Origin of the sequence: Edaphosphingomonas fennica (assembly GCF_003034225.1) — a bacterium.
Lineage (GTDB): Bacteria > Pseudomonadota > Alphaproteobacteria > Sphingomonadales > Sphingomonadaceae > Sphingomonas_E > Sphingomonas_E fennica.
On record NZ_PHHF01000069.1, the window covers coordinates 1 to 56,723 of the forward strand.

54 protein-coding genes and 1 pseudogene (1 of these 55 running past the window's edge) are annotated in these 56,723 nt (G+C 66.9%); 23 read left to right on the forward strand and 32 right to left on the reverse strand.

All coding sequences use genetic code 11. From position 1 onward, the window contains the following. Positions 1–64: 64 nt before the first annotated feature. From CV103_RS16050 to CV103_RS16080, 7 genes and pseudogenes are all read right to left on the reverse strand, one after another. A pseudogene (locus tag CV103_RS16050) lies at positions 65–841 on the reverse strand (acyl-CoA dehydrogenase family protein); the annotation flags it as partial. Positions 842–891: 50 nt separating this feature from the next. After that, positions 892–1,989: an oxidoreductase gene (locus tag CV103_RS16055; RefSeq protein ID WP_107395530.1), complete on the reverse strand. Its 1,098-nt coding sequence runs from the start codon at positions 1,987–1,989 to the stop codon at positions 892–894. Further along, positions 1,986–3,473, reverse strand: coding sequence for an FAD-dependent oxidoreductase (locus CV103_RS16060; protein WP_107395531.1), 1,488 nt, complete (start codon positions 3,471–3,473; stop codon positions 1,986–1,988). The genes CV103_RS16055 and CV103_RS16060 overlap by 4 nt, the downstream gene beginning before the upstream one ends. A 43-nt stretch (positions 3,474–3,516) precedes the next feature. Next, positions 3,517–4,551: a 4-hydroxy-2-oxovalerate aldolase gene (gene dmpG, locus CV103_RS16065; RefSeq protein WP_107395532.1), complete on the reverse strand. Its 1,035-nt coding sequence runs from the start codon at positions 4,549–4,551 to the stop codon at positions 3,517–3,519. 133 nt (positions 4,552–4,684) lie between these two features. Then, positions 4,685–5,626 (reverse strand): acetaldehyde dehydrogenase (acetylating), encoded by a 942-nt coding sequence (locus CV103_RS16070; protein WP_015457140.1) that lies wholly within the window; start codon positions 5,624–5,626, stop codon positions 4,685–4,687. Between the two features lie 11 nt (positions 5,627–5,637). Further along, positions 5,638–6,414, reverse strand: a complete 777-nt coding sequence (locus CV103_RS16075) for a fumarylacetoacetate hydrolase family protein (protein ID WP_107395533.1) — start codon at positions 6,412–6,414, stop codon at positions 5,638–5,640. Positions 6,415–6,460: 46 nt separating this feature from the next. After that, positions 6,461–7,669 carry an acyl-CoA dehydrogenase family protein gene (locus tag CV103_RS16080; RefSeq protein ID WP_015457142.1) on the reverse strand — a complete coding sequence of 403 codons (1,209 nt, stop codon included), beginning with the start codon at positions 7,667–7,669 and terminating at the stop codon, positions 6,461–6,463. A 275-nt stretch (positions 7,670–7,944) separates the two neighbouring features. Between CV103_RS16080 and CV103_RS16085 the strand changes: the two genes are divergently transcribed. Together CV103_RS16085 and mtgA are read left to right on the forward strand one after the other, a co-directional pair. Beyond that, positions 7,945–8,796, forward strand: a complete 852-nt coding sequence (locus tag CV103_RS16085; RefSeq protein ID WP_015457143.1) for an SDR family NAD(P)-dependent oxidoreductase — start codon at positions 7,945–7,947, stop codon at positions 8,794–8,796. An 89-nt stretch (positions 8,797–8,885) separates the two neighbouring features. After that, complete coding sequence (mtgA, locus tag CV103_RS16090; protein WP_015457144.1) at positions 8,886–9,614, forward strand: monofunctional biosynthetic peptidoglycan transglycosylase; 729 nt, start codon at positions 8,886–8,888, stop codon at positions 9,612–9,614. 9 nt (positions 9,615–9,623) lie between these two features. On the opposite strand, the gene CV103_RS16095 is transcribed toward mtgA, so the two are convergent. Further along, the gene (locus CV103_RS16095; RefSeq protein WP_107395563.1) at positions 9,624–10,349 is read right to left on the reverse strand and encodes an NAD-dependent deacylase; all 726 of its coding nucleotides are present in this window, start codon (positions 10,347–10,349) and stop codon (positions 9,624–9,626) included. Positions 10,350–10,423: 74 nt separating this feature from the next. On the opposite strand from CV103_RS16095, the gene CV103_RS16100 reads away from it, so the two are divergent. The 3 genes from CV103_RS16100 (at position 10,424) to CV103_RS16110 (ending at position 15,670) form a co-directional block, all read left to right on the forward strand. Beyond that, positions 10,424–11,206 carry a type II secretion system protein N gene (locus CV103_RS16100; protein ID WP_107395534.1) on the forward strand — a complete coding sequence of 261 codons (783 nt, stop codon included), beginning with the start codon at positions 10,424–10,426 and terminating at the stop codon, positions 11,204–11,206. Positions 11,207–11,421: 215 nt separating this feature from the next. Then, on the forward strand, positions 11,422–12,930 hold the full coding sequence (locus CV103_RS16105) for a hypothetical protein (protein ID WP_107395535.1): 1,509 nt from the start codon (positions 11,422–11,424) through the stop codon (positions 12,928–12,930). 79 nt (positions 12,931–13,009) lie between these two features. Beyond that, positions 13,010–15,670, forward strand: a complete 2,661-nt coding sequence (locus tag CV103_RS16110; RefSeq protein WP_170112652.1) for a TonB-dependent receptor domain-containing protein — start codon at positions 13,010–13,012, stop codon at positions 15,668–15,670. 94 nt (positions 15,671–15,764) lie between these two features. On the opposite strand, the gene CV103_RS16115 is transcribed toward CV103_RS16110, so the two are convergent. The 4 genes from CV103_RS16115 to petA form a co-directional block, all read right to left on the reverse strand. Further along, entirely contained in the window at positions 15,765–16,307 is a 543-nt protein-coding gene (locus CV103_RS16115; RefSeq protein ID WP_107395537.1) for an adenine phosphoribosyltransferase, read from the reverse strand. Positions 16,308–16,495: 188 nt separating this feature from the next. Further along, the gene (locus CV103_RS16120) at positions 16,496–17,338 is read right to left on the reverse strand and encodes a cytochrome c1 (RefSeq protein WP_107395538.1); all 843 of its coding nucleotides are present in this window, start codon (positions 17,336–17,338) and stop codon (positions 16,496–16,498) included. A 12-nt stretch (positions 17,339–17,350) separates the two neighbouring features. Then, positions 17,351–18,640 (reverse strand): cytochrome b, encoded by a 1,290-nt coding sequence (locus CV103_RS16125; RefSeq protein ID WP_015457151.1) that lies wholly within the window; start codon positions 18,638–18,640, stop codon positions 17,351–17,353. An 11-nt stretch (positions 18,641–18,651) separates the two neighbouring features. Further along, positions 18,652–19,218: a ubiquinol-cytochrome c reductase iron-sulfur subunit gene (gene petA / locus CV103_RS16130; RefSeq protein WP_041864759.1), complete on the reverse strand. Its 567-nt coding sequence runs from the start codon at positions 19,216–19,218 to the stop codon at positions 18,652–18,654. Positions 19,219–19,406: 188 nt separating this feature from the next. On the opposite strand from petA, the gene CV103_RS16135 reads away from it, so the two are divergent. The 3 genes from CV103_RS16135 to CV103_RS16145 are packed head-to-tail and all read left to right on the forward strand — an operon-like array spanning position 19,407 to position 21,297. Continuing rightward, a complete protein-coding gene (locus CV103_RS16135) occupies positions 19,407–19,856 on the forward strand; it encodes a tRNA (cytidine(34)-2'-O)-methyltransferase (RefSeq protein ID WP_107395539.1) in 450 nt (149 codons plus the stop codon). Further along, complete coding sequence (gene hemF / locus CV103_RS16140; RefSeq protein ID WP_107395540.1) at positions 19,853–20,695, forward strand: oxygen-dependent coproporphyrinogen oxidase; 843 nt, start codon at positions 19,853–19,855, stop codon at positions 20,693–20,695. Before CV103_RS16135 ends, hemF begins: the two co-directional genes overlap by 4 nt. A 5-nt stretch (positions 20,696–20,700) precedes the next feature. After that, positions 20,701–21,297, forward strand: a complete 597-nt coding sequence (locus CV103_RS16145) for a GNAT family N-acetyltransferase (protein ID WP_107395541.1) — start codon at positions 20,701–20,703, stop codon at positions 21,295–21,297. Here the strand turns inward: CV103_RS16145 and CV103_RS16150 are convergent. Further along, the gene (locus CV103_RS16150) at positions 21,294–22,094 is read right to left on the reverse strand and encodes a hypothetical protein (protein WP_070934052.1); all 801 of its coding nucleotides are present in this window, start codon (positions 22,092–22,094) and stop codon (positions 21,294–21,296) included. The genes CV103_RS16145 and CV103_RS16150 overlap by 4 nt on opposite strands. Before the next feature lie 120 nt (positions 22,095–22,214). Here CV103_RS16150 and lipB point away from each other — a divergent pair, with 120 nt between their 5' ends. From lipB to CV103_RS16165, 3 genes are all read left to right on the forward strand, one after another. Beyond that, positions 22,215–22,901 (forward strand): lipoyl(octanoyl) transferase LipB, encoded by a 687-nt coding sequence (lipB, locus tag CV103_RS16155; RefSeq protein WP_107395542.1) that lies wholly within the window; start codon positions 22,215–22,217, stop codon positions 22,899–22,901. Positions 22,902–22,967: 66 nt separating this feature from the next. Beyond that, positions 22,968–23,231: a hypothetical protein gene (locus tag CV103_RS16160; protein WP_015457158.1), complete on the forward strand. Its 264-nt coding sequence runs from the start codon at positions 22,968–22,970 to the stop codon at positions 23,229–23,231. A gap of 200 nt (positions 23,232–23,431) precedes the next feature. Continuing rightward, the gene (locus tag CV103_RS16165; protein ID WP_245896904.1) at positions 23,432–24,061 is read left to right on the forward strand and encodes a hypothetical protein; all 630 of its coding nucleotides are present in this window, start codon (positions 23,432–23,434) and stop codon (positions 24,059–24,061) included. A gap of 39 nt (positions 24,062–24,100) precedes the next feature. Here CV103_RS16165 and queE read toward each other — a convergent pair whose 3' ends face one another. The 7 genes from queE to CV103_RS16200 all read right to left on the reverse strand — a co-directional run bounded on the left by queE (position 24,101) and on the right by CV103_RS16200 (position 30,587). Beyond that, positions 24,101–24,748, reverse strand: coding sequence for a 7-carboxy-7-deazaguanine synthase (gene queE, locus CV103_RS16170; protein WP_107395543.1), 648 nt, complete (start codon positions 24,746–24,748; stop codon positions 24,101–24,103). After that, positions 24,745–25,437 carry a 7-cyano-7-deazaguanine synthase QueC gene (gene queC, locus CV103_RS16175; RefSeq protein WP_015457161.1) on the reverse strand — a complete coding sequence of 231 codons (693 nt, stop codon included), beginning with the start codon at positions 25,435–25,437 and terminating at the stop codon, positions 24,745–24,747. The genes queE and queC overlap by 4 nt, the downstream gene beginning before the upstream one ends. 356 nt (positions 25,438–25,793) lie before the next feature. Further along, positions 25,794–26,219: a DUF3617 domain-containing protein gene (locus tag CV103_RS16180; protein WP_236626885.1), complete on the reverse strand. Its 426-nt coding sequence runs from the start codon at positions 26,217–26,219 to the stop codon at positions 25,794–25,796. Positions 26,220–26,439: 220 nt separating this feature from the next. After that, positions 26,440–27,375 (reverse strand): Hsp33 family molecular chaperone HslO, encoded by a 936-nt coding sequence (gene hslO / locus CV103_RS16185; protein WP_211314414.1) that lies wholly within the window; start codon positions 27,373–27,375, stop codon positions 26,440–26,442. Positions 27,376–27,483: 108 nt separating this feature from the next. After that, positions 27,484–28,413 (reverse strand): ornithine carbamoyltransferase, encoded by a 930-nt coding sequence (gene argF, locus CV103_RS16190; RefSeq protein ID WP_107395544.1) that lies wholly within the window; start codon positions 28,411–28,413, stop codon positions 27,484–27,486. After that, positions 28,410–29,606, reverse strand: coding sequence for an aspartate aminotransferase family protein (locus CV103_RS16195; protein ID WP_107395545.1), 1,197 nt, complete (start codon positions 29,604–29,606; stop codon positions 28,410–28,412). Before CV103_RS16195 ends, argF begins: the two co-directional genes overlap by 4 nt. Positions 29,607–29,759: 153 nt before the next feature. Then, positions 29,760–30,587, reverse strand: coding sequence for an ABC transporter permease (locus CV103_RS16200; RefSeq protein WP_107395546.1), 828 nt, complete (start codon positions 30,585–30,587; stop codon positions 29,760–29,762). Between the two features lie 62 nt (positions 30,588–30,649). Here CV103_RS16200 and CV103_RS16205 point away from each other — a divergent pair, with 62 nt between their 5' ends. After that, a complete protein-coding gene (locus tag CV103_RS16205; RefSeq protein ID WP_107395547.1) occupies positions 30,650–31,339 on the forward strand; it encodes a GcrA family cell cycle regulator in 690 nt (229 codons plus the stop codon). A 54-nt stretch (positions 31,340–31,393) separates the two neighbouring features. Here the strand turns inward: CV103_RS16205 and prsR are convergent, their stop codons facing one another. Further along, positions 31,394–32,758 (reverse strand): PEP-CTERM-box response regulator transcription factor, encoded by a 1,365-nt coding sequence (prsR, locus tag CV103_RS16210; RefSeq protein ID WP_425443887.1) that lies wholly within the window; start codon positions 32,756–32,758, stop codon positions 31,394–31,396. Further along, on the reverse strand, positions 32,755–34,845 hold the full coding sequence (gene prsK, locus CV103_RS16215; protein ID WP_015457169.1) for an XrtA/PEP-CTERM system histidine kinase PrsK: 2,091 nt from the start codon (positions 34,843–34,845) through the stop codon (positions 32,755–32,757). The genes prsR and prsK overlap by 4 nt, the downstream gene beginning before the upstream one ends. Positions 34,846–35,149: 304 nt before the next feature. Here prsK and CV103_RS16220 point away from each other — a divergent pair, with 304 nt between their 5' ends. Continuing rightward, complete coding sequence (locus CV103_RS16220; protein ID WP_015457170.1) at positions 35,150–36,232, forward strand: mannose-1-phosphate guanylyltransferase/mannose-6-phosphate isomerase; 1,083 nt, start codon at positions 35,150–35,152, stop codon at positions 36,230–36,232. A 214-nt stretch (positions 36,233–36,446) separates the two neighbouring features. Next, entirely contained in the window at positions 36,447–36,728 is a 282-nt protein-coding gene (locus CV103_RS16225) for an osmoprotectant transporter permease (protein WP_107395548.1), read from the forward strand. Between the two features lie 20 nt (positions 36,729–36,748). Here the strand turns inward: CV103_RS16225 and CV103_RS16230 are convergent, their stop codons facing one another. Further along, positions 36,749–38,137: a helix-turn-helix domain-containing protein gene (locus CV103_RS16230; RefSeq protein ID WP_107395549.1), complete on the reverse strand. Its 1,389-nt coding sequence runs from the start codon at positions 38,135–38,137 to the stop codon at positions 36,749–36,751. Positions 38,138–38,319: 182 nt separating this feature from the next. Between CV103_RS16230 and aceA the strand changes: the two genes are divergently transcribed. Together aceA and CV103_RS22545 are read left to right on the forward strand one after the other, a co-directional pair. Next, complete coding sequence (gene aceA / locus CV103_RS16235) at positions 38,320–39,600, forward strand: isocitrate lyase (protein WP_015457173.1); 1,281 nt, start codon at positions 38,320–38,322, stop codon at positions 39,598–39,600. A 28-nt stretch (positions 39,601–39,628) separates the two neighbouring features. Next, positions 39,629–39,781, forward strand: coding sequence for a hypothetical protein (locus CV103_RS22545; RefSeq protein ID WP_015457174.1), 153 nt, complete (start codon positions 39,629–39,631; stop codon positions 39,779–39,781). Positions 39,782–39,853: 72 nt separating this feature from the next. On the opposite strand, the gene CV103_RS16240 is transcribed toward CV103_RS22545, so the two are convergent. Both CV103_RS16240 and CV103_RS16245 read right to left on the reverse strand, forming a co-directional pair. After that, positions 39,854–40,291: an HIT family protein gene (locus CV103_RS16240; protein ID WP_107395550.1), complete on the reverse strand. Its 438-nt coding sequence runs from the start codon at positions 40,289–40,291 to the stop codon at positions 39,854–39,856. Beyond that, positions 40,288–41,409 (reverse strand): CDP-alcohol phosphatidyltransferase family protein, encoded by a 1,122-nt coding sequence (locus CV103_RS16245; RefSeq protein ID WP_211314415.1) that lies wholly within the window; start codon positions 41,407–41,409, stop codon positions 40,288–40,290. Before CV103_RS16245 ends, CV103_RS16240 begins: the two co-directional genes overlap by 4 nt. A gap of 161 nt (positions 41,410–41,570) precedes the next feature. Between CV103_RS16245 and CV103_RS16250 the strand changes: the two genes are divergently transcribed. The 3 genes from CV103_RS16250 to CV103_RS16260 all read left to right on the forward strand — a co-directional run bounded on the left by CV103_RS16250 (position 41,571) and on the right by CV103_RS16260 (position 46,414). Then, positions 41,571–42,911, forward strand: a complete 1,341-nt coding sequence (locus CV103_RS16250; RefSeq protein ID WP_170112653.1) for a lipopolysaccharide biosynthesis protein — start codon at positions 41,571–41,573, stop codon at positions 42,909–42,911. Between the two features lie 56 nt (positions 42,912–42,967). Further along, the gene (locus CV103_RS16255; RefSeq protein WP_170112654.1) at positions 42,968–44,101 is read left to right on the forward strand and encodes a serine hydrolase; all 1,134 of its coding nucleotides are present in this window, start codon (positions 42,968–42,970) and stop codon (positions 44,099–44,101) included. A gap of 261 nt (positions 44,102–44,362) precedes the next feature. Next, positions 44,363–46,414 (forward strand): trifolitoxin synthesis, TfuA, encoded by a 2,052-nt coding sequence (locus tag CV103_RS16260; RefSeq protein ID WP_245896906.1) that lies wholly within the window; start codon positions 44,363–44,365, stop codon positions 46,412–46,414. On the opposite strand, the gene CV103_RS16265 is transcribed toward CV103_RS16260, so the two are convergent. The 6 genes from CV103_RS16265 to CV103_RS16290 form a co-directional block, all read right to left on the reverse strand. Continuing rightward, positions 46,382–47,053, reverse strand: a complete 672-nt coding sequence (locus tag CV103_RS16265; protein ID WP_245896908.1) for a TfuA domain-containing protein — start codon at positions 47,051–47,053, stop codon at positions 46,382–46,384. The two genes, CV103_RS16260 and CV103_RS16265, sit on opposite strands and share 33 nt — an antisense overlap. Before the next feature lie 44 nt (positions 47,054–47,097). Then, positions 47,098–48,288, reverse strand: a complete 1,191-nt coding sequence (locus CV103_RS16270; RefSeq protein WP_245896909.1) for a YcaO-like family protein — start codon at positions 48,286–48,288, stop codon at positions 47,098–47,100. Next, positions 48,269–48,544 (reverse strand): hypothetical protein, encoded by a 276-nt coding sequence (locus CV103_RS16275; RefSeq protein ID WP_015457182.1) that lies wholly within the window; start codon positions 48,542–48,544, stop codon positions 48,269–48,271. Before CV103_RS16275 ends, CV103_RS16270 begins: the two co-directional genes overlap by 20 nt. Positions 48,545–48,748: 204 nt before the next feature. Continuing rightward, positions 48,749–50,041, reverse strand: coding sequence for an amidohydrolase family protein (locus CV103_RS16280; RefSeq protein WP_107395556.1), 1,293 nt, complete (start codon positions 50,039–50,041; stop codon positions 48,749–48,751). Beyond that, the gene (locus CV103_RS16285) at positions 50,038–51,414 is read right to left on the reverse strand and encodes an amidohydrolase (RefSeq protein ID WP_041864760.1); all 1,377 of its coding nucleotides are present in this window, start codon (positions 51,412–51,414) and stop codon (positions 50,038–50,040) included. Before CV103_RS16285 ends, CV103_RS16280 begins: the two co-directional genes overlap by 4 nt. A gap of 19 nt (positions 51,415–51,433) precedes the next feature. Next, complete coding sequence (locus tag CV103_RS16290) at positions 51,434–53,224, reverse strand: peptide MFS transporter (RefSeq protein WP_107395568.1); 1,791 nt, start codon at positions 53,222–53,224, stop codon at positions 51,434–51,436. A gap of 125 nt (positions 53,225–53,349) precedes the next feature. Here CV103_RS16290 and CV103_RS16295 point away from each other — a divergent pair, with 125 nt between their 5' ends. The 3 genes from CV103_RS16295 (at position 53,350) to leuB (ending at position 55,440) form a co-directional block, all read left to right on the forward strand. After that, positions 53,350–53,937, forward strand: a complete 588-nt coding sequence (locus CV103_RS16295; RefSeq protein ID WP_107395557.1) for a nitroreductase family protein — start codon at positions 53,350–53,352, stop codon at positions 53,935–53,937. 33 nt (positions 53,938–53,970) lie between these two features. After that, the gene (locus tag CV103_RS16300; RefSeq protein ID WP_015457187.1) at positions 53,971–54,318 is read left to right on the forward strand and encodes a GntR family transcriptional regulator; all 348 of its coding nucleotides are present in this window, start codon (positions 53,971–53,973) and stop codon (positions 54,316–54,318) included. A 78-nt stretch (positions 54,319–54,396) separates the two neighbouring features. Then, entirely contained in the window at positions 54,397–55,440 is a 1,044-nt protein-coding gene (leuB, locus tag CV103_RS16305) for a 3-isopropylmalate dehydrogenase (RefSeq protein WP_107395558.1), read from the forward strand. A 27-nt stretch (positions 55,441–55,467) separates the two neighbouring features. Here leuB and CV103_RS16310 read toward each other — a convergent pair whose 3' ends face one another. Next, the gene (locus CV103_RS16310; protein WP_015457189.1) at positions 55,468–56,010 is read right to left on the reverse strand and encodes a glutathione peroxidase; all 543 of its coding nucleotides are present in this window, start codon (positions 56,008–56,010) and stop codon (positions 55,468–55,470) included. A gap of 107 nt (positions 56,011–56,117) precedes the next feature. Here CV103_RS16310 and CV103_RS16315 point away from each other — a divergent pair, with 107 nt between their 5' ends. Further along, positions 56,118–56,723 carry the 5' portion of a trans-sulfuration enzyme family protein gene (locus CV103_RS16315; RefSeq protein WP_107395559.1) on the forward strand. The gene runs 603 nt beyond the window's last position, so the window shows 606 of its 1,209 coding nt (coding positions 1–606); its start codon is at positions 56,118–56,120; its stop codon lies off the right edge, out of view.

Sequence of the window (56,723 nt, forward strand, 5' to 3'; positions counted from 1 at the left end):
AGAATTCACCAACCGGCGCGGCCACCTATCGGCCATCAAAATTGACGCCGACCGGACTCCGTAATCGTCGCGCTACAGCCTGCGCGCCGATCGCCACCGAAAGCCGCTCCTGCGGCAGCTGGTTCATCAGATAGGCGAAGCCCTGCCCCTCGGCGCCGATGCAGTTGGTGATCGGCACGCGGACATCCTCGAAGAACAGTTCCGACGTGTCGGCCGAATGCTGGCCGATCTTGTCCAGGTTGCGCCCGCGCTTGAAGCCTTCGCGGTCGGCCTCCACCAGGATCAGGCTGATCCCCTTGGCGCCCAGCGTCGGATCGGTCTTGGCCACGACGATCACGATATCGGCGTTCTGGCCGTTGGTGATGTAGGTCTTGCTGCCGTTGATCACATAATGATTGCCGTCGCGCCGGGCGGAGGTGCGCACGCCCTGCAGGTCCGATCCGGCGCCCGGCTCGGTCATCGCGATGGCCGCGATCGCCTCGCCCGACACCATCTTCGGCAGCCAGGCCTGCTTCAGCTCCTCGGACGCATAGTCCACCAGATAATCGGCGGCGATATCGGTATGGAGCGGCAGGCCGGCGGTGGAGCCGGAATACCACAGCTCCTCGTCCACGATCGCGGCATAGCCGAAATCCAGGCCCAGGCCGCCATATTGCTCGGGAACCTGCGGGCAGAGCAGCCCCGCCTCGCCGCACTTCAGCCAGAAGTCGCGGTCGACGATTCCCTCATGCTCCCAGCGGTCCAGGTTCGGGACCAGCTCGCGCTCGAAGAGCTTGCGCACCGTCTCCCGGAACTGTTCGTGGTCCGCCGTATAGGCCGTCCGCCCCCCGACATTCAGCATCGCATTCCTCCTACCTTTTGGGTTTCAGGTGAATGCGATTCATTTTTCTGTCAATGGAGCTCCGCGACATAGCGGGCTTCAAAGCCGATTAGCTCGTCGGTCCGCCCGGCGCGCACCTTCTCCGCCCAGTCGGGATCGGCCAGCAGCGCGCGGCCCACGGCGACCAGATCGAACTCGCCCGCGTCCAGCCGCCTCTCCACCTCGTCGATCGGCCCCGGCGCGATCGTCGCGAACAGCGGCGTCGCCGGCGGCACGTCCAGCCCGACCGTGCCCACCGCGATCGTCGGCAGGCCGCTGATCTTCTTCACCCATCCGGCGAAGCTCAGGTCGGACCCGGCAAATTCCCGCCGACTGAACCGTGCGCCCGAACAGTGGAATATGTCGACGCCGGCCTCGGCCAGCACCTCCACCAGCAACGCCAGCTCGCCCGGATCATTCGCCAGCCGCACCGACCCGTCAGGCGATTTGTCCTGCGATATGCGGATCAGGATCGGGAAATCCGGCCCCGTCGCCTGGCGCATCGCCCGCACCACCTCGGCCGCGAATCGTGCCCGTTCCTTCAGCGTCGGCCCGTTCCAGCCGTCGCTGCGCAGGTTGGTCCCGTCCCAGAGGAACTGGTCGATCAGATAGCCGTGCGCCCCGTGGATCTCCACCGCGTCGCAGCCCAGCTTCGCGGCATTGGCCGCGGCTTCGGCATAAGCCGCGATGGTATCGGCGATCGCCTCCTCGCTCATCGGCTCGGCCACCGTCTTGCCCGGCCAGGGCAGGCCGGAGGGGCTGTCGATCGGCGCTTCGGGCAGGGCCTTGGTGGCCTCATCCGGCCGGGCGCCGACATGCCATAGCTGCGGGGCGAATTTCGCGCCGGTGGCCTTCACCCCATCCACCACGGCCTGCCACCCCGCCAGCGCATCATCGCCGAACAGGTTGGGCACCGCCGGGTCGGAGCGCGATCCGTTGCGTCGGATGCCGGCGCCTTCGGACAGGATCAGCCCGACCCCGCCTTCGCCGCGCCGCCGGTAATAAGCTGCCACGTCCGCGCCAGGCGCGCCGCCCGGCGATCGCTTGCGCGTCATCGGCGCCATCACGATGCGGTTGCGCAGCTTCAGCTTGGGGTGATCGAACGGCCGGAACAGCGGCGATGCGCTCATTCCGCGGCCTCCACCAGCGTCGCGGTGCCGGCCGTCGCCGCCTGCTTCCCGGCCTGGCGGCCGAAGAAGGTGCAATCGGCAAGGCTCATGCCCGAGCTGTAGCCATGCCCCCAACGCGGCAGGCCCGATGTCGCGCGGCCGGCAGCGTAGAGGCCAAGGACCGCCCGGCCGGCGCTGTCCAGCACCTCGCCGGTCGGCAGGGTATTCAGCCCGCCCAGCGTGAAGAAGGAGAAGAAGCTCTCGCTGAAGTTCAGCTCCAGCGCCACGAACGGCCCTTCGTTCAGCACCTTCAGCCATTGCGGATGCTTGCGGTAGACCGGGTCGTGCCCTTCGGCGGCATAGCGGTTGAAGGTGTGGACGGTGGCGGCCAGCGTGCCTTCCACCATGCCCAGTTCCTGCTCCACCTCTTCCCAGGTCTCGCCCACGGCGGCGATCTCGATCCGCGAAAGCTCGAACGGACGCTCGAAGATCGCATTGTCCGCCAGCAGGAACACGCGCCCGCCCGGCTGGTCGATCATCGTGCGGCTGACGCGGCCGTGATAGCAATCCTCGTTGATGAAGCGCTGGCCGCGTTCGTTGACGATGATGCCGTAGACCAGCGACGGCGGCATGATCCACGGGCAGGTGGTGAAGAACTGGTCCATGTGGATGGCATCGCCGCCCGCGCCCATCCCCATCAGGATGCCGGAACCATTGTCATTCTCGCCGATCGGGTCGGACAGGCGCAGCGCCTCGGGCGCGTAGCGGCGCAGCATATCCTGGTTCATGCAGAAGCCGCCGGTGCAGAGCACGACCCCGCGGCTGGCCCGCACGAACTGTGGCTTGTTGTCGATCTTCACGACCAGGCCGGTGACGGCACCGTCGCGATCGGCCACCAGCGAGAGCACGCGCGCGTCGCAGCGCACCTCCACGCCCAGCTCGCGCGCCTTGGCTTCCAGCACGTCGACCAGCCGGCGCCCGCCGCCCCAGCCCATATGCTGGATCACATGGCCGCGCGGCGCGGGCCTGGACTTTTCGCTGAACGGCCAGGCTTCCTCGCTGCCCGACCAGATCAGGGTATCGTCGGTCTCCGGCTCGATGATCTTGCCCGGCACGAAGGTGCCCTTATAGGGCACGCCCTGATCCTTGAGCCACTGGAAGTGCGCCAGGCTTTCCCGCGCATAGAGCGAGACCTTGGCGGCATCGGCATCGGGGCCGCCCGCCATCATCAGATAGGCTTCCAGCGCCTCGACGCTATCGTCGAACCCGGCCGCCTGCTGCACGTCCGTGCCGCCGCCGACATAGATCTCGCCGCCCGAAAGCGCGGAGGCGCCGCCGCTGCCCGATCCCATCTCGAAGATGGTGGTCCGCGCGCCGGCCCGTGCCGCCTCGATCGCGGCGCTGGCGCCGCTCGCGCCGAAGCCGACGATCGCGACCTCGGTCTCGATGTCCCAGTGCGCCACATCCTCGTGCGCGAAAGGCCGCGCGGTGGTGAAATCGGTCATGCCCTATCCTCTCCGGCTCCGCCTTTTGGCTGGCGTTCGCCCTTCAGGCCGCGTCGCGAGCCTTGATCATGTCCAGCGCGACGTCGACGATCATGTCCTCCTGCCCGCCGACCATCTTGCGCCGGCCGAGCTCGACCAGGATCGCGCGGGTGTCGAGGCCGTAATCCGCCGCCGCCTTCTCGGCATGGCGAAGGAACGACGAATAGACGCCGGCATAGCCGAGCGCGAGCGTCTCGCGATCGACGCGGACCGGCCGATCCTGCAAGGGACGCACGAGATCCTCGGCCGCGTCCATCAGCTTCATCACGTCGCAGCCATGGTTCCAGCCCTTGCGGTCGACGGCGGCGATGAACACCTCCAGCGGCGCATTGCCCGCGCCCGCGCCCATGCCGGCAAGGCTGGCGTCGATGCGGATGCCGCCTTCCTGCACCGCGACGATCGAATTGGCGACGCCGAGCGAGAGATTGTGGTGCGCGTGCATGCCGCGCTGCGTCTCGGGCTTCAGCACCCGGTCATAGGCCTGGAAGCGGGCGCGAACGCCGTCCATGTCCAGCGCGCCGCCGCTGTCCGTCACATAGACGCACTGCGCGCCATAGCTTTCCATCAGCAGGGCCTGCTGGGCGAGCTGCTCGGGCTCGATCATGTGGCTCATCATCAGGAAGCCGGACACGTCCATGCCCAGATCGCGGGCAATGCCGATATGCTGCTTGGAAACGTCCGCCTCGGTGCAGTGGGTCGCCACGCGCACCGAACGCACGCCCAGGTCATAGGCGCGGCGAAGCTCCTCGACGGTGCCGACGCCCGGCAGGATCAGGGTGGTCAGCACCGAACGGGTCAGCACGTCGGCCACGGCCTCCAGCCATTCCCAGTCGGTATGGGCGCCGAAGCCGTAGTTGAAGCTCGCGCCCGAAAGCCCGTCGCCATGCGCGACCTCGATGGCGTCGACGCCGGCCTCGTCCAGCGCCTTGGCGATCGCCCGGACATGATCGAGGCCATACATGTGGCGGATCGCGTGCATGCCATCACGCAGCGTCACGTCCTGGATGTAGAGCTTGGTAGTGGTGGGATCGAAGGTCATCGTCACTTTCTCCCGTCCCCTCCCGTCATTCCCGCGAAAGCGGGAATCCATGGACGCGGGACGTTTCCAAATCAGCCGTTCCACCTCCGTGGATCCCCGCTTTCGCGGGGACGACGGGAGGGGGCAGTGCCGCTCAGGCCGCGGCCTTCTGGTCCAGCAGGCGGCGCGCCATCAGCTCGCCGGTCGCCTTGGCGGCGGCGGTCATGATGTCGAGATTGCCCGAATAGCTCGGCAGGTAATCGCCGGCGCCCTCCACCTCGAGGAAGATCGAGGTCTTGATGCCGGTGAATTCGCCGCGGCCGGGGATCTTCAGCTTGTTGTTGTCGCCGAAGCGCTCGAACTGCACTTCCTGCTTCAGCCGATATCCCGGCACATATTCCTGAACCTTGGCCACCATCGCCTTCACCGATGCGCGGATCGTCTCTTCATCGGCCCCTTCGGAAAGCGTGAACACCGTGTCGCGCATGATCATCGGCGGCTCGGCGGGGTTGAGGATGATGATCGCCTTGCCCTTTTCGGCGCCGCCCACCTTCTCGATCGCGCTGGCGGTCGTGCGGGTGAACTCGTCGATATTGGCGCGGGTGCCGGGGCCGGCCGACCGCGACGAGACGGAAGCCACGATCTCGGCATAATGGACCTTGGCCACCTGGCTCACCGCCGCCACCATCGGGATGGTCGCCTGGCCGCCGCACGTCACCATGTTGACGTTGCCCTCGGCCAGATGCTCTTCCATGTTCACGGGCGGAATGGTGAAGGGGCCGATCGCTGCCGGCGTCAGGTCCACCACCAGCTTGCCGTCGGCGCGCAGCGCCGCATCGTGCACCTTGTGGGCATAAGCGGACGTCGCGTCGAAGACGATCCCGATCTCGGGATAGACGTCCATCGCCTTCAGGCCGTCGAGCCCCTCATGCGTGGTGGCGACGCCGCGCTCGCGCGCCATCGCCAGCCCTTCGGACTTCTCGTCGATGCCGACGACAGCCACCAGCTCCATATTCTGGGGATATTTGATCATCTTGATCATCAGGTCGGTGCCGATATTGCCCGAACCGATGATCGCCGCCTTCACCTTACCCACGTCGCTGCTCCTCAGACGAACCGGGCGACGCAGCGCCCGATCCCATGCAGTTCCATCTCGAAAACATCGCCCGCAACCGCCGGCGCCAGCGGCACCAGGCTGCCGGAAAGGATGACATCGCCGGCATTCAGCGTCACGCCGTAAGCGCCCAGCGTATTGGCCAGCCATGCCACCGCCTGCAGCGGCGAACCCTGCACCGCCGATCCATAGCCTTCGGAAAGCGGCTCGCCATTCTTGGTCACAGTCACATGAAGGCCCGGCAGGTCCAGCCCGCGCGGATCGACGCGCGCCTCGCCCAGCACGAACACCCCGCAGGAGGCGTTGTCCGCCACGGTATCGACGATGCCGATCTTCCAGTCCTGGATGCGGCTGTCGACGATCTCGAAGCAGGGCGCGATGCTTTCGGTCGCGGCCAGCACGTCCTCGGCCGTCACGCCGGGGCCGTTCAGGTCCGATTTCAGGATGAAGGCGATCTCGGCCTCCGCGCGCGGCTGGATCAGTCCCGTCGCGGCGATGTCGATATCGCCTTCCACCCACATGCGATCGGTGAGGAAGCCGAAATCGGGCTGGTGCACGCCCAGCATGTCCTGCACGGCCTTGCTGGTGACGCCGATCTTCTTGCCGACCACCTTCTCGCCATCGGCCCGCCGCCGCGCCAGCGCATCCAGCGAGATGGCATAGGCATCGTCGATGGTGAGCGCCGCATCGCGCGCGATGAGCGGGGGCACCGTCCGCCGCTCACGCAGGGCCTGATAGAGTTCCTGCCCGTAAAGTTCCGCCTTGCTCAAAGCCTGATCCTCCCGATCGGTCTCGTGGCCACGCCCTTCTCCATCCCTACAGGAAGAAGAAGGACGGCCCCTCGCCCATCAGGCCGTTCGTCAGGTCCGGCCCCATATTGTTCGGATCGTTGGCGACGTGCGCGCGCGCGGCGTTGAGGTCCAGCCAGGGCTGCACGATCGGGCTGCTATTGTAGATCGCCCGTCCGCCCAGCAGCGGCATCAGGTCGTCGACCAGATCAGCGCACCGCCGCACCACGCTGGACGACTGGTAGCGATAGAGGGTGCGCTTATCCATCGGGATCGGCTCGCCCGTCTCCGCGACCGCGATCAGATCGTCGAAGTTGCGGCGGAGGGTCAGCTCCATCTCGTCGAGCTGCGCATAGGCCTTGGCGATGGCGTTCAGCAACACGGGATCGCTCTTGGAAGCCTTGCCCGTGTTGGTCGAAACGCGATCCTTGGTGATCTGCAGCGCCGCATCGATCGCCGCGCGGGTGCCGCCCAGCGCGGAGGACGAGACCAGCCGCAGGAACACCTGCGCCCAGGGCAGGCGGAACAGCGGCGCGTCATTTTCCTTCTGTCCCGGATTGGTGCAGAGGAAGCCGTCGGACGATTTGTGCGTGCGATAATCGGGCACGAAGGCGCGCTCGACAACGATGTCGTGGCTACCAGTGCCCTGCAGGCCGAACACATCCCAGGTGCGATCGATCGCATAATCGCTACGGGGGACCAGGAAGGTTCGCATGTCCGGCGGATCGCCGGCGTTGAGCGGCGGGATCATCGCGCCCAGCAGCACCCACTGGCAATGCTCGCTGCCCGAGGAAAAGCCCCAGCGACCCGACAGGTAGAAGCCGCCTTCCGCCCGCTCCACCTTACCGACCGGCTGGTAGGACGAGGATACGAGGATGCTGTCATCCTCGCCCCACACGTCCACCTGCGCCTGGTTGTGGAACAGCGCCAGCTCATAAGGATGGCCGCCGACGACGCCATAGACCCAGCCCGTCGACATGCAGCCCTGCGCCAGCAGCTTCTGCACCTCGAAGAAGACGTTAGGATGCATCTCGTAACCGCCCCAGCGCTTGGGCTGGAGGATGCGGAAGAAGCCGGCCGCCTGCATCTCGGCGATGGTCTCGTCGGGCACCTTGCACTCGGCCGTGGCCTGCGCCGCGCGGGCCTTCAGCGCCGGCACCATCGCACGGGCGCGCTCGATCAGCTCCTCAGCCGATGGAATCACCTGGGAGCCTTTCGAATTCAATGCAGTTGCCATCCAACTCTCCAAAAGAAACCCGCCTTGGCAGTGTCGCCGCCTGGCGACTGCCCCCGCCGGCAGGTTCACCTTATTCGTAGCGAAACTAGCATCCGCCTACGCAAGTCGTCAACACAACATGATATGATTCGCGCGGTCGCGAAGAGCAATGCGGGCGAGCGCCGCCCATGCCGAATCGAGCCACAAACAGATATGCGCAACAATTTGGCCTTTACGTTACGCATTTCCTATGTTGGATGGCCGATCGAAAAGGCATCGAATGAAGGAGGCAGGATATGGCTGACAAGGTGGCGGTCGTCACGGGTGCGAGTCGCGGCGCGGGCGCGGGCATCGCCCGTGCGCTGGGCGCGGAAGGATATAAGGTCTACGTCACCGGCCGCACCACCAAGGAGGGATCGGCCGATCTCCCCGGCACCATCCACAGCGTCGTCAAGGAAATACAGGATGCCGGCGGCGAAGCCGTGGCCGTCGCCGTCGATCACGCGAAGGACGATCAGGTCGAAGCGCTGTTCAAGCGGATCGAGGCCGAGGATGGCCGGCTGGACGTCTTGGTCAACAACGTCGCCCATATCCACGATCAGCTCATCACCCCCGGCGGCTTCTGGGAACGCCCGCTCGGGCTGGTGGATATCCTGAACGTCGGCCTGCGCTCGCAATATGTCGCCAGCTTCTATGCCACGCCGCTGATGATCCGCACCGGCGGCGCGCTGATCGCCTTCACCTCCTCCTTTGGCAGCGTCTGCTACATGCACGGCCCGGCCTATGGCGCGCAGAAGGCGGGCGTGGACAAGTTCGCTGCCGACATGGGCGTCGACCTGAAGGATCATGATGTCGCCGCGGTCGCGGTGTGGATGGGTCCGCTCGTCACCGAACGCACCCGCCGCGCCGCCGATGAGCGGCCAGATCAATATACCGAATTCCTCAAGATCGGCGAGACGCCGGAATTCACCGGCCGGGTGATCGCTGCGATCCATCGCGATCCGAAGCGGATGGAGCTTTCCGGCCAGACGGTGATCGGCGCCGAGCAGGCTGAAATCTACGGCATCCAGGATAATGGCAAGACGCCGCCCTCCTATCGCGAGATGCTCGGCGCGCCGCGCATTCCGCACCCTGCCATCGTGCGCTGATCTACGGCGCGACCAAGCGGAACCGTGAAGGAAAGGCCCGGCATCGTCCGGGCCTTTTCCGTTCCGGGCGGAGGCGCTAAGCGGCGGCGATGGCGAAGGCGAAACGAACAGGCCGCAAGCGAAAACCGGCGACGACATCGTGGCCCCGGCGCATCCTGCGCTGGAGCATCCGCGGGGCGATCGCCTTCGTCGCCGGATCGCTGGTTTGGGTGCTCATCTACAAGTTCGTGCCGCCCCCCGTCACCTTCACGATGATCGGCAATGCGGTGGACGGGCGCGGCATCCACAAGGACTGGATGAGCCTTTCGCGGATGGACCCGAACATGGCGCGCGCCGCCATCGGCGGGGAGGACTGGAATTTCTGCTCGCACAACGGTTTCGACTTCAAGGCCATCCAGCAGGCGATGAAGGAGAATGCCGATGGCGGCCGTATCCGCGGCGGATCGACGATCAGCCAGCAGACTGCGAAAAACGCCTTCCTGTGGCAGGGCGGCGGCTATTTCCGAAAAGGGCTGGAAGCCTGGTTCACCGTCCTGATCGAAACGATCTGGGGCAAGAAGCGGATCATGGAGGTCTATCTCAACATCGCCGAAACGGGCATCGGCACCTATGGCGCCAATGCCGGCGCCCAGCGCTATTTCCGGCACGATGCCTCGCATCTGACCGCGACGGAGGCCGCCCGCATCGCCGCCGTGCTGCCGCTGCCCAAGAAGCGCGAGGCCGTCGCCCCCACCGGTTTCACCCGCCGCCACGGCAACCGCATCGCCACCCGTATCGGCGTGGTCCAGCGGAGCGGCTTCGATCGCTGCCTCCGCTGACCGGCACGATCAGCCGCCGGGCGCGGCGGCGCGGCGACCCAGCATTTCGTCGACCCATTCGGGCACCAGCAGGCCCGCCGGCCCGACCCGGCTTTCATGAAAGAAATGGCTTCCCGCCGAGGGATCGAGATTGAGTTCGAGCGTCTCGGCGCCACGATAGCGCGCGGTCTGGACGAAACCGGCCGCCGGATAGACCGCGCCCGACGTGCCGATCGAAACGAAAAGGTCGGCCTCCGCCAGCGCCTCCTCGATACGCTCCATCTGGTAGGGCATCTCCCCGAAGAACACGATGTCGGGCCGCAGCCCACCCTTGCCTCCGCATAACGGACAGGCCGGGCCGTCGGCCAGCGTCCCCTCCCACCGCACACGCCCGCCGCATTCCCGGCAGAGCGCGGATTTCAGCTCGCCATGCATGTGCAGCATGCGCCGTGCTCCTGCCCGCTCGTGCAGGTCGTCGACATTCTGGGTCACGATCAGCAGTTCGCCCGGCCATTCGGCATCGAGCCGCGCCAGCGCATGATGCGCGGCATTTGGCACGACCTTCGCCAGCGCCGCGCGCCGTATGTCGTAGAAATTCTGAACGAGCGCCGGGTTGCGCGCCAGCGCCTGGGGCGTGCAGATTTCCTCGACGCGATGCCCCTCCCAAAGCCCGTCCGGTCCCCGGAACGTGGCCAGCCCGCTCTCCGCCGAAATGCCGGCCCCCGTCAGGACCAGGATGGTTTCGATATCACGCATGCCGCCACCATAAGCCGCGATCGCGGACATCGCCATGTCATGGCGCTGCAATATCGGCGCCATAAAGCCCCGTCATGGCGACACGTTTCCTACCGTCCATGGCCGGCGCGAAAGCCCAGGGTTCCGCGCGCGAATGGATGATCGCGATCGGCGCGGGCCTGCTGCTGTCGGCCGGGCTGGTGGCGCTGATCCGCCCCGCGCCGCCGGAAGGCGACTCCGGCGAGGCCGCCGTCTCCGCGCCATCGCCGATCACCGCCGAGCCCCAGACGCCGCCCCCGCCCGCGATGCCGGAGCCCCAGCCCGCGCCCGCCGCGCCATCGGCCAATATATCGGGGCTGATCCTGCGCGGCGTCATGGGGCCGAGCGCCACGGGTGCCGCGATCATCGAATTTCCCGGCGGTAGGCAGGGACGCTTCGTCGTCGGACGGGAAGTCCTGCCTGGCGTGGTCGTGAAGGCGATCGAGCCGCAATCCATCTTGCTTTCCGCCAACGGCACGGAAAGCCGCCTCGCCCTGCCCGGCGCGGACATCGCCTCGCTCGGCGGCCCGGCCAGGCCCGCCGCCCCGCCCGATCTCGCATCCCAGACCAACGCCTTCCGCACCGGCCTGACCCCCGTGAAAAGGGCGGACGGCCGCGTTACCGGCTTCACCATCCGCGAAGGCGTGAACATGCCCGCCTTCGCCGGGGCCGGCCTCAGGCCCGGTGACGTCATCGTCGGCGTCAACGGCCGCGCCTTCGCGAGCGAGGATGAGGTGAACAAGCTCGCCAACGAAATTGCAATCTCGCCGATGGTGACGTTCAAATATCGGCGCAACAACCGGACCATGGAGGCAAGGCTGGAAACGACCAACCCGTGAACATGCGGTTCATTGCAGTTTCATGACAACAATATGACCGTCGGATTGCGATGATATTTCAAATATATTTCATGTATATTCTCGGTCGCCTCATTCATCCCCTGTAATATTACTATCATTTTACCCCTCTAGGGCGGCCCTCGCATCGGCACTGTCGAATCCCACGGGGCGGATTCGGGGAAAGCCGGCGGCCTGCCAAACACAGAGGGGCAAATATGAGCTATCTTCGTAACATCCTCCTCATGGGGAGCGCGCTTTCGCTGGTCGCGTGCGGCGCTGACGACGTCGCCTCGCCGGGCGACGGCGTCATCGTGACGCCCACGCCGACTCCGACCCCCACGCCCACCCCGACGCCGACTCCCACGCCGATCCCAACGCCCACCGATTGCCCCACCGGCACCACCAACGGCGGCATCATCAGCGGTTTCCGCAACTGCGTGCTCCAGGGCCGCATCTCTTCGAACCTGCTGCTTCGGAAGATCGACGGCCTCGTCTATTCGCTTTCGGGCCGCGTCGACGTCGGCACCGATGTCGGCGGCGCGGGCACCGGCGGCCAGAGCGCCGTGCTCACGGTCGAACCGGGCGTGACCATTTTCGGATCGTCGGGCAACGACTTCCTCGTCGTGAACCGCGGCTCCCAGCTCTTCGCCGAAGGATCGGCCACCGATCCGATCATCTTCACCTCGCGGTCCAATGTCGAGGGCACGGCAACCGACAGCAGCCAGGGCCTGTGGGGCGGCGTCGTCCTGCTCGGCCGCGCGCCGATCAGCGATTGCAACACCAACACCACCGGCGGCGCGGTCGACTGCCAGAACGTGGTCGAAGGTACCACCAACGCGCTCTACGGCGGCGCCACGGCGAACGACAACAGCGGCACGCTCCGCTATGTCCAGATCCGCTATTCGGGCTTCGCGATCGCGCCGGGCAACGAGCTTCAGGGCCTCACCCTCGGCGGCGTCGGTTCGGGCACGGTGCTGGATCACATCCAGATCCACAACAGCTCGGACGACGGCATCGAAATCTTTGGCGGCCGCCCGAACCTGAAATATCTGGTCATCACCGGCGCGGACGATGACGGCCTCGATACCGACCTCGGCTACAAGGGCTTCATCCAGTTCGTGATCGCCGTGCAGCGCGACGCCAATAACGGCGACTCGATGATCGAGGCGGACTCGAACGGCAACGAAAACGCCACGCCGCGCCAGAATACGCGCCTCGCCAACTTCACCTTCATCCAGCGTTCCGAAGTGCAGGGGGAAAACACCATCCTGCTGCGCGGCGGCACCGACTATACGATGGTGAACGGCATCGTCATCGGCACCAGGAACTGCCTCGACATCGACGGCCAGGGCGGATCGACCACCCAGCCCGCCGATCCGGCCAGGGACGAAGCCGGCCCGCCGGTCTTCCATTCGATCGTGATGTCCTGCCCCACGCCGTTCCGTGACGAGACGGATACGCCCGCGGCGGAAATCCAGACGATCTTCAACAGCGGCACCAACAACAATGCCAATTACACGCCGACGCTGACGAACGTCTTCATCAACGGCGCCAATGAAGCGGCGGTGACCGCGTTCGACGCGAGCACGCTCGGCAGCTTCTTCCAGCGCACCAACTATATCGGCGCCGTCCGCGACGCGAACGACACCTGGTATGCCGGCTGGACCTGCAACGCGAGCTACGTCTCGTTCGGCAGCAGCAGCCGCAACTGCACCGCGCTCTGATTCGGCGCGCCTTCTGAACCGGGGGCGGCGGCCGCATGGGCGCCGCCCCGCACTCGTTATCAGGGATTCCGGGGGACATATGACGAAACCTCTCACCATGGGCAGCCTGCTCCTGCTCACCACCGCGCTGGTGGCGCCCTCCGCGCTGGCGCAGACAACGGGCGCGGCCGATCCGCAGGAGGAGAAGGTCGAAGTCTCGATCCCCGGCGGCAGCGGGGGCGATATCGTCGTCACCGGCCGCAACATCCCGGAACCGATCCGCGCCACGCCCGAGGTCGTTTCCGTCCTCTCGACGGCTGAAATCGCCCGCACCGGCGAAGGCGACATCGCCGGCGCGCTCCAGCGCGTGACCGGCCTCAGCGTCGTCGGCAACGGTTACGTCTATGTGCGCGGCCTCGGCGATCGTTATTCGGCCGCCCTTCTCAACGGCTCTCCCCTGCCCTCGCCCGAGCCGCTGAAGCGCGTGGTTCCGCTCGATATCTTCCCGACCAACGTGCTTTCCTCGGCGCTCGTCCAGAAAAGCTATTCGGTGAACTATCCGGGCGAATTCGGCGGCGGCGTGATCAACCTCACCACCAAGGCCGTGCCCACCAAGCCCTTCCTGGAATTCGGCGCCAGCGTCGGCGCGAATACCGAGACCACCGGCAAGCTCGGCTACACCTATTACGGATCGAGCACCGACTGGATCGGCTTCGACAGCGGCAATCGCGACGTGCCCGACGGCATCAAGCAGGCGATCAAGAGCGGCAAGCCGATCAACGGCGGCAACTACACCACGGCGGAGTTGCAGGGCTTCGCCTCCAGCCTCACCAACGCGCCCACCACGCTCCTGCAGCGCAACGGCGATATTCCCGCCAACTTCTCGTTCGATCTGTCGGGCGGCAAGTCCTGGGATACGGCCGGCGGGCAGCTCGGCCTGATCGCCGCGGCCTCCTACAGCAACAGCTGGCGCACGCGCGACGTGCTACAGCAGAGCTCGCTCGATCCGGAGCTCGCCGGCACGCCGCAAACCAATTTCAACACCGTCATCACCGAAAACCGCGTGCTGCTGAACGGCCTGCTCGGCCTCGGCTACGAATTCGGCGACGGCCAGGCGATCCGCTGGACCAACCTCTACATCCGCGACGTGCTGAAGCAGGGCCGCCTGTCGTCCGGCTTCGACCGCAACGTCTCCGATCCGGTCGCGGGCCAGCCCGATCCGCTGATCAAGCAGAACACCTACTGGTTCGAACGCCAGCTCATCGACACCCAGCTCGTCGGCGAATTCAAGCTCGGCAATTTCGATGTCGACCTGCGCGGCACTTATGCCAACTCCAAGCGCAAGTCGCCCTATGAGCGCGGCTTCAGCTACACCTACAACAACACCGCGCACGATTATATCAACAACCTCGCCTCGGGCGGGCAGAGCGCGGACATCGCCTTCAGCGACCTCAACGAGAATGTCTATGCCGCCGCGGGCGACGTCACCTATCAGCTGCCGACCGCGCTGAAGGCAAAGGTCTCGGCCGGCTACGCCTATACCAAGACGGACCGCAGCTCCTCGCGCTACCAATATCAATATTTCCGGCCGGATGGCGCTCTGCCCCTGGCGGTGGCGCAGGAACGGCCCGACTATCTGGTGTCGGACTATAATATCTACACCTACAACATCCAGCTGCGCGACGTCTCCTCCTCGCAGGGCGCGGCCGCTTATGATGCCGGGCTGGAGATCAACGCCGGCTATCTGCAGGCGGAGGCGGAATTCCTCCCCGGCCTGTCGGCAACCGCCGGCGTGCGCTACGAAGATGCCAAGGAAACCGTGCGGCCGATCGGCGAAGGGCTGGTGCAGACCAACCTCAAGAAGGATTATTTCCTGCCGGCGGCCACGATCACCTGGAACTTCGCGGAGGACATGCAGCTTCGCATCGCGGGATCGAAGACGATCGCCCGGCCTCAGTTCCGCGAGCTCGCCGAGCAGCTCTATCAGGATTATGAATCCGATCGCCAGTTCACCGGCAACCCGCGCCTGGTGGACAGCAAGCTCACCAATGCCGAGGCCCGCTACGAATATTATTTCGGCCGGGGCGAGCGGGTAACGGTAGCCGGCTTCTACAAGAAGATCGACAATCCGATCGAAACCGTGGCCTTCTTCGCGGGCGGCGGCGCGCTCCGCACCGGCTTCGCCAACGCGCCCGAAGCGCAGCTCTACGGCGGCGAGATCGAGCTTCAAAAATATTTCCCGCTCGAGCCCGTGTTCGGCAGCGCGGATTTCTGGGCCTCGCGGCGCCTGCTGGTCGCGGCCAACTACACCTACACCCATTCCAAGCTGAAGGTCGGCGACCAGATCGTCTATGGCCCGCAGCAGGATCAGATCGCGGCCAACCTGCTGTTCCGGGATGGCGCCCCGCTTACCGGCCAGTCCGATCACATCGCCAACCTGCAGATCGGCTTCGAAAGCACGGACAAGATCTCGCAGCAGACACTGATGATCACCTATGCCAGCAAGCGCGTCACCAATCGCGGCCCGATCCAGGGCGAGGCACGCCAGCCCGATATCGTGGAAAAGCCCGGCCTGCGCTTCGATCTGGTCGCGCGCGAGGAAGTGAACTTCCTCGGCTCCACCGTCGAGATCAAGGCCGAGGCGCGCAACCTCACCGCCACCAAATATCAGGAATATCAGCAGTCGGATGCGGCGCGCATCTACCTCAACCGCTACGACATCGGCCGCAGCTTCTCGCTGGGCGCCAGCGTAAAGTTCTGATCTTTCCCGAAAGGCTCAGGCGCGCGTTCCGAAAGGAGCGCGTGCCTTTCCCTTGCGGACGGCCGTGCGCAACCCGCCCTCGGCGGAAACCCCGTCAATCGCCGTCAAACGCCACCAGCGCCCCGACCGGCACGCCCTCGGCCTCGATCTTCGCCACGCCGCCCAGGTCGGGCAGGTCGATCACGAAGCCCGCGCCGCCCACCATCGCGCCCGCCTTGCGGAGCAGCCGGATTGCCGCCAGCGCCGTCCCGCCCGTCGCGATCAGGTCGTCGACCAGCAGCACCCGGCATCCCGGCACCACCGCGTCGGCATGCATCTCGATGCGATCCTCGCCATATTCCAGCGCATAGTCGACACCCACCGTCCGCCCCGGCAGCTTGCCGTTCTTGCGGATCAGCAGCAGCCCCGTTCCCAATCTCTGCGCCACCGCCGCGCCGAAGATGAAGCCGCGCGCCTCGATGCCCGCGACCAGATCGAACGGCCCACCATGCATCGTGGCCAGCCGGTCGATGGTCGCGGCCAGCCCTTCGGCATTCAGCAGCAGCGTGGTGATGTCGCGGAACTGGATGCCGGGCTTCGGGAAATCGGGAATGGTGCGGATCAGCGCGGCCAGATCGGCATTGGCGGTATCGGTCATGCAGCGGTTCCCGTGGTTGGCATCACGGTTGATAAGGCAGCGACCGCTTATGGCATAGCCCCGCTACGGTCATCTTTGCCCAAACGAAATCGGCGGGAGCAGCCTCCAGGCCGCCCCCGCCGACAATCTCGATCCGGCCGAAACCGGCCTGAATGGCGGGCGACCGGAACCCGGCCGCCCGCTCATCCTCAGTGCTTGATGCCCGACCAGACGTTCCGGTAGGCCATGAAGGCCAGCCCGGTGGCGATCAGCAGGAAGATCACCACGGCAACGCCGGTGCGGTGGCGGCTCTCCAGCTTCGGCTCCGCCGTCCAGACGAGGAAGGCCGAAACGTCCTGCGCCATCTGGTCCACGGTCGCCGGAGTGCCATCGGCATAGGTGACCTGGCCGTCCGCCACCAGCGGCGGCGGCATCGCGATGTTCAGGTTCGCGAAATAGGGGTTGTAGTGCAGCCCCGTGCCGGTCTTGGAATCCGGGAACTTCTTCAGCAGTTCCGCCGGCTGGTCCTGATACCCGGTCAGCAGCGAGTGGACATAGGCGGCGCCGTCATGGCGGGCCTTGGTCATCAGCGACAGATCCGGCGGCAGCGCGTTGTTGTTCGCCGCACGCGCCGCAACCTCGTTGGGATAGGGCGTGGGGAACTTGTCGGCCGCCTCGGCCTTGCGCGTGGCGGGCTCGCCCGTGTCCGGGTTCACCGAAGGCACTTCGATGGCCCACTGCTTCGCGATCGCCTTCACCTCGGCTTCGGTGAAGCCGACTTCGTGCAGGTCGCGGAACGACACATATTTCAGCGAGTGGCAGGCAGCGCAGACTTCCTTGTAGACCTGGAAGCCGCGCTGGAGCTGCTGGCGATCGAACCGGCCCAGCGGACCGTTGCTCGCCAGCGCCAGCGGCTTGGGATGGAGGTGGAACTCATGCTCGGCGGTGGCGGCGGGCGGCTCCTTGATGAAGTTCACCGCGCCGACGACCAGCGAGAAGAGCAGGACGAATGCAAAACCCAGCCCGACGAGGGCACCGATGGGACGGACCATTATCGTTACCCCTTATTCCGCGGCCACGGCCTGCGCGTCGCCGGCGACTTCGCCATGCTTCGCGAGCACCGCCTCGGTGATCGAACCCGGCAGCGGCAGCGGCCGCTCGATGCGCGAGATGATCGGCAGGATGATCAGGAAGTGGGCGAAATAATAAGCCGCCGCGAGCTGCGAGATCATCACATAGGGTTCTTCCGCCGGCGCGCCGCCGCAATAGCCGAGGACGAGGACGTCCAGCACGAGGATCCAGAAGAACATCTTGAACGTCGGGCGGTAATTGCCCGAACGGACCGGCGACTTATCCAGCCACGGCAGGAAGAACAGGAGCAGGATGGCGCTGAACATCGCCAGCACGCCCCACAGCTTCGCCGGCAGGATGAAATCCACCGTGAAGGCGCGCAGGATCGCGTAGAACGGCCAGAAATACCATTCGGGCACGATGTGCGCGGGCGTCGAAAGCGGGTTCGCCGCGATATAATTGTCCGGGTGGCCGAGATAGTTCGGCGCGAAGAACAGCATGATCGCGAAGATGATCAGGAACACGCCCAGCCCGAAGCCGTCCTTGGCCGTGTAATAAGGGTGGAACGGCACCGTATCCTGCGGCCCCTTCACATCGATGCCGGTCGGGTTCGAGGAACCCGGAATGTGCAGCGCCCAGATGTGCAGGATCACCACGGCGGCGATCACGAACGGCAGCAGATAGTGCAGCGAGAAGAAGCGGTTGAGCGCGGCGTTATCCGGCGCGAAGCCACCGAGCAGCCACGTCTGGATCGGCTCGCCCACCAGCGGGATCGCACCGAACAGGCCGGTGATCACCTTGGCGCCCCAGAAGCTCATCTGCCCCCAGGGGAGCACATAGCCCATGAAGGCGGTGGCCATCATCAGCAGGAAGATGACGAGGCCGAGCAGCCACACCATCTCGCGCGGGGCCTTGTAGGACCCGTAGAAAAGGCCGCGGAAGATATGGAGATAGACGACGATGAAGAAGAAGCTGGCGCCGTTGGCGTGCGCATAGCGCAGCATCCAGCCCGAATTCACGTCGCGCATGATATGTTCGACCGACGCGAAGGCGATGTCGCCGTTCGCCGCATAGTGCATGGCGAGCACGACGCCGGTGATGATCTGGATGGCGAGCGCCGCACCCGCGAGCACGCCGAAGTTCCAGAAATAATTGAGGTTGCGCGGCACCGGATAGCCGGCGCCCACCGCGTTATAGACGAGGCGGGGCAGCGGCAGGCGATCGTCGATCCACTGCATCACCGGATGCTTCGGCGCGTAATGATTTGCCCAGGGAAAACTCATTTCAAATCACCTCAGCCGATCTGCACGACGGTGTCGGACTTGAACGCATATTCGGGAACCTGGAGGTTCTTGGGCGCGGGGCCTTTCCGAATACGGGCGGCGGTGTCGTAGTGCGAACCGTGGCAGGGGCAGAAATAACCGCCGAACTCGCCGCGATTCTCACCCTCGCCCGCGCCCAGCGGCACGCAGCCGAGATGGGTGCAGACGCCCATGGTGATGAGCCACTGCTCCTTGCCCGCCTTGGTCCGTTCCGCCAGCGTCTGCGGATCACGCAGGCTGTCGACGGGAACGGCATTGGCCTCCGCGATCTCCTTGGCCGTCAGGTGACGGATGAAGAGCGGCTGCTTGCGGAAGATCGTCTTGATCGCCTGTCCTTCGGCGATCTTGGACACGTCGACCTCGATGGAGGCCAGCGCCAGCACGTCCGCCGACGGATTCATCTGATTGATCAGCGGCAAAGCCACCGCGACCGCGCCCACGCCAGCGAAGCTGACGGCGGCGACGTTTATGAAGTCGCGACGCCGAACGCCTTCGCCTTCAGGCACGTCTGTTGGTTGTACTTGTTCGAGCGTCGCCATTCCGGAACCCTTGCGCTGCCACGAAATAAGCGCCCGCAAGGCAACCACCGTTGGCGACCACCCCTTAGACGCGACCGCCTGTTATTATCCCCCAGCGGTTCGGGCGCTGATAGCGTCGCATAGCACTCTTTGCCAACAGCATTTTGCGCACTCTTGCCCGGCCGGGACATATTCGCCTAGCGGGGCGCATGCGGATCGCCCTGTTCCAGCCCGACATCGCGGGCAATGTCGGCACCATTCTGCGCCTGGGCGCCTGTTTCGGCGTGCCCGTGGACATCATCGAGCCCTGCGGTTTTCCCTTTTCCGAACGCGGCCTCCGGCGCGCGGGCATGGATTATGCCGCCAGCGCCGATATCGCCCGCCATGCGGACTGGGATGCGTTCCGGGCCGCCACCGCGGGCCGCATCGTGCTGCTGACCACCAAAGCCGCCGTCCGCCTGCCCGAGGCGCGATTCCTGCCGGACGATATCCTGCTGATGGGGTCTGAAAGCGCCGGCGTTCCCGATCATGTCCACGAAGCGGCGGGCCTGGCCGTCAGGATTCCGATGCGGCCGGGATTCCGGTCCTTGAATGTCGCGGTCTCGGCTGGCATCGCGCTCGCCGAAGCCATTCGCCAGAACGGGAGCTTTCCGGAATGATCGAACTCGATGCCGAACAGGCGGCCGCGCGCGCCTGGTTCGAATCGCTGCGTGACCGCATCTGCGCCGAATTCGAAGCCATCGAGCGCGAGGCCGGCAGCGATGCCGCCTTCCAATACACCCCCTGGAATCGCGATGGCGATCCCGAGGCCAAAGGCGGCGGCGGCGTCCAGGGCGTGATGAAGGGGCGCGTTTTCGAAAAGGTGGGCGTCAACGTCTCCACCGTCGGCGGCGAATTCGCGCCCGAATTCGCCAGGACCATCCACGGCGCCGCCGAAAATCCCGGTTTCTTCGCGACCGGCATCAGCCTCGTCGCGCACATGGCCAATCCGCATGTGCCCGCCGTCCACATGAACACCCGCTTCCTGGTGACGACCAGGCGCTGGTTCGGCGGCGGCGCGGATCTCAATCCGCCCATCCCCAACGATGCCGATACCGCCGATTTCCACGCCCGGCTGAAAGCCGCCTGCGATGCGCATGACGCGGATTATTATCCCCGCTTCAAGCAGTGGGCGGACGATTATTTCTATATCCCCCACCGCAAGGTGCATCGCGGCGTGGGCGGCATCTTCTACGATCATCTCGAAGGCGATTTCGAAGCCAACTTCGCCTTCACCCGCGACGTGGGCGAGGCATTTCTCGATATCTTCCCCCGCATCGCCCGCCGCCGGATGCACGATCCGGCCAGCGCCGGGGATCGCGAACGGCTGCTCGCCTATCGGGGCCGCTATGCCGAATTCAACCTGGTCTATGATCGCGGCACCCTGTTCGGGCTCAAGACCGGCGGCAATATCGATGCGATCCTGATGAGCCTGCCGCCCGTCGCCACCTGGGCCTGAGCGCGATGCCGCTCGATCCGGTGCCGGCGGGTCAGCTCGCAGCCGTCGTCACGTCGCTGGAGATGCGTGCCCGGCCCCGGCCCGCGCCGATGCCGGCCTCGCCTCTCCGTCTCGTCCGCTGGACGGCCCCGACCAACGACGCCTATCGGACGCTGTTCCGCCGGGTGGGATCGCCATGGCTGTGGTTTTCGCGGCTGGCCATGGCCGAGGAGGAACTGGCCACGATCCTCGCCGATCCGGCCGTGGAGCTGTTCGCCGTCGCCGATCCCCGCGGGATCGAGGTGGGCATGCTGGAACTGGACTTCCGCAGGCCCGGCGAATGCGAGATCGCCTTTCTCGGCCTCGTGCCCGATCTTGCCGGCCAGGGGCATGGCCGCTGGCTGATGGCCAACGCGCTGGCGATGGGATGGCGCGCGGGGGTGGAGCGGATGTGGGTGCACACCTGCACGCTCGATCATCCCGGCGCGCTGGCTTTCTATCGCAGGTCCGGCTTCACGCCCTATGCGCTGGCGGTCGAAACCTTCGCCGATCCCCGCATCGCCGGGCTGCTGCCGCGCGACGCGGCGCCGCATGTGCCCCTGATCGCGCCCGATCCCGCTTAATCGAACAGCCGCGCCAGGTCCGGCCCCGTCAGCCGGCGATAGATCATCGTCAGCGTCGTGACGAAATAGACGGAAAGCACCGCGCTGACGCAGCCGGAAAGCAGCGCCAGCAGCAGGCGCCCGATCGCCTCCAGCCCCAGCAGCTTGCCCAGCCCGATCAGCACCGCCCCGCCCGCCAGCGATGCCGCGCCGCCGATCAGCAGGCTGCCGATGGCGAACAGCAGCATCACGCCCGCCAGCTTGGGGAAATGCCCTTTGGTCAAGGCGAAGCTGCGCCGCAGCGCCGGCAGCACGCCCACCGGCTCCGCCACGATCACCACGTTCACCAGCAGCAAGCGGATGCCGACGAAGAACACGGCCGCCAGCAGCGCCAGCATATAAAGCATCAGCAGCAGCGCGGCGCCACCGCCCATCTGCGGCGGCCCGCCCTGGCCGGGCAGCAGCGGGGCGACCGGCATGAAGGCCAGCATCGCCGCGAACGCCAGGATCAGGCTGGCCCCGATCGCCACCGGCAATCGCCGCGCCGCATGGCCCAGCGCCTCCCCCACCGAAACGCCGCCGCCAAGCGCCAGCCGCGATATCGTGAGCGAGGCGAGCAGCGTCGACAGGAAGAGGATCGGCAGCGCCAGCACCCAGGGGCCGGCCGGCGTCCCGCCTTCCACCCGCGCGGGCATCGCCAGTTCCACCAGCGCGCCGGGCACCACCAGCAGCGTCAGCGCCACGGGCACCAGCAGCCCAGCCTCCCGCGCAACGAAGCGGCGGGCATCATCCCAGGCTGCGGTAATCGATAAGGCCATGCATGCTCCACGACCGGCGATGGCGATAGCGACTATGCCGGCCAGCACCCTCTACAGGGCGGGGGCACGGCCATGCAATCGGGCCTTGATCCTTTATTGCACGCATCCCAATTGGGGCGGATGAACCACGCCACGCCCGCCGTCGAATGGCCTGCCACCATCGAATGGAACGTATCCGCCGGCCTCACCCCCTATCCCGTCGCGTTGGCGGCGATGGAGGCGCGCGTCGCCGCGATCGCCGCCGGCGACGCGGGCGAGCAGATCTGGCTGGTGGAACATCCGCCGCTCTATACGGCCGGCACCAGCGCCGATCCGGCCGAGCTTCTGGCCGGCGATCAGTTCCCGGTGTTCCGCGCCGGGCGCGGCGGGCGCTACACCTATCACGGGCCGGGCCAGCGGGTCGGCTATGCGATGATAAACCTCGCCGCGCGCGGCAGGGACGTGCGCCGCTTCGTCCACCAGCTCGAAGGCTGGCTGATCGATACGCTGGGCGATTTCGGCGTCGCCGCGCGCCGCGCCGAAGGCCGCATCGGCATCTGGGTGGACGATCCCGATGGCCGGGAAGCGAAGATCGGCGCCATCGGCGTGCGGGTGACGCGCTGGGTCACCTACCATGGCTTCGCCGTCAACATCGCGCCCGACCTCTCCCATTTCGGCGGGATCGTGCCCTGCGGGATCGCCGAATTCCCTGTCACCAGCATGGCCGCCCTCGGCCGTGCCGTGCCCATGGCCGAATTCGACGCAGCGCTCGCCGCCCGGCTCGATCCCTTCCTGGATTCGCTCGGCCAGCCCTGCCGCGACGCTTGAGGCACCGGCCGCGACCCGTTACTCCACCACCATCCCACAACCAGCCCGACCATCCAGGAGCCATTGATGCGCGATATTCTTTCCAAGCTGACCATCGGGGCGGCCGTTGCCGGCGCGCTTCTCGTTTCCGCCTGCGGCGGCAGCAAGGAAACCACCAGTACGGTCGTCGACACCAACACCGCCGAATCCTCGATGGAAGGTTCGGTAAACGACGTGACGGCCGTCGATGCGGCCGGTGCCAGCGACAATATGGTGATGGACGACAGCGCGGTTCCGGCCGACAACGCCGCCGAAACCAACGGGGCGGAGGCCGCGACGAACGCCCAATAAGCGCTCGTCCAAAGCTACTTGAGGCGAGGGCCGTCCGGCAGCGGGCGGCCCTTTTGCCGTCTCCGCCGGGGCCTGGGTGAGTCCCAACGGCCACAATCCGGCGCAATTTTGATGTTCACCCTTTATCTCCGCCCCCGCTTCATGCTTAACAGCCGCCATCAGTGGAGGGTGCAATGGTTTCACGTATAGGGCGGTTTGCCTTGGCGGCGCTGGCAACGGTGGTCACGGCGCAGGCGGCCCCAGCGGGCGCCTCCTATCTTTTCTGGGTGAAGCCCAGCTTCACGGGCGAGCCCGTGCGCGGCGACGAGCCGGGCATCGGCATCGCGCTTCCCAAGGCGACGCCCAAGGAATTGCAGGCCCACCTGCTCTGGAACATGCGCGCCGGCCTGAACGTGGCGGCGCTCCAATGCCAGTTCTCGCCTTCGTTGATGACGGTGCGCAATTATAACGATCTGCTGCGCCACCATGCCGGCGAGCTGAACGACGCATACAATACGCTGAACACCTATTTCAAACGCACGACCAGCAAGACGTGGCAGAAGGCCTTCGATCAATATACGACGAAGACCTATAACGGCTTTTCCACCATGCACGCCCAGATCGGCTTCTGCGAAACGGCGGCTGCCATCGGCCGCGACGCGATCGGCCAGCCCAAGGGCAAGCTCCATCTGACCGCGGAAAACCGGATGCGCGAATTCCGCAACAGCCTGGTGCCGCAGAATGACGGCATCTTCGCGACCCGGCAGGTCCTCGCGCCGCGCCAGCTCGTGTCTCTTGCCCCGCAATGCTGGGACAAGAAGGGCCGCTACGTCGAGCGCAAGTGCGGCTGAGCTGACGCCCCGGCCGCGTCGGGACGCGGCCGCCGGCGCCTATCGCACGCCGATCAGCTTGTGCACCTGCGCGGACAGCCGCCAGCGGGGATTGGCAAGGACGAAGGCGATCGCGGCGGCGGTGGTTCCGGCGCGGTCCTCGCCGTCCATCGGCGAAACCAGGAAATGGTCGAAATCCCATTCCTCCATCGCGCGATGATCGTTGCCCGGCTGGGGCCAGACGATCTTCAGCTCGTTGCCGCGCCGCTGGACGATCTCCGTCCCGGCCTTGGGGCTCACGCAGATCCAGTCGATCCCCGCGGGCGCGGCGATGGTGCCGTTGGTCTCCACCGCGATCTCGAAACCGCGATCATGGAGCGCCGCGATCAGCGCGTCGTCCACCTGCAGCAGCGGCTCGCCGCCCGTCATCACCACGAAGGGTACGCCCCCTTCCACGCGATCGAGCCCGGTCTCCCATAGCTCGCCGACCCTGGCGGCCAGCGCCTGCGCATCCGCGTAGCGCCCGCCATTGTCGCCATCCATGCCCACGAAATCCGTGTCGCAGAAGCGGCAGTCGGCGGTCGCGCGATCCCGTTCCCGCCCGGACCAGAGGTTGCAGCCCGAAAAACGGAGGAAGACGGCGCGGCGCCCGGCCTGCCTGCCCTCCCCCTGCAGGGTCAGGAATATCTCCTTGACCGCGTAGCTCATGGCCGGGCGGCGTAGATCGTCGGATCGGGGATGCCCGCATCCTCATATCCGCGCTGGCGCAGGCGGCAGCTGTCGCACAGGCCGCAATGCAGCCCCTCCGGCGTCGGATCGTAGCAGGACCAGCTCTGCCCCGCATCCAGCCCCAGCCGCACCGCCTCGGTGGCGATATCGGCCTTGGTCATGTGGAGAAGCGGGCTGTGGATCGTGAAGCCCCGCCCCTCGACGCCCGCCTTGGTGGCGATGTCCGCCAGATTCTGGAACGCCTGGATGAAATCGGGGCGGCAATCCGGGTAGCCGGAATAATCGAGCGCATTCACGCCCAGGAAGATGTCCCGCGCCCCACAGGCCTCCGCCCAACCGAGCGCGAGCGAAAGGAAGATGGTGTTGCGGGCCGGGACGTAGGTGACCGGGATGGCATCTTCCTCCACGCCCGTCTTCGGCACGTCGATCGCATCGGTCAGCGCCGATCCGCCGAACAGGGAGAGATCGAGCGGCATGGTGATGTGGCGCGCCGCGCCCAGCATCGCCGCGATCCGCGCGGCCGCGGCCAGCTCAACGCTATGCCGCTGGTTATAGTTGACGGTCAGCGCGTTGATGGCGAAGCCCTGCTCGCGCGCAATGCCGCCCGCCACCATGGAATCGAGCCCGCCCGACAACAGCACTACGGCTCCGGGCCTGTCCTGGCTCATCTCTGTTACCTCTTCGCTTTCCCTCGGGTCCGCCGGCAACGGCGGAGGCGGCGCTCCAGACGGGCATCCGTCGTCGCGGAATTGCCGCCTGCCCTTTGGCTGATGACAAATGCCGGCGTGCAGCCCCGATCCTCCGGGCCTTTCCGCCAGGCTCGCCGCCGCTCTAGCCGATTTTGTGCGGCCGCGAAAGCAGGCGGCCGGCGCCGAGCGGAAAGGCCCCGCGAACGGATGGGCGGCGATAAAAGAAGGGCCGCCCAAGGGGACGGCCCAGTTAGCCCGATCAGGGCTGGTTAGGGAGGGAATGTGCCAAACGCCGACACATGATTTCTTCTACACCGGCGCGCCTAAACCCGCGCTTAACGGCGGGTTATGCGCCGGTTAAGGCCGGGGTCCAGGCTGGCGCTCTTGGTCGGGCAATCGCCCATCCGCTGCGCGTCGGCGGTGAAGGAGAAGGGCGCGTTGCCGGCGATGCCCTGCGTATCGATCGTCGCCGAACGCGGGGTCAGCAGCTTCAGCGTGGTCCGGCCCCAGCCGCTGCCGGGGCAGCTATAATGCACGGTGGCGCTGGTCCGCCGGTTGTCGATCACCAGCCGGCTGCACGGCGCGCCCGGATGGCGAAGCTGGACGAGGGTGCCGGCATCGGCAACGCAGACGTTGCGCGGCGCCTCGCCCTCCGGCTGCAGCCGCCACAGGCCGGGTTCCAGCATACCGCCCGCGACCAGCGGCTGCGGCGCGGCATAAGCCGCTGGAACGGCGATGAATGGCGAAGCGATGGTAAGCATACGCAACAAGAACGAATGACGTAACATGACATCAACCCCGAATTCCCGCTGCGTTCGACCATCAACAAGCCGGTCCGGCAGCGTCGTCTTCTGACGTGGTCACGTTAAATCTTATACAACAGCCACCGATGTCGGGCGACAGCGTCGCCGCCCCGCATCCGGCATTTTCGTCGAAAGGTCTGTGAGCTTCGTCACTTCATCGGCTGATCGGTCGCTTTCGTCAGTCCGTGAAATCGGCGAGCGCGAAGCTGTAACGGCGCGAACAGAATTCGCAGTCGACATGGATCATGCCGTCCGAATCGGCCATCTCGGCGCGTTCGTCCGCCGGAAAGCGGGCGATGACCGAACGGATATGGTCGGCATTGCAGCGGCAATTCTGGCTGAGCGAGATGAGGGGCAGCACCCGCACCTCATCCTCCTCGTGGAACAGCCGCCAGGCGATCCCGTCCAGCGGCAGCGCGCCGTCGATCAGCTCGGCATCGGTGATCGTGCCGGCCAGCGCCACCACATGATCCCATTCCTCGTGGTTCTGGCGGACATGCAGGCGCTCGCGCCCCTCCTCGCCTTCCGGCAGATGCTGGATCAGGATGCCGCCCGCGACATGCCCGTCGCGATCATTGCCGCCGGTCGCCAGGCGAACCAGGCTCGGCAACTGATCCGACTGGTTGAAATAGCTCTCCGCCGCCGCCGCCAGCGAACCGCCTTCCAGCGGCACGATGCCCTGATAGCGCTCGCCCGTGGCCGCCTGATCGAAGGTGATCGCCAGATAACCGCGCCCGAACAGGGCGAACAGCGAAGGATCGGCCGGCATCTCGGCCAGCCGGTCGGCATCGTGGCGCACATAGCCGCGCATCTCGCCGCCGCGATAATCGCAGACGAGCAGGTCGACGACGCCACCCTCCGTCTGCGCCTGGACGGTGAGCTGGCCGCCGGCATCCTTCAGCGTCGATCCCAGCAGCGCCGTCAGCGTCAGCGCTTCCGCCAGGAGGCGGCCGATCGCGGGCGGATAGCCATGGGCGGAAAGCACGCCATCCAGCACCGGCCCCAGGCGAACGATGCGACCGCGCGCGTGGCGCGACGGGATGGTGAAGGCCAGCGCATGATCGACATGGCCGCCAACCTGAATTTCGCTCTTGCCGTTACCGTTGGTCTTCAAGATCAATTCCTTGCGGTTCCGGCAGGGGCCGGAATTTCCAGGCCCCCATGTCGGTATGGAGGCGCCGGGATTCCAGCCCCTGCCGGAACGTTTGGGACAGGCCCGGCTTCAGCCCAGCAGGCCGAAGCACCACAGAAGCACGGATTTCTGCGCGTGCAGGCGGTTTTCCGCCTCGTCCCAGATCGCGGAATTGGGGCCGTCGAGCACCTCGTCGGTCGCTTCCTCGCCGCGATGCGCGGGCAGGCAGTGGAGGAATACCGCATCGGGCTTGGCGCCCGCCATCAGCGCGGCGTTCACCTGATAGGGCGCCATGGCCGCCAGCTTCTGCTCGGCATGCGCCTGCCCCATCGATATCCAGGTATCGGTGACGACCACGTCGGCGCCGTCCACCGCCGCCATCGGATCGCGGAGGATCGGCACGGTCAGCCCGCGCTTCAGCGCCGCGTCCAGCACCTCCATCGAAGGCTCATAGCCCGCCGGGCAGCCGGCACGCACCTCGAAGCCCATCAGGCTTCCCGCCTCGATGATGGAATGGAGCACGTTGTTGCCGTCGCCCAGCCACGCCCAGCGCGTGCCGGCCAGCGCCTTGCGATGCTCGATCACGGTCAGCATGTCCGCCATGATCTGGCAGGGATGGCTGTGATCGGTCAGGCCGTTGATCACCGGCACGGTGGCATGTTCCGCCATCTCGATAATCTTGGCGTGATCGTCCGTGCGGATCATGATCGCATCGACGAAGCGCGAAAGCACCCGCGCCGTATCGGCAATCGTCTCGCCCCGGCCCAGCTGCATCGATCCCGCGTCCATCACGATGGTAGTGCCGCCCAGCTGGCGCATCGCCATGTCGAAGGACACGCGGGTCCGCGTCGAGTTCTTCTCGAAGATCATCGCCAGCGTGCGGCCGGCCAGCGGCGCATCCGCATCCGCCTTGCCCTTCGGCCAGCCGGCGCGCGCCGCCTTGCGGTCGATCGCGTCGTTCAGCATCGCCGCGATCGCATCCCCGCCGGCATCGGCGAGGTCCAGGAAATGCCGGCTCACGCGGCGGCCGGCGGAGTGTAGCTCCGCGCGCCTTCCGAAAGCTTCTGGATGCATTCCTCGATATGGCTGTCGTCGATCACCAGCGGCGGCAGCACGCGGAACACGTTTTCGCCCGCCGCCACCGTCAACAGGCCATGATTATCGCGCAGATGGGCGACGAAATCGCGCGATACCGCCGGCTCCTTCATCTTGATGCCGAGCATCAGCCCCTTGCCGCGAATCTCCTCGAACAGGTGATCGTGGTTGGGCATCAGCTGCTCGAACGCCTGGCGCAGCCGCTCGCCCATCCTGGCGACATGATCCAGGAAGCCGGGCTCCAGCATCACGTCGAGGATCGCCTGCCCGGCCGCCATCGCCAGCGGATTGCCGCCATAGGTGGAGCCGTGGGTGCCGATCACCATGCCCTTGGCCGCCTCTTCCGTGGCGAGACAGGCGCCCAGCGGGAAGCCGCCGCCTATGCCCTTGGCCGCGGTCAGGATATCGGGGATGATGCCGTAATGCTCATAGGCCCACATCTTGCCGGTGCGGCCATAGCCGCACTGGATTTCGTCGAGGATCAGCAGCAGGCCATGCTCGTCGCACGCCTTGCGCAGACCCCGGATGAATTCGGGCGTGCCCGCCGTCATGCCGCCTTCGCCCTGCACCGTCTCCACGAGGAAACCGGCCGTTTCCTCGTCGATCGCGGCAAGCGCCGCTTCGAGATCGTTGAACTTCACATAGGTGAAGCCGGGCAGCAGCGGTTCGAAGCCGTCGCGCATCTTGGGCTGGTCGGTCGCGCTGATCGCGCCCAGCGAGCGGCCGTGAAAGGCGTTCTTGAAGGTTATCAGCTTGTGCCGCTGGGGGTTGCCGTTGGCATAATGATAACGGCGCGCCGTCTTGATCGCGCATTCGATCGCCTCGACGCCCGAATTGGTGAAGAACACCGTGTCGGCAAAGCTGTTGTCGACGATGCGCTGCGCCAGCGCCTCGCCTTGCGGGCTGCCATAGAGGTTGGAGACGTGCATCAGCGTCGCCGCCTGATCCTGAATCGCCCTGGTCAGATGCGGATGGCCATGGCCGAGCGCGTTGACGGCGATGCCGGCCGCGAAATCCAGATAGCGTTCGCCTTTCTCGCCGATCAGGTAGCAGCCCTCGCCTCGCACCGGCCGCACGCCGCACCGCGGGTAAACGGGCATGAGCGGGGTGATGGCCATCGAAACTGCTCCTTTCGCGAGAAAAAGGTCGGGAAAACTCCGGAAACGCAAAAAGGCGGCCCTGTCCGGCCGCCTTGTTCGGAACGGGCTTTTATCGCCGCCTCGCGGCCGCGACAACCCCTTGTCGATTCGCCGTTCGCGGAACGGCTTGGGCTAGTTCTTCAGCTTCCAGCCACGGGCCAGCAGCACATAGCAGATGGCGCCCAGCGCGGCGTTCACCGCCAGCAGCGCCGCCGCGCCTATCAGGATCGGCGAATCGGCGATGCCGATGAAGCCGTAGCGGAAGCCCGAGATCACGTAGAAGAAGGGGTTGGCATGGCTGATCTTCTGGAAAGCCGGGGCCAGCGCCTCGACCGAATAGAAGGTGCCCGAAAGCAGCGACAGCGGCTGCACCACGAAATTGGTGACGGCGGCCGCATGATCGAACTTCTCCGCCCAGATCGACGTCAGCACGCCCAGGAAGGAAAGCAGCGCCGATCCCATCAGGCCGAACCACACCACCGCCCAGAAATGCCGGGGCAGCACCTCGACGCCCGGCCAGAAGCACATGGCGAGCCACACCGCCAGGCCCACCAGCACCGCGCGCGTCATCGCCGCGGAAACCAGGCCGAACAGCACTTCGCCCGGCGACAGCGGCGGCATCAGATAATCGATGATCGTGCCCTGCATCTTGCCCACCAGCAGCGAGAAGCTGGAATTGGCGAAGGCATTGTTCATCATGCCCATCACGATCAGGCCGGGCGCGATGAAATTGGCGAAGGGTTCGCCCATCACCGAACGGCCGCCGCCGCCCAGCGCGACCGTGAAAATCACCAGGTAGAGAAGCGTCGTCACGGCCGGCGCCCAGATCGTCTGGAGCTGGACCTTGAAGAAACGCCGCACCTCCTTGATATAGAGGGCGCGCAATCCTCCCCAGTTGACGAACGGGATCACCGGCACGCCGGGGGCGGAGCGCACCAAGTTTTCGGGCTGGTCGATCATGGGACATGCGCCTATCGACTGGCGAGCCCCACCGCAAGCGGGGCGAGAGTTAAGGACGACGAATGGCCTGGACGGACGAACGGATCGATCAGCTGAAGCGCCTCTGGGAGGCGGGCAACACCGCGAGCCAGATCGCCGAGGAACTGGGCGGGGTCAGCCGCAATGCGGTGATCGGCAAAGCCCATCGCCTCGGCCTGCAATCGCGCCCGTCGCCGGTGCGCGGCGGGGATTCCAGCGCGGCCGATGCCACGCCCAAGGCCGCCGCGCCGAAGGCCGAGCCTGCGGCGGCCGCGCCCCCGCCTCCGCCACCGGCGGCGCAACCGGCTCCCCCGCCGGTCGCCAAGGCCGCTCCGCCCGCTCCGGCACCCACGCCGGCGCCCGCAGCCGCCGCGCCTGCCGCTCCGGCCGCCCCGCAGACGGTGTTCCGCTCGATCGGTCCGGGCGGCTTCCAGCGCCAGTCCCCCGGCGAGCAGCAGGCCCCCTCCACGCCCGCCCCGCCCCGCCGGCTGGTGCCTGCCAAGCCTTCGGCCGAGGTTGCCGGCAAGACGAGCCTGCTCGACCTCAACGACAAGATCTGCAAATGGCCGATCGGCCATCCGGGCGAGCCGGATTTCCATTTCTGCGGTGAGCCGATCAATCCGGGCTTCCCTTATTGCCTGGATCATTGCTCGGTGGCCTATCAGGCGCAGCTTCCGCGCCGCGATCGCCGTCCGCCGCCGCCCATGCCCTATGGCGGCCCGCGCGTCCGCTAAAGGGATCGATATCCGATCAGAGATGAAGGGGCGGCCACGCAAGCGGCCGCCCCTTCATGCTTGCAGATCATATTGCTTGAAGAGGTCGTAGAGCGTCGGCCGGCTGATGCCGAGCAGCTTGGCGGCGTTGGAAACATTGCCCTCCGTTCGCGCCAGCGCCTGCCGGATCGCCCGGCGATCGGCCATCTCGCGCGCGGCCTTCAGGTTTATCAGCTCCGCATTGTCGGCCATGTCGAGATCGAGATCGGCGGCCGTCAGCAGCTTGCCCTCGGCCATGATCACGGCCCGCTTCATCCGGTTCTCCAGCTCGCGGACATTGCCGGGCCAGGTCCAGTCGTTGAGCGCCGCCAGCGCGTCCGGCGCGAAGCCGCGCACCGCAGGATTCATCTCCTTGGCGAAGCGGGTCAGGAAATGCTTGGCCAGCAGCGTGGCATCGCCGTGCCGTTCCGCCAGCGTGGGGATGCGGACCACGATCTCGGCCAGCCGGTAGTAAAGATCCTCGCGGAAGCTGCCGGCGGCGATCATCGCTTCCAGGTCCTGATGCGTCGCGCAGACGATTCGCGTATCCACCGGGATGGTCCGCCGGCTGCCGATCCGTTCGATCACCCGCTCCTGCAGGAAACGCAGCAGCTTCACCTGGAGCGGCAACGGAATGTCGCCCACCTCGTCGAGGAACAGGGTGCCGCCCTCGGCCAGCTCGATCTTGCCCTCGGTGGTCTTGACCGCGCCGGTGAAGGCGCCCTTCTCGTAACCGAACAGCTCCGCTTCCAGCAGATTTTCCGGGATCGCCGCGCAGTTGATCGCCACGAAGGTGCCGTTGGCCCGATCGCTGGCATTGTGCAGGCCGCGCGCCAGCAATTCCTTGCCGGTGCCGCTCGCCCCCAGCAGCATCACCGAGACATTGGCGTTGGCGACGCGCTCGATCGTGCGGGCGACCTTCAGCATCTCCGGCGCCGCGGTCACGATGCTGCCGAGCACGGTCTGCCCGCCGGCGCCGGACGCGGCCAGCCGGGCATTCTCCTGCTCGATCGCGTGCAGGTGGAAGGCGCGGGCCACGATCAGCCCCAGCGTGTCGATGTCCACCGGCTTCTGGTAGAAATCATAGGCGCCCGATGCGATCGCCCGCAGCGCGCTCGCCCGCGCGCCGTGGCCGGATGCGACGATCACCTTGGTGTCGGGCTTCAGCCGCAGGATTTCCTCCAGCGTGGCGAAGCCTTCGCTCACGCCGTCGGGATCGGGCGGCAGGCCCAGGTCCAGCGTCACCACCGCCGGCTCCATCGCGCGCAGGGCATCGATCGCGGCGGTGCGATCGCCCGCGACGATGACGTCATAATCCTCATAGGCCCAACGGAGCTGCCGCTGGAGCCCCTCGTCGTCCTCGACGATCAGCAGGCGTGGTTTGTCGGTCATCTGGCTCATGATGGTTCCAAGGCATTAACGAATCGGTCGGGCCGCGCGGTGATCTGCATCACTGGCAGCACGATGGAAAAACGGGTGCCGGCGCCCTCCCGGCTTTCCACCTCCAGCCGCCCGCCCATGGCGGCGATCAGGCTCCGCGCCTCGAACGCCCCGATGCCGAAGCCGCCGGGCTTGGTCGAGGCGAAGGGCTTGTAGAGCCGCGTCCGCACGAATTCCGCCGACATACCCTGCCCCCTGTCGACCACGGAGATCACCGCCTCCAGGCCGCGCCGCTCGATATGGAGCCAGACCGGTTCGCCCGGCTGGCTGACGTCGATCGCATTCTGGACGATGTGGCCCAGCGCCTGTTCCAGCCGGGGCGGATCGGCCGCGGCCACGATCTCCTCGCTGCCTTCCACCCGCACCGGATGCTGGTGCGCGCGCGATGCCACCACGCCTTCGGCCAGCGCCCGCAGCGCCACCGGGCGGGGTTCCGCCGGCCGGCCGGTATTGTGCTGGGAAAGCCGGGCGAGCAGATCGTTCATCTTCGCGGTGGAGCTGCGCAGCGTCGCGATCATGTCCGCCCGGAAATCGGGATTGTCGGCATGCCGCTCCGCATTGCGCGTCAGCAAGCTGAGCTGGCTCACCAGATTCTTGATATCGTGCATGATGAAGGCGAAGCGGCGGTTGAACTCGTCGAACCGGCGCACCTCGTTCAGCGCCTCCTGCCCCCGCGCCTCCGCCAGATAGCTTGCGACCTGCCGGCCGGCAACGCGCAGCAGATCGAAATCCTCCCAGTCCAGCCCCCGCTCCACGCGCGGACGGGCCAACAGGACGATCCCGACGAGCTGGTCGTAATGGATCAGCGGCACGCCCGCCCAGGCGCGCTGTTCCGCCAATATCCATTCCGGCATCGTCGCCGCTTCCTCGCCGTCGGGGTGGGCGCGGACGTCCTCGAAATCGAGGATGCGGCCGCTCGCTTCCACCAAGCGGACGAAGGCGGCGTCGGCGGCGACGCTGGGCACGTCCATGGTCGGCCAGTTCCACTGCGCAACCAGCATCAGCCCGCCGCTGCCGTCCGGCCCCAGCAGCATGCCCGCCGGCGCCTCCATGATGTCCGCGATCGCCTGGATCACCCGCACGTCCAGCGGATCGGCCCCTTCCTCGGGCCGGCCGATCGTATCGGTGAAGCGCATCCATTCCACGCGATAATCGTAGCGATGCTGGAACAGATGCTTGGCGATCTTCACCTTCAGCCAGGCCCGGATACGCCCGATCGGCAGGAACACGATGGCCGCCACCGACATGCCGAACACGACCGTCACCTGCGCGAGCTGCGCATAATCCCCGCCGATCAGCTCGATCAGGCGAGCGACGATCACCATCGCGATCAGGTAGAAGCCGATCGCCATCAGCGACAGCGACTGGAAGGTCACGGCGCGCGATATCCGCATCCGCCAGCGCGTGTTCCGCCGGCTGGCCAGCGCGAAGAGCGGCGTGAGCAACGGCATGATGATGCCCCGCCCCTCGTAGAGCGGAATCGGCCAGCTCTGGCCCAGATAGGCTACGGTGTAGAGGTTGAGATCGTAGATCCACATCGCCGCCAGCGCGATCATCGGCAGGCGGATGCCCCAGCGAGCGTCTGGCGTGGCGGCGGTGTAGAGGTTGTGGACGAGCACCAGCGCGCCCACCGCGAAGCTCATCCGCAACAGCAGGACCGCGAAGAACAGGGCGGCCGCCGTCGTCGGCGACGAGGGAACGAGGTGCCCGACCAGAAGATCGACCAGGATCTGCGCGCAGCCGACCCCCACCAGCACCCCATAGAGGCCGATGATCGCGGACCGCATCGCCAAGCCGGTGCCCAGGCGCAGCAGCCCGAACATGAAGCCGAGCCAAGCCAGGTTGCGCGCCGTTTCGCCGATGCTGGCCGCCTGCGAGCCCGGCCCCATCAGCGCCACCGCCGCCGCCCACACCGACGTCAGCGCAAAAGCGGCCATCAGCGCCCGCCGCTGCATCCCGCCGCGCGGCCGCCAGACCTGCCATAGCGCAAGCGCCATGAACAACGCCGCGGCAATGCCGTGGCCCCAGACGCCGACAGCGTCAATCATCCCCACCCAGCTCCTCTCCGGGCATATGTGCCCGAACCTCAGGCCCGATGAATAGCAAGAAATGCCGCGCGAAGGAAAAGCCCATCGCAAGGAGCCCGATCATCCCATGGCCGCCGGCCTTCGATGCGCGGCCACAATTCGCAAGATCAGCGGCCGGAAAAGTTCGGTGATCCGCTATCGCCGAAATTGACAAATAAATCCTGAACCATGCTATCGCTCATCGGAACGGGAGTGCCGCCCCAGTTGTTCCTGGGAGGGACATCGCCCGCGAAGGCCGGTGAAGTCGTGTAGCAGCAGGAGGTTTATGAGCGCGCCGCACAAGATCACACCGGTCATCCTCTCCGGAGGGTCCGGCACGCGGCTCTGGCCCCTGTCCCGCTCCATCCGGCCCAAGCAGTTGCTGAACCTGACGGCGGATCGCTCGATGCTCCAGCTCACGGCCGCCCGCGCCGAGGATGACAGCCGGTTCGATCCGCCGATCATCGTCGCCAACGAAGCCCATGCCGACGAGATCGAACGCCAGCTCGCGGATGTCGGCATCCGCCCGCAATCGCTGATCCTGGAGCCGGTTGCGCGCAATACCGCCCCCGCGATCGCGCTGGCGGCGCTCTCGGTGGCACCCGATGCCGTCCTGCTGGTGATGCCCAGCGATCATGTGATCGGCGATGTTCAGGCTTTCCACGCCGCGATCACCGATGCCCTGCCGCTGGTCGAGCAGGGCTGGCTCGCCACCTTCGGCATCGCGCCCGATGGGCCGGAAACCGGCTATGGCTACATCAAGGCGGGCGCGGAGCTCGCCCCCGGCATCCGCAAGGTGGACAGCTTCGTCGAAAAGCCGGACCGGGCCACCGCCGAGGCCTATCTCACGGAAGGCAGCTATGCCTGGAACGGCGGCATCTTCCTGTTCCGGGCCGACGCCTATCTGGCCGCCCTCGCCGAACACGCGCCCGCGATCGCAGAGGCCGCCAGAGCCGCCATGGCCGGCGCCACCAGGGCCGGCCCGCGCATCCATCCGGCGGTGGAGGCGTTCCGCGCCTCGCCTTCCGACTCGATCGACTATGCCGTGATGGAGAAGGCCGATCGCGTCGCGGTGGCGCCGGTCAACATGGGCTGGTCGGACGTGGGAAGCTGGGATGCGCTCCATGCCATCACCAGCCGCGACGATGCCGGCAATTGCCACCATGGCGAGGTGATCGCGCTCGATACCAATAATTGCCTGTTCCGCACCGATGGCCCGCTGGTGGCCGCGGTGGGCGTCAGCGACCTGATCGTGGTGGCGACGGACGATGCGGTGCTCATCCTCCCGCGCGGCGCAAGCCAGGACGTCCGCCGCATCGTCGACGAGCTCAAGCGCACCGGCCACATAACGCTGGACCGCAAACGCTAGAATTTTCCTGCCGGAACGATTGCCGGATTTCGATGTGCCGCGCCAGGCGGGGGAAAACGAGCGCTTAGCCACCCTCCCTCGTCCTTCCCGCGAAGACGGGAACCGCACACTCGCGCGGCTAATCCATTGCCTCGAACGCCATCGGCTCAATCCAGCCAGCCGTCGCCAGTCTTAGGCGCTTTGATAAGCGTCGATGAAATGGTAGATTTCCGCGATGACCTTCTGGCTGCTCTTTGCCTTCGACGCGGTGATGACGGCGGTATTGCTGTTCTTCTTTACCATCGGCATCGCGGATCGATCCGTTTCGGCATCGAATATCGGCCTGTGGCTGCTGCTTCTTGGCGTGGCGGCGGCCTTTCTGCTGGGCGGCCTCGCGCTCAAGCGCCGGGCGCATGACCGGATCGGCGCCGCACTGCTCCTGCTGCCGGCGCTGCCGGGCCTGGCCTATCTCGCGTTCGTGCTGATGATGGTGGTGATGCAGCCGCGCTGGAACTGAGCCGCCGCCGTAGCCCCCCCTCAATCGCCCGCGAACATGAAGGGTGTCAGCCCCCTTTCCCGATCGTTGAGCAGCAGGGCGCGGCCGATCGGCGGCTCTGCCCGCTGCGGGCAATCCAGCCGGGTGCAGCGGCGGCACCCCATCCCGACCGGCACCGCCGCCCCGGCAAGATCCACTCCGCGCGCATGGACCGCCGCCGCCGCATGTTCGGCGGCGACGCCGATCCCGATGGCGAACTCCGCCCGGATACCCTGCGGCGAGCGCACTTGCGAGCGCACCGTCCGCGCCAGCGTGAACCAGCGCCCGCCATCCTCCAGCGCGACGAGCTGGCGCACGATCTCCCCCGGCCGGTCGAAGGCGTGATGGACGTTCCACAAGGGGCAGCGCCCCGGCGCGGTCACGAGCGGCGATGCCGACGCCCCGGCATAGCGCTTCGACGCCTGCCCCGCCCGATCGATCCGAATCATGAAGAAGGGCAGCCCGCGCGCGCCGACGCGCTGCAGGGTGGTCAGCCGATGCGCCACCATCTCGAAGCCCGCGCCAAAGCGGCGCTGCAACAGCTCCAGATCGTAACCGGTGGCCTCGCACGCCCGGAGGAAGCGTCCGTAAGGCATCATCAGCGCGGCGGCGAAATAGGAGGTGACGGTGCGGCGGAACAGCCGTTCGGCGACCCGGTCGCCAAAGGCCGCGCCGGCCACCAGCGCCTCGATCTCCGCCCGCGCCTCCAGCTGGGCGAGCTGGAACGCCGCCTGGAAGGTGCGCGATGCCGGGTCCAGCATCTCCGACAGCTGCACCTGCCGGGCATGAAGGTCGAGCCGCCGCAACCGATCGGGCATCGCATCGACCGGCAATATCCGGATCGCCAGCTGGTGCTTCACGCGCAGCCGATCGACGATCGCGCCGTAAAGGTCCCCCGCCCCCAGCCGAAGCTCGTCGGCCAGCGCCTCGGCGGCCGCGTCCAGATCGGGATAATGGTTGCGCCAGCGTTCCGTCTCGCGGCGCACCGCCGCAAGCGCGCCATTCTCCTCCTCCGCCAGCCCCGCGCCCGCGTCACGCAGCCGATCGAAGGCGCGGGCGAAGGCTTCCGCGCCGCCGGGGGCGGCCGCCAGCCATTCCGCCAGCTCCGCCCGATCGATGCCGAGGTCCGCGAACAGCGGGTCGGCCAGCCTGCGCCGCATCGCATCCGCCCCGCCGCCCGGCTCGTCGGCGGTCAGCATCCGGGGATCGAGGTCGAACCGATCTCCCAGCCGCAGCATCAGCGCCGCCGTCAGCGGCCGCTGGTTGCGCTCGATCAGGTTCAGGTAGCTGGCCGATATGTCGAGCGCCTCGGCCATGGCCTGCTGGGTGAGGCCGGTCGTGCGCCGCAGCCGCCGCACCGCATGCCCCGCGAAGATCTTGCCGTCGGCCATGACCGCTCCCGCCCGTCCCGCCTTTGTAAATATATTACTGATTTACCTTTATCGGCACTTATCCGTCCACCCCTTTACGCGATAATCGGCCTGCCCACCCTCGCGGATCACGGGAATTCCTTCCAATTGACGGGACATCGCCGGGTCATCCCCCGGAGTTCGGATTGTAAAGGAAATTACCAATGGTCGATTTCACCGATCTCGTTGCCGCCCCGGAGGGCCGGTTCGACGGTATCCGCCGCACCTATTCGCCCGCCGATGTCGCGCGGCTTCGGGGATCGGTGGCGATCGAGCATACGCTGGCGCGGCGCGGCGCGGAGAAGCTCTGGGCCTCGCTCCGGTCCGAGCCCTATATCAATGCGCTGGGCGCGCTTACCGGCAACCAGGCGATGCAGATGGTCCGCGCCGGGCTGAAGGCGATCTACCTGTCCGGCTGGCAGGTCGCGGCGGATGCCAACACCGCCGGCGCCATGTATCCCGATCAGTCGCTCTATCCGGCCAATGCCGGGCCGGAGCTTGCCCGCCGGATCAACCGCACCCTCCAGCGCGCCGACCAGATCGAACATAGCGAGGGCGGCGCCAAGCGCGACTGGTTCGTGCCGATCGTCGCCGATGCGGAGGCCGGCTTCGGCGGCCCGCTCAACTGCTTCGAGATCATGAAGGCCTATATCGAGGCCGGCGCCGCCGGCGTCCATTTCGAGGACCAGCTGGCATCGGAAAAGAAGTGCGGCCATCTGGGCGGCAAGGTGCTGATCCCCACGCAGGCGCATATCCGCAATCTCCAGGCCGCCCGGCTGGCGGCGGACGTGTGCGGCGTGCCCACCGTGCTGGTGGCGCGCACCGACGCGGAAAGCGCGAAGCTCATCACCTCGGACGTGGACGAACGCGACCATGAATTCCTGACCGGCGAACGCACGCCGGAAGGCTTCTTCCGCCTGAAGGACGGCACCGGCGTCGATCATTGCATCAAGCGCGGCATCGCCTTCGCCGAACATGCCGACCTGCTGTGGTGGGAAACCAGCCATCCCAATCTGGAGGATGCCAAGCGCTTTGCCGAGGCCGTGCAGAAGGCCCACCCCGGCAAGATGATGGCCTACAACTGCTCGCCCAGCTTCAACTGGGAGGCGAAGCTGGACAAGGACACCATCGCTCGGTTCCAGCGCGAGCTGGGGGCCATGGGCTACAAGTTCCAGTTCGTCACGCTGGCGGGCTTCCACAGCCTGAACCACGGCATGTTCGAGCTGGCGCGCGGCTACAAGGACCGCGGCATGGCCGCCTATTCCGAGCTGCAGCAGGCGGAATTCGCCAGCGAGGCGCAGGGCTACACCGCGACCCGCCACCAGCGCGAAGTGGGCACCGGCTATTTCGACCTGGTGGCCGAGGCGGTCTCGGGCGGCATGGCATCGACCACGGCGCTGAAGGAATCGACCGAAGCCGATCAGTTCGCCGTCGCGGCCGAATGATCGCACCACAGGATGAAGGAGAAGCGTGATGACCGAACCCACCCGGAGCCGTGCCGTCTTCTCGACGGAGGATTTCCAGCTGCTGAAGGAAGCGGTGGCCCACTATATCAAGGCGGTTCAGGACAAGCCTGAATCCGTGAAATACAGCAACCTCTATCATCGCCTCGGCCGGCTTAGCTGAGGCACCAACGGGCTTTTCCTGGGGAGGAGAAGGCGCCCGCCGCGGGAGAAATCCCCGGCGGGCGTTCCCGCGTCACGGCTGCTGCCGCCAATGCCTCTTGAGGAAGGCCGCCAGCTTCGCCGTCTGCCGCGCATCCAGCGAAACCGCCTCGCCCAGCGCCGGCGCCTTGGGCCAGCCGGCATCGGCGATCGTCAGCCCTTCGGCCGAGCGTGTCCCCGCATAGCGCGGGATGACATGATAATGGACATGAGGATCGACCATCATCAGCATGAGATAATTGATCTTCTCATAGGTGACAGCGCGTTTCAGCGCCGCCTCGATATCGGCGCTCACGGTGCCAAGCTCGGCATAAGCGGCGGCCGGCAGCGATCCGAACGCCTTGGCCTCGCCCCGCGCGGCCAGCACCAGGCTGCCCAATGTCGGCTGATCGGGCCGCAGCAACACCACCCAGTGGCGATAATCGGCGACCAGGGTGGCCGGATAGCCGAAGCGCAGGATGGTATCGTTCATGCCAGCCACGACCGTATCTCCCGCCCGCGCGCCCGAGCAAGCATCGCCTGGCCGAGCTGGACGAGATGGACGACGAACGAGATCACCGTCCACCACGCCACCGCGATCAGGCCGATATCGGGGCGCTGGAACAGCATGGAGACGAACAGGACCACCATGTTCGGGTTGCGCCGCGCGGTTATCAGGCGAAAATCGGAATCGACCTTGCGCCATACATGGATGTGCATGCCGAACCGGCGGATGAACTCGCCCTCCACCAGCCGCTGCAGCACATAGACGCCCACGATCACGGCCAGCAGCGTCCACAGCGTATCCGCGCCGATCGGCCGGCCATAGGCCGTCAGCCCCACGCCCCACGCCCACCACCAGAAGGGCGGATGGACGAGATCGATGCCATGATCGAACACATTGCCCCACCATGAGGATGTGATGGTGCAGCGGGCGAGCTTGCCATCCACCGTGTCCAGCACCATGAACACCAGCCCCATCGCCATGCCTGACCAATAGTGGCCGTGCCAGAAGGCGATCGTCGCCGCCACGCACAGCGCGGCGCCCAGCGCCGTCACCATGTTGGGCGTCATGCCGATCCGCGCCGCGATCCGCGTCGCCACCAGCGCCCATTCGGGCCAGAGATATTTGGTCAGCAGGTCGGTCACACCCTTATAGGCGCCGAAATAGCTGGCGCGCTCGGCCGCCTTCACGGTCGCCGGCGTCAGCGGCATGGCGAACGGGGTTTCGCGCTTGCGCAGCTCCTCGTTCACGATCGCCGCCCCGTCCTCATAGGCCGTCAGGCGCAACGTTCCCGCATCGGCCAGCGGCCGGCCTTCCGCCATCGCCCGCGCCACCGCCGCGCGCTCCGCCGCGTCACGGACATGCGCGATCACCGGCACGCCGCCGATCGTCAGCACCGCGCCCGGCTGCCCGGCATGATAGCGCAGCCAGGGCGGATCGAACACGAAGGCGCGGTTCACCAGCACCGCCGGTGCCCCTTCCGCCGCATCGCCGAACGGCAGCTTCGCCGCCTTCGCCATCCGGCGAGTGCGTTCGTCTATCGTCATGCCCCAGATGCGGGTGGCATTTTCGCCGACGAGGTGAATCGCCGGATGGGTATCGGGCAAGGGGCGGATCCTGTGCTGGAAAGGAAAGCCCCTAGATATCGCAACGCGCCCGCGGTTCAACGGCGCTCATGCCTTTTCCTTTCGCCGCCGTATCGCAACCGGCAGAAGCGACAAGGGATATCTCGCAAGCGCGGGCCACTTGCTCTATTGCGCGTCCATCCATGTCGACGCCTGCCCCCCTCCGCCGCGGATCGATCCGCGCCATCCTGCTCAACACCGGCTGGATGCTGGGCGGCAAGGGCTTCGGCGCGGTGCTCAGCCTCATCTATCTGGCCATCGTCACGCGCTCGCTCGGCCTCGACGGGTTCGGCCAGTTCTCGCTGGCGCTGGGCGCCGGCCAGGCATCGGCGACGATCGTTTCGTTCCAGAGCTGGCAGATCATTGTCCGCTACGGCATGCGCTACGTCCATGAAGGGCAGAGCGATGCGCTCGCCCGCCTGGTGCGATTCGCCATCACCATCGATATCATCGCAGCCTTCGTCGGCGTGGCGCTGGTCATCGGCGGAACCCTGCTGCTGGCCGGCCGCTTCGGCTGGACGGACAGTTTCGCCTGGCAGGCGATCGGCACCAGCGCCGTGCTGGTCCTTTCGACGCATTGGACGCCGATCGGCGTGCTCCGCCTGCACGATCGCTTCGCCGCCGCCACCTTTGCCGAGGCGGTGACGCCATCGGCCCGCTGCATCGGGGCGCTCATCGTCTGGCTCACCACGCCCAGCGTGATCGCCTATCTGGCGGTGTGGGCGGTGGCGGAGGCGCTGACGGCGCTCGCTTACTGGTATGCCGCGCACCGCGTCCAGCCGTTCCGTTGGCCCCAGGGACGCATCCGGAACATCGTCGCGGAAAATCCGGGCATCGGCCGCTATGCCATGTTCACCAATCTCACCTCGATGCTGGGGCTGGGCAGCAAGGAATTCGCCGTCCTCATCATCGGCCTGGTGATCACGCCGGCCGCCGCCGGCAGCTTCCGCCTCGCCCAACAGCTCGCGCAGGGGCTGGCCAAGCTTTCCCAGCTGCTGGGCCGGGCGATCTTCCCGGAACTGGTCCGCAGCCATACCACAGCCGGCAACGAGGCGTTCGATGCGCTGCTCGCCCGCACCCTGCGGATGACGGCGATCGGCGGCGGCATCGTCTTCGTGCTGCTGCTCACCATCGGCAAGCCCGCGATCGGCCTGATCGCCGGCAAAGAGTTCCTGTCGGCCTATCCCGTGCTTCTGGCGCTCGGATCGGCCGCCGCCGTGGATTTCGCCGCCGTCGGCTTCGAACCGGCGCTGACGGCGATGGGCCGCGCCGATCTCGCGCTCAGGGTCCGCATCGTCTCCACGCTGATCCTCGTGGCGCTTCTGGCGGTCCTGCCGCAATATTTCGGGGTGATCGGCGCCGGTGTCGCGGTGCTGATCGCATCGATCATCACCTTCATCCTGATGTGGCGCACATTGCTGCGCCATCGGCGGCCTGAGCGTAATATGGGACCGGCCGAGTCGCCGGGAATCCGGGGACAATAGTCTCGCAAGCGCAGGCGGCGCATAATGGCGCCGATCGGGAGGGAGGCTCGAAAATCATGCGTGAAACAGGGGTATCGAACGCACGGCCGCGCCTGATGGCGCCGTTGTTCCTGGCCGTGATCGCCAGCGCCTGCGTCGCCCCGGCCCCGGCGCCCGCGCCGGCCAGGATCTCGCAGACGCCCGTCGGCCCGCCGCAGCCCCGCACCGCGCCGTTGCCCGCGCCTGTCGTTCCCCGCCCGCCGGCCGGGCTCGAAGCCCGCATCGCCACGCTGGGGCAAAGCTTCGCCGGCAGCGTTGGCATCGCGGTGCGCGATGTCTCCACCGGCTGGGCAGTCAGCTACAACGCCCAGCGGCCGATGCCGCAGCAGAGCGTCAGCAAGCTCTGGGTATCGATGGCGGTGCTGGACGCCGTCGATCGCGGCACGATCAGCCTGTCGGAACCCGTCACCGTCCGGCGCGACAACCTGACCGTGTTCCACCAGCCGGTCCGCGCGATGATGGGCGCCAACGGCTTCGCCACCACTTATGGCGCGCTGATGCGCATCGCCCTCACCCAGAGCGACAATACCTGCAACGACATGCTGCTGCGCCGGGTCGGCGGGCCGGACGCGGTGCGGGGCATGATCCTGCGCAAGGGCCTGGGCCGCATCGCTTTCGGCCCCGGCGAAACCCTGCTGCAAAGCGGGATCGCCGGTCTCGAATGGCGGCCGGAATATGCGCAGGGCAACGGCTTCCAGGTGGCCCGCGCCGCCTTGCCCTATGCCCGGCGGCAGGCCGCGATGGACCGTTACCTCGCCGACCCCATGGACGGCGCCACGGCGGAAGCGATCGCGGGTGCGCTGGCCCGGCTCAAGCGCGGCGAGCTGCTCTCGCCCGCCTCCACCCGCTTGCTGCTGACGACGATGGGCGACAGCCGCACCGGCCCGCAGCGGCTGCGCGCCGGCCTCGCGCCGGGCTGGACGCTGGCGCACAAGACCGGCACGGGCCAGGAACTGGGCGGGCTGGCCACCGGCTATAATGATGTCGGCGTCATCACCGCGCCCGACGGCCGCAGCTATGCCGTGGCCGTCATGATCGCCAGCACCCGCCAGCCCATCCCCGTGCGCCAGCGGCTGATGGCCGATGTCGTCCGCGCCGTGGTGGCAAGCCATAGCTGGCTGGGATCGGCGCCCACCATCGCAGCGCAATAACCGCGATGCGATAGCAGGCGCGCCGCAGCCCACGTCGAGGATATTCACGATGCCGAACGAAAGACGGCCCGGAACCGAAGTTCCGGGCCGCAGGAATAGTCCGGCCTCACCGCTGGGGTATAGCCGGACCCGGGTCGCCTCGAGAAACCCTGGAAGGGAGGAGACCTGCCCTTCGAAACTCTTTCGCGGCGCAGCGCCGCTGACAAAAATTTTTCTAGGGCATGGCCGTGAGGACAAACGTTGGTCTATCGTGAAAATAACGTGAAACCGACTTCGCTCACCCCTCCCCGATTCGTCGTGCGCCTGCACGGGGATTTCCGCATCTCTCAAAGGGATGCGGGGATCGTTACGGACTCGCTGACCCCTTCCAGCCGCAAGGCGCGCGCGCTGCTGGCCATCCTCGCCACCTCGCCCGAACAGCTCGTCAGCCGCGAACGGCTGATCGGCCTGCTGTGGAGCGAGCGCGGCGAGACCCAGGCCAGGGCCAGCCTGCGGCAGACGCTCGCGGAGCTGCGCCGCCTGCCTTATGCCGATGCGCTCCTGATCTCGCGGCGCGAGATACGCCTAGCGCCGACCCTGTTCGAAACCGATGCCGATCGCATTACGGCCTATGCCGCAGCGCAGGATTTCGCGGGGCTGGCCGCCGCGCTCACCGATATCGACCGGACGATCCTGGCCGATCTGGAAGGGCTCGATCCCGCCTTCGACGACTGGCTGTTCGTCGAGCGCGAACGCCAGCGCAACCGCCTGGTGATGGAGGTGCTGGCGGTCGTCGGCGCCGCGTCCGATCCGGAAAGCCTCGGCCATCGGCGCTCCATCCTCAGCGCGCTGCAGCAGGTGGATGGCGGGGACGAGGCGATCGTCCGCCTCGGCCTCTCGCTCGATCATCAGGCCGGCGATCACGCGGCCGTCCATCGCCGCTATCGCCAGTTCCAGGGCGCCCTGAAGCGCGATTACGATGCCCAGCCGTCGGCGGAGACGCAGCAGCTCTTCCGCCGGCTGATCTCGGTCGCCCCGGTTGCGCCCGCCGCCGCGACGCCGCCACCCGCCCCGATCGCCGCGCCGACGATCGCGCCGGACAGCGTGCCTCACATCACCGAACGCCACGAGCCGCCGATCATCGTGCTCTCGCCCTTCGTCACCATCGGCGAGGGCGACGACGCGGCGATGGTCGCCCAGATCATGCACGATGATCTGCAGACCGCGCTCGGCGGCTTCCGCGACCTGCGCGTGCTGTCGATCGCGGACCCGACCCCGGAACGGCTCGCCGCCGTGTGCGGCAGCTCGATCGCCAGCTATGCCTTGGGCGGCACGGCGCGCGCGCAGGATGGCGGCTTCCGCGTCAACCTCCGCCTGACCGCGCTCGATCGCGGCGTGCTCGTCTGGAGCCGCCAGATCACGGTGCAGGCCGCCACGCTCGGCAGCGTGGTGGACGAGCTGGTCGCCAGGATCGCCGGCGCCATCCTGCCGGTCGTGGTGCGGGATATAGGCCAGGCGCTCGATACCACCACCGGCGCGACGCCGGCTTCCAGCTCGCTCTATTTCGGCGCCCGTGCGCGGCTGCTCTCTTCCTCCACGCTGGCCGAGGTGCGCGAGGCGGCGGAGCTGTTCGAGAAGGTGATCGAGGAGGACCCCTCGATCGTCAACGCCCACCTTCACCTCGCCCGCATATACAATACCGATTTCATGCTGCGGCTGGCCGGGCACGATCCCGCGCCGCTGCGCGCCCGCGCCTTCGAGCTCAGCCTGCGCGCCGCCGCGCTCGATCCCGCCAACGGCCATGTCCATTCGCGGCTCGGCTGGTGCTATCTCCGGCGCGGCGACATCACGCAGGCGGTGCGCCGCTTCGAAAATTCGGTGGAGATCGGCCCCTATCACGCCGATGGCCTGAACGAAGCCGGTTTCGGCCTCTGCCACCTTGGCCTGCTCGATCGCGCGGGCGAGCTCATCAAGCGCGCGTTCGAGCTCAACCCCTTCCCGCCGGACGAATATTTCTCCGACGTGGCCGTGCTGGCGATGCTGCGCGGGGAGCATGACGAGGCCGAGGCTCAGTTCGAGATTTCGCGCGATCCCGCCATCCATTACCAGGCCGTGCGCTGCGCCAATCTGGCGCTCGCCGGCCGGATGGACCGCGCCCGCGAGGAAGCGGATATCCTGCGCAAGGCCTTCGCCCCGCTCTGGCACAATCCGATACCGCTTACCGATGCCGATATCGTCGCCGGCATCCATGTCTTCCTGCCGCTGCACGAGGCGGAGCATCGCGACATGCTGGAACGCGGCCTACGCGCGGCCGGCCTCTGCATATCGGCCTAGGGCGGCTTCGCCCGTCGGCTGGCGCAGGCGGCGGAACCATGGTGTTTCGGGCGGCGGGGGGCAGGCGACGGGGCGATCCACGCCTTGCGTCAGCCTGCTTACCAGCCGCTCCGCATCGCGCCGCTTGCGGCTGATCGCCCGGTCCGGCGCCGGCATCTCCCGCCCGGCGCGTTCCCGGAACAGCGCCGCCAGCCGATCCCAATTGCGATCGCGGAAGTTCAGGCGATCGGCGATCCGCAGCACCAGCCGCCTGTCGGCATCCGGCCAGTTCCGCGTGCAGGCGCCGATATCCACCAGCGCCACCGTCAGCGGGCGATGCGCCAGAGCGGGCGGCGCGTGGCTCACCATCACCGCATCGTCGCGCTCGATCAGCCCGGATCGATAGGCGCGGAATATCGCGCCCACGCCGATCATGCCGCAGGAATGAAGCTCCGCCGCGCGGATCGCCCCCAGGCTCGCCGCGCCCAGCACCGGCACGCCTTCCGCCAGCGCCGCCAATATCTCCTTGTGCCACACGCTCGGCCGCGTTTCGAAAATGCCGTCCACCAGCCCGATCGCGCGGGGCCGTTCGGCCAGCGCCCGCACGATATCGCCGCAGGCCGCCGGCGGGCGCAGCGCGATTCCGGGGGGAATCGGCATGCCGCTTCCCCACAGGCTCGGCCCGGCAAAGAGGATCGCATCCCTCATGCGAAGGCCGACGGCCGTTCATGATCGCCGAAGCCCGGCGCCAGCAGCTTCACGGTGGCAAGGCCGCTCGCCCCGCCGCCCAGGTCGACGCAGACGATCGCATCCGCCCCCGCATCCCGGCAACGCTCCGTCAGCCGATCGCGCAGTTCCACCGCGTCGCCCGCCACCCAGGGCGGACCGGCGGGAAAGGGCTGCGCGCCATCGGGCTCGAAAGCCAGCGTCTCCTTGGCGATCCCCAGCCGCTTTCCGGCCGGATCGCGATAATCCTCGTCCTCCAGATCGTCGCGCGCGCCGGCGATGAACATGATCCGGGCCTGCGCCGCCTCGCCGATGGCCGCCATCAGCGCCGCGGCGGGGTCGGGGTGACAGGCGGACCCGACGCCCGGCGGCAGGACGAGGGTCGCCGCCCGGTCCATCTCCACCAGCGCGCAATAATAAGCCGGCACGCCGATCCCCTCGCCGATGTCCCACGCCATCAGGCGCAGGCCGGCATGCGCGATGCGGGCCAGCGCCGCGCGGATTCGGCGATCGGGAATGGCGCCAAGGGCGATGCGGGTGGCGCGCTTGGCGGCATGCGGCCGCTCCAGCCAGCGCGCGCGCCCTTCGCGCTCCAGCAATTCCAGCAGCGCCGCCACGATCGCCTCGTCCCGATCGGCGCCGGATGCCAGGCCGTTGCTGCTCTGGCGGATATCGGGCGCCACATCGCGCGCCAGATCCATGGAAACCATTTCCAGCGGCACCGCCATGCCGCCCCCGCCGACCAGATCATGCCCCGCCAGCCATTCGCGCGGGCGATCGCCGTCGAAGAGGCCGGGTTGGCCCGGCGCCATCGGCACACGCGCCCACAAGGCCGCCTCGTGCGCCCGCGCGGGCCGGAAATTGCCGTCGCCTTCGATGGTTTCGGCGCGGTGAAGCTCGATCGATTCCACCAGCGCCGAGATACGCGCGATAGCCGGATGAGCGCCCTTGCCCATCGATACGGCCAGCGAACGCGCCATCGGCCGCACCGCCTGGAACACCGGCAACCCGATCCGGTCGAGCCCGGTCAGGTCGGCCAATCGGGTGATCCCTGCCGCCGCCGCCAACGGACGAAGCCGCGCCAGCATCTCTGCCGGCGCGGCCTTCCGATAATGCTGGGCGGGAACGGTGCGGACCCGCCGCACCGGATCAGTTGTGGTTGCCGCCACCCGCGCTGCCCGGGTCCGCCAGGCCGCGCAGCGTTTCATGGCTGCCGGCGGGCAGGCGCACCGCGGTAAGGGTCGGGCCGGTGGTGAAGGTCGCTTCCAGTTCGGCGATCGCATCCTGCGCGATCTGATCGCCCCCCGGCGCCGCGACGAACGATTCCTCAGCCGCGAACACGTAACCGATGGTCACGTTCGGATTGGACGGGTCCGTGACCCGGATCGCATAGCGCGCGGCAGATGAATCCAAAGCTGTCGGCATAGTAAACCCCCTCGTCTTAACCAGGCCATTGGCTAACAGAACTTAAGATGGACTGCCAGCGTTAAGGATCGCTTAAATCAGCAATGCGTCCGTTAAATGACGATCCTTTGATCCATATCGGATGATGCCTGGATCGATTTGGCGACAAGCGCCGCACTGGCCGGCTTCGGCCGGCGGCACCCCCGCGCCGCCGGCCGGCCTTGGTCAGCGTTCGTAGGCCTTGGGCAGCGCCCCGTCGTTCGCCGTGCGATAACGGTCGCGCAGCTTGTCCTGCCGGGTGCGGAGCGGCTGCTCCACGCCGTCGATCCATACCGAAAGGACGGCCGTGGAAAGCTCCAGTGGATCACCGTCCCAGATCACCACGTCGGCGCGCCGGCCGGGGCGCAGCGATCCGATCTCGCCGCCCATGCCGATCGCCTCGGCCGGCAGCGAGGTGATGGTGGCGAGCGCCGCGCCCCAATCGAGCCCGGCCGCCCCCGGTATCTTGCCCAGCGCCACCAGATTGCCGGCATATTGCTTCACCTGCCGGGCCTGGCGGGCGTCATTGTCGTTGATCATGCCGATGCCGACGGTGACGCCGGCGTTGCGCAGCCGCCCGATGTTGGACTGGGTGGCCGCCAGCGATTCGAACGAAGCCGGCAAGTCCGCCAGCGCCGAGGCGATGACCGGCACGCCCGCCGCCTTCACCTGCGCCGCCACCGTCCACGCCTCGGTCGCACCGACCAGCACCAGCTTGAGCGCCGGGAATTCCTTCTTCAGCTCCAGCGCCTGCAATATGTCGCTGCCCCGCTCGACATGGGCGAGAAGCGGCACCTGCCCGTTGACCACGGGCGCCAGTGCAGCCGCGTCCGGCCGGGTCAGCAGCGCATCGTCGCCGCGCCTGCCGGCGGCCTGATCCCGCGCCTCGGCCAGCGCGTTGCGGAAGGCGGCATAGGTCGCCGGCCGGCTGCCGCCCGCCTGCGATGCGCCTTCCTCGCCGAACTCGACGAACTGGAACGCCCTGGCCTTGGTGATGGGGCTCATATCCGCGCCCAGATCGATCACCGCGCCTTGGCCCGCGAAGATCGATCCGTCGCTTTCCGGCGCCACCACCGCACGGGTCACGCCTTCGGCCCGATTGAGCGTGATCGCGCTGGTGCGCGGGTTCACGGCCGGCGCCACGTCCAGCGCGGCGTTGAACGGCGACTTGCCGGCGGATGCGTCGTTGGTCTGGCGCACGCCATCCACCTCGACGATGCCGAGCCGGCTGAACCCGGCGACGAGGCCCGGCGTCACCCATTTGCCCTCGGCGTCGATCACGCGCGCGCCGGCGGGCACGGCCACGCCACGGCCGGCGGCGGCGATGCGGCCGTCGCGCATCACCACGGTGCCGCCGTCCACGGGGCCGGAACCGTCGCCGATGGCGAGCCTTGCATTGGTGATCGCCACGGTCTCGGCCATGGCGGGGGCGAACGGAACGGCGATCAGCGCCGCCGCGGCGAGCAGGACCGCCTTCACTTCACATCTCCTTCGCCGGGCTGGCCCAGCTCGAAATCGGATACAGGCCGGCGCTTCGGATCCAGCGCGTCATACATCAGCGCCCCGTCGATCCAGACCTTTTCGGGCCGGGTGTAGACGCTCAGCGGATTGCCGTTCCACAGCACCACGTCGGCCATCTTGCCCGGCTTCAGGCTGCCCGTGCGGTCGTCGATGCCCAGCGCCTTGGCGGCGTTGATGGCAAGCCAGGTCCAGGCCACCTCGTCGGGAATGTCTATGCCCATGCGGCGGCCGGCGGCCAGCGCCTTGGCGGTTTCCTGGTTCAGCCGCTGGATGCCGTTCTCGTCGTCGGAATGGACGATCGCGCAGGCACCCGCATTGTGGACGAGCGGCAAATTCTCCTTCACCGCGTCATAGGCTTCCATCTTGAAGCCCCACCAGTCGGCCCACATCGCCGCGCAGATGCCGTTGGCCTTCAGCAGATCGGCGATCTTGTAGGCTTCCACGGCATGGTGGAACGCCGTGACCTTATAGCCGAATTCCTTCGACATATCGATCACGTTGGCCATCTCGTCCGCGCGATAGCAGTGGTTGTGGACCAGTATCTTGCCGCGCAGCACATCGGCCAGCGTGTCCAGCCCCAGATCGCGGGCGGGCGGCTCGCCGCCGTCCTTTTCATATTTGTCCCACTTGCGGCGATATTCCTCGGCCTTCGCCCAGGTCTGGCGGTCGACCGCGATATTGCCCATCCGCGTGCCCGGCGCCTGGCTGCGGCCGCCATAGACGCGCTTGGGATTCTCGCCGCAGGCCATCTTCAGGCCGTAAGGCGCGCCGGGGAACTTCATGCCCTGCATGGTGCGGGCATAGACGTTCTTCAGCGTCACCGATCGGCCGCCGAACAGGTTGGCCGATCCGGGCAGGATCTGCAGCGTGGTGACGCCGCCATTGGTGAGCGCGCGGCTGAAGCCCGGATCCTGCGGCCACACGCTATGTTCCGCCCACACCTGCGGCGTCACCGGCGAAGTCACCTCATTGCCGTCGGAATGCGCCTGCACCGCCGGGCTCGGATAATCGCCCAGATGGCTGTGGACATCGATCACGCCCGGCGTCACCCACTTGCCTGTGCCGTCGATCACGGTGGCACCCTGCGGCGCATCCACCGTCTGGCCGATGGCCACCACCTTGCCATCGGCGAACAGCACCTGTCCGTTCTCGATCCGGCCGCCCTCGCCGTCATAGATGGTGACATTCGTCACCAGCGTCGGCACGCCGGGATAGGCATGGTAGGTCGATGGGAAGGGATCGCTGGAAGGCATCGCCCGCGGCGCATCCTGCGATGCCGGCTTCCGCTTGCCCTCGGCGGCCGATCCGGCGGCCACCGCAATTCCCGCCATCAACGCGATGGCGAATTTCCTATTGAACACCGTGCATCCACTTCTTGATGAGGGGAGAGATGAGGACCAGCACGACGCCGATCCCGATCGAGACCACGCCGATCGTCCAGAACACGTTCACATAAGTATCCAGGCTGACCTTCAGGTTGGTCACCTGCCCGCCCACCGTCTCGACGCTGGCGACCTGGGCGACCATGCCGGCCACATATTGCGCGACGGAGATGGAAAGGAACCACAGCCCCATCATCAGGCCGACGATGCGGGCGATGGAAAGCTTGGTGATCATGCTCAGCCCCACCGGCGAGATGCACAGTTCCGCCATCGAGTGGATCAGGTAGAGCAGCGCCAGCCACCAGAGCCCGACCTTGAAGTCCGCGCCCGCATAATGCGATCCCCAGACGAGCGCGAGGAAGCCCAGCCCCACGCCGGCCAGCGCCACGCCGAACTTCACCGGGATCGAAGGCTCCAGCCCGCGCTTGGCGAGCGCCGTCCACATGATCGAGAAGAAGGGCGCCAGCGCGACGATGAAGAAGGCGTTGAAGAACTGGGTTTGCCCCGCCGTCATCTCGAACAGGCCGAACACCGAAAGATTGGTGTTGCGGTTGGCGAAGAGCGTGAGCGAGGAACCCGCCTGTTCGAACAGCGTCCAGAACACGACGTTGAAGATGATGAGCACGCAAGCCGCGAGCATCATCTGGAATTCCACCTTGCTGCCGACCTTGTAGGACCATGCCAGGATCACCGGCACGGCGACGAGGAAGGTTCCGAACAGCAGCTTGCCCATCAGCGGCAGCGCCAGCAGATAGCCCAGCATGCCCTCGCCGGACTTGGGCGCGGGCGAGTTCATCAGGTTCACGAACAGGAACCAGACGAGCGGGATCGCGACGATCGACAAGATGTAGATCAGCCAGGAACGGTCCGGGCCGGTCCGTACCGGCGGCTCGCCATAACCGTCCAGCTTGCCGCCGTCGAACTGGATCAGCGACCAGGAGAAGAGCATGCCCAGCGCCGCGAGGCCGAAGCCCGCCCACCAGCCGACAGCCACCGAAAGCCACGGGCAGAGGAGCTGCGAGAAGAGCGACCCCAGGTTGATGCCCATGTAGAATATGGTGAAGCCGGCGTCGCGGCGGCGGTCGCCGGGTTCGTAGAGCGTGCCGACGATGGTGGAGATGTTCGGCTTGAAGAAGCCGTTGCCCACCGTGATCATGCTGAGCGCGATCAGCATCACCATGGTGAAGAAGGTGCTGCGGTCGCCCCCGGCCTCGAAGCCGCCCTTCTGCACCGTGCGGGCGACCGATCCGTCGGCCGCGAGCAGCGATACCGTGCCGTCCTCATTGCCCTTGATCGCCAGGCGCGTGTCGCCGTCGACCACATATTGCTGCTTGGCGGCGGTCGATTTGTCGACCTGCACCTCGTAACGCTGCCCGTCGATCACCGCATAGGGCTTGGCGGTTTCGCCGCCGAAGCAGAGCGTGAAATAGCCGAGCGCCATCAGGATCGCGCCGAACTTCACCGATCGCTTCGATCCCAGATAACGGTCGGCGATCAGGCCGCCCACCAACGGGGTCAGATAGACCAGGGCGGTGAACCCGCCATAAAGGCCGGTCGTCGTGCTGTCGTTGAACAGGAAATGTTCGGCGAGGTAGAGCGTCAGCAGCGCCCGCATGCCGTAGAAGCCGAATCGCTCCCACATCTCGGTGGTGAAGAGCCGCGCGAGCTGGCGCGGGTGGCCGAACCATGTGGGGCCATCGGTTCGTCGGGCGGATGCGGCGCCGGTTTCCGGGCTCGCATCGGCTGCGGGTTGGACCATCAGGATCACTTTCGATATGATATGCCGGGTGCCGAGCCCCGGCCGGATTGGCCGGCAGACTAGCGCCGATATTTCCCGTGTGAAGAAGATTGTTGCGCGGCGTCGGCGCTGATACCCATCGCGCCATGTTCAACGATCGCTCCTCCGCCATCGCCCTTCTCGCCTCCCGCCGCTCCGGCAAGCCGCGCGACATGGTCGCGCCCGGCCCCGATGCCGGCGAGCTTCGCCAGATATTGGAGATCGCCACGCGAACGCCCGATCACGGCAAGCTCGCGCCCTGGCGCTTCGTGATCGTCCCGGCGGAAAAGCGCGATGCCTTCCACGCGCTGCTCCGCCGCGCCTATCTTGAAGGCAAGCCCGATGCCGGCCGGCTGGAACTGGAATCGATCGATCAGTTCGCCCATCAGGCGCCTGCGCTGGTGGTCGCGATGGCCAGGCCCGCGCACGCCAGCCACATCCCGCTCTGGGAACAGGAATTGTCGGCAGGCGCCGCCTGCATGAACCTGCTCACCGCCGCCCATGCGCTGGGCTTCGTCGGCGGGTGGCTGACCGGCTGGCCCGCTTATTCGGATATGGTGCGCAACGCCTTCGGCGGCGCGGACGAACGCATCGCCGGCTTCATCTTCCTGGGATCGCCTTCCCGCCCGCTCGAGGAACGGCCCCGTCCGGCCTATGAAGCGGTCGTTTCGTCGTGGGAACCAGACATCGCTTGACGCGCCGTGCTGTATTATTACAGCATTACGCCGATGACTCAGGAAGCCCGTCCCGTCTATCTCCGCCTGCGCGATCATATCGCGGCCGCCATCCTCGACGGCACTTATGCCGATGGCGATCCGCTGCCCTCGGTGCGCGCCTTCGCGGCCGAACATGGCGCCAACCCGCTCACCGTGGCGAAGGCGTATCAGAGCTTCCAGGAAGACGGGCTCGTCACCGTCCGGCGCGGGGTGGGCATGTTCGTGGCGGAAGGCGCCACGCGCCGCCTGCTCAAGGCCGAACGCGAAACCTTCCTCAGCGAGGAATGGCCCCGCATCGCCGAACGCATCCGCCGGCTGGATCTCGATCCGGCCGACCTGCTCGATCGGGTCGCCGGCTGAATTTTCCGATATTCGGGCTTCCGTAACGGCCCCGCAGACGGCATGGGCTCCCCCGACTGACATTTAGGGGATTGGTTCATGCTCATCGCTTTGCTGCCCGGCGACGGTATCGGCCCGGAAGTCACCGAACAGGCCGTCCGCGTGCTCGATGCCGTGACGGGCGATGCCCTTTCCTTCGAACGCGGCCTCGTCGGCGGCGCGGCCTACAAGGCAGTGGGCCACCCCCTCCCCCCCGAGACGCTCGATCTCGCCCGCCGCGCGGACGCCATCCTGTTCGGCGCGGTCGGCGATCCCGATTGCGATGCGCTGGAACGCCATCTCCGCCCCGAACAGGCGATCCTCGGCCTGCGCAAGGAACTGGGCCTGTTCGCCAATCTCCGCCCCGCCCGGCTGTTCCCGGAACTGGCCGATGCCTCGGCGCTCCGGCCGGAAGTGGCGGCACGCATCGATCTCGTCATCGTCCGCGAAACCAACGGCGACGTCTATTTCGGCGAAAAGGGCATGCGCACCACCGCCGATGGCCTGCGCGAAGGCTATGACATCATGTCCTATAACGAGGCGGAAGTCGCCCGCATCGCCCGCGTCGGCTTCGAAACCGCGCGCGCGCGCCGGGGCCGCCTCTGCTCGGTCGACAAGGCGAACGTGCTCGAGACCTCGCAGCTCTGGCGCGATGTCGTGATCGAGGTTTCGCGCAACTATCCCGATGTGACGCTCAACCACATGTATGTGGACAATGCCGCCATGCAGCTGGTGCGCGATCCGGGCCAGTTCGACGTGATCGTCACCGGCAACCTGTTCGGCGACATCCTGTCCGATCAGGCATCGATGTGCGCGGGCTCGATCGGCATGCTGCCCTCCGCCACGCTCAACAGCCGCAGCCAGGGCCTTTACGAGCCGATCCACGGCTCCGCGCCCGATATCGCCGGCCAGGGCAAGGCCAATCCGCTCGCCACCATCCTCTCGGCGGCGATGATGCTGCGCTATTCGCTCGGCAAGGCGGCGGAGGCCGACCGGATCGAGGCCGCCGTCGCCGCCGCGCTCGCGGCCGGCGCCCGCTCCCCCGATCTCGGCGGCAGGATGTCCACCGCCGAAATGGGGGATGCGGTGCTCGCGGCGCTCTGAGGCGCGCCCGAATCGGGCGCCCGCCCCCTACTTCGCCAGTTCGCGCTCGACCGCCTCGACGATCTCGGGGCTGTCGGGCGCCACGTCCGGCGCGAAGCGCGCCACGACATTGCCGTCGCGGCCGATCAGGAACTTCTCGAAATTCCACAGGATGTCGCTGGGGTTGGCGCGCTTGAAGCCGTAACCTTCCAGCTTCGCCTCCATCCCGTCGCCGCCCTGGGCCTCGGGCTTCGCCGCGATCAGCGCGGCATAAAGCGGGTGGCGATCGGCGCCGTTTACCGCGATCTTGGAGAACATCGGGAAGGTCACGCCGAAATTGGTCTCGCAGAAGGACGCGATCTCGTCGTCCGTTCCCGGCTCCTGCGCGCCGAAATCGTTTGCCGGAAAGCCCAGCACCGCGAAGCCCCGGTCGCCATATTTCTCGAACACCGCCTCCAGCGCGGCATATTGCGGCGTCAGCCCGCATTGCGAGGCCACGTTCACCGCCAGCAGCACCTTGCCGGCATGATCGCCCAGCGTCGCATCGCCGCCGTCGATCGCCTTCAGCGGAATATCCCGAATTGCAGCCATTTCATCCATCTCCTCTGGTCGGTCGGCACCATATTCGGCCTCTTGGCATACGCAAGGGCGCGCTGGCGGATTGACGCGGCTTGCCCCGCCGCTGCAAAGCGATCCCCATGAAGAAGCTCACCGGACAGGATCGTTCCATCACCTCGCGCTGGCGCCCCGCCACCCAGGCCGTTCGCGGCGGCACGGCGCGCTCCAATTATGGCGAGACGAGCGAGGCTTTGTTCCTCACCTCGGGCTACGCCTATGATTGCGCGGGCGATGCCGCCGCCCGCTTCGCCGGCGATCAGCAGGGCATGACCTATTCGCGCCTGCAGAACCCGACGGTGGAGATGCTGGAACAGCGCATCGCCCTGCTGGAAGGCGCGGAAGCCTGCCGGACGATGGCGAGCGGCATGGCCGCGATGACGGCGGCCCTGCTCTGCCAGCTGAGCCAGGGCGACCATATCGTCGCCGGCCGCGCCGCCTTCGGCTCCTGCCGTTGGCTCACCGATACGCTGCTACCCCGCTTCGGCATCACCGCGACGATCATCGATGCGCGGGACAACGATGCCTGGCGCGCCGCCATCCTGCCGAACACCAAGCTCTTCTTCTTCGAAACGCCGGCCAATCCCACGCTGGACGTGGTCGATCTGGAAGCCGTGTGCCGCATCGCCAAGGACGCCGGCATCCTCACCGTGGTGGACAATGCCTTCGCCACGCCGCTCCTCCAGCGG

Coding starts and splice junctions, on each gene's coding strand:
- CV103_RS16055 (WP_107395530.1), bottom strand. CDS start 1,989: ATGAGCGCATCGCCGCTGTTCCGGCCGTTCGATCACCCCAAGCTGAAG.
- CV103_RS16060 (WP_107395531.1), bottom strand. CDS start 3,473: ATGACCGATTTCACCACCGCGCGGCCTTTCGCGCACGAGGATGTGGCG.
- dmpG (WP_107395532.1), bottom strand. CDS start 4,551: ATGACCTTCGATCCCACCACTACCAAGCTCTACATCCAGGACGTGACG.
- CV103_RS16080 (WP_015457142.1), bottom strand. CDS start 7,669: ATGGCAACTGCATTGAATTCGAAAGGCTCCCAGGTGATTCCATCGGCT.
- CV103_RS16085 (WP_015457143.1), top strand. CDS start 7,945: ATGGCTGACAAGGTGGCGGTCGTCACGGGTGCGAGTCGCGGCGCGGGC.
- mtgA (WP_015457144.1), top strand. CDS start 8,886: ATGGCGAAGGCGAAACGAACAGGCCGCAAGCGAAAACCGGCGACGACA.
- CV103_RS16095 (WP_107395563.1), bottom strand. CDS start 10,349: ATGCGTGATATCGAAACCATCCTGGTCCTGACGGGGGCCGGCATTTCG.
- CV103_RS16100 (WP_107395534.1), top strand. CDS start 10,424: ATGGCGACACGTTTCCTACCGTCCATGGCCGGCGCGAAAGCCCAGGGT.
- CV103_RS16105 (WP_107395535.1), top strand. CDS start 11,422: ATGAGCTATCTTCGTAACATCCTCCTCATGGGGAGCGCGCTTTCGCTG.
- CV103_RS16110 (WP_170112652.1), top strand. CDS start 13,010: ATGACGAAACCTCTCACCATGGGCAGCCTGCTCCTGCTCACCACCGCG.
- CV103_RS16115 (WP_107395537.1), bottom strand. CDS start 16,307: ATGACCGATACCGCCAATGCCGATCTGGCCGCGCTGATCCGCACCATT.
- CV103_RS16120 (WP_107395538.1), bottom strand. CDS start 17,338: ATGGTCCGTCCCATCGGTGCCCTCGTCGGGCTGGGTTTTGCATTCGTC.
- CV103_RS16125 (WP_015457151.1), bottom strand. CDS start 18,640: ATGAGTTTTCCCTGGGCAAATCATTACGCGCCGAAGCATCCGGTGATG.
- petA (WP_041864759.1), bottom strand. CDS start 19,218: ATGGCGACGCTCGAACAAGTACAACCAACAGACGTGCCTGAAGGCGAA.
- CV103_RS16135 (WP_107395539.1), top strand. CDS start 19,407: ATGCGGATCGCCCTGTTCCAGCCCGACATCGCGGGCAATGTCGGCACC.
- hemF (WP_107395540.1), top strand. CDS start 19,853: ATGATCGAACTCGATGCCGAACAGGCGGCCGCGCGCGCCTGGTTCGAA.
- CV103_RS16145 (WP_107395541.1), top strand. CDS start 20,701: ATGCCGCTCGATCCGGTGCCGGCGGGTCAGCTCGCAGCCGTCGTCACG.
- CV103_RS16150 (WP_070934052.1), bottom strand. CDS start 22,094: ATGGCCTTATCGATTACCGCAGCCTGGGATGATGCCCGCCGCTTCGTT.
- lipB (WP_107395542.1), top strand. CDS start 22,215: ATGAACCACGCCACGCCCGCCGTCGAATGGCCTGCCACCATCGAATGG.
- CV103_RS16160 (WP_015457158.1), top strand. CDS start 22,968: ATGCGCGATATTCTTTCCAAGCTGACCATCGGGGCGGCCGTTGCCGGC.
- queE (WP_107395543.1), bottom strand. CDS start 24,748: ATGAGCTACGCGGTCAAGGAGATATTCCTGACCCTGCAGGGGGAGGGC.
- queC (WP_015457161.1), bottom strand. CDS start 25,437: ATGAGCCAGGACAGGCCCGGAGCCGTAGTGCTGTTGTCGGGCGGGCTC.
- CV103_RS16180 (WP_236626885.1), bottom strand. CDS start 26,219: ATGCTTACCATCGCTTCGCCATTCATCGCCGTTCCAGCGGCTTATGCC.
- CV103_RS16195 (WP_107395545.1), bottom strand. CDS start 29,606: ATGGCCATCACCCCGCTCATGCCCGTTTACCCGCGGTGCGGCGTGCGG.
- CV103_RS16200 (WP_107395546.1), bottom strand. CDS start 30,587: ATGATCGACCAGCCCGAAAACTTGGTGCGCTCCGCCCCCGGCGTGCCG.
- CV103_RS16205 (WP_107395547.1), top strand. CDS start 30,650: ATGGCCTGGACGGACGAACGGATCGATCAGCTGAAGCGCCTCTGGGAG.
- prsR (WP_425443887.1), bottom strand. CDS start 32,758: ATGAGCCAGATGACCGACAAACCACGCCTGCTGATCGTCGAGGACGAC.
- prsK (WP_015457169.1), bottom strand. CDS start 34,845: ATGATTGACGCTGTCGGCGTCTGGGGCCACGGCATTGCCGCGGCGTTG.
- CV103_RS16220 (WP_015457170.1), top strand. CDS start 35,150: ATGAGCGCGCCGCACAAGATCACACCGGTCATCCTCTCCGGAGGGTCC.
- CV103_RS16225 (WP_107395548.1), top strand. CDS start 36,447: ATGACCTTCTGGCTGCTCTTTGCCTTCGACGCGGTGATGACGGCGGTA.
- CV103_RS16230 (WP_107395549.1), bottom strand. CDS start 38,137: ATGGCCGACGGCAAGATCTTCGCGGGGCATGCGGTGCGGCGGCTGCGG.
- aceA (WP_015457173.1), top strand. CDS start 38,320: ATGGTCGATTTCACCGATCTCGTTGCCGCCCCGGAGGGCCGGTTCGAC.
- CV103_RS22545 (WP_015457174.1), top strand. CDS start 39,629: ATGACCGAACCCACCCGGAGCCGTGCCGTCTTCTCGACGGAGGATTTC.
- CV103_RS16240 (WP_107395550.1), bottom strand. CDS start 40,291: ATGAACGATACCATCCTGCGCTTCGGCTATCCGGCCACCCTGGTCGCC.
- CV103_RS16250 (WP_170112653.1), top strand. CDS start 41,571: ATGTCGACGCCTGCCCCCCTCCGCCGCGGATCGATCCGCGCCATCCTG.
- CV103_RS16255 (WP_170112654.1), top strand. CDS start 42,968: ATGCGTGAAACAGGGGTATCGAACGCACGGCCGCGCCTGATGGCGCCG.
- CV103_RS16265 (WP_245896908.1), bottom strand. CDS start 47,053: ATGCCGATTCCCCCCGGAATCGCGCTGCGCCCGCCGGCGGCCTGCGGC.
- CV103_RS16275 (WP_015457182.1), bottom strand. CDS start 48,544: ATGCCGACAGCTTTGGATTCATCTGCCGCGCGCTATGCGATCCGGGTC.
- CV103_RS16285 (WP_041864760.1), bottom strand. CDS start 51,414: ATGGCGGGAATTGCGGTGGCCGCCGGATCGGCCGCCGAGGGCAAGCGG.
- CV103_RS16290 (WP_107395568.1), bottom strand. CDS start 53,224: ATGGTCCAACCCGCAGCCGATGCGAGCCCGGAAACCGGCGCCGCATCC.
- CV103_RS16295 (WP_107395557.1), top strand. CDS start 53,350: ATGTTCAACGATCGCTCCTCCGCCATCGCCCTTCTCGCCTCCCGCCGC.
- CV103_RS16300 (WP_015457187.1), top strand. CDS start 53,971: ATGACTCAGGAAGCCCGTCCCGTCTATCTCCGCCTGCGCGATCATATC.
- leuB (WP_107395558.1), top strand. CDS start 54,397: ATGCTCATCGCTTTGCTGCCCGGCGACGGTATCGGCCCGGAAGTCACC.
- CV103_RS16310 (WP_015457189.1), bottom strand. CDS start 56,010: ATGGCTGCAATTCGGGATATTCCGCTGAAGGCGATCGACGGCGGCGAT.